The sequence below is a fragment of the Rosenbergiella epipactidis genome, from assembly GCF_018494055.1.
Classification (GTDB): domain Bacteria; phylum Pseudomonadota; class Gammaproteobacteria; order Enterobacterales; family Enterobacteriaceae; genus Rosenbergiella; species Rosenbergiella epipactidis.
The window spans coordinates 1-49,976 of sequence record NZ_JABBFQ010000012.1; the positions used below are offsets into that span (position 1 = coordinate 1).

Annotated in this window: 44 protein-coding genes, 3 pseudogenes and 1 other annotated feature; of the genes and pseudogenes, 24 read left to right on the forward strand and 23 right to left on the reverse strand. The window is 48.0% G+C overall.

From position 1 onward, the window contains the following. Window positions 1–202: 202 nt before the first annotated feature. The 3 genes from clpB to rluD form a co-directional block, all read right to left on the reverse strand. Complete coding sequence (gene clpB, locus HGT71_RS14935) at window positions 203–2,776, reverse strand: ATP-dependent chaperone ClpB (protein ID WP_214218488.1); 2,574 nt, start codon at window positions 2,774–2,776, stop codon at window positions 203–205. Between the two features lie 119 nt (window positions 2,777–2,895). Further along, the gene (gene pgeF / locus HGT71_RS14940; protein WP_214218489.1) at window positions 2,896–3,636 is read right to left on the reverse strand and encodes a peptidoglycan editing factor PgeF; all 741 of its coding nucleotides are present in this window, start codon (window positions 3,634–3,636) and stop codon (window positions 2,896–2,898) included. Next, the gene (rluD, locus tag HGT71_RS14945; protein WP_099825459.1) at window positions 3,633–4,613 is read right to left on the reverse strand and encodes a 23S rRNA pseudouridine(1911/1915/1917) synthase RluD; all 981 of its coding nucleotides are present in this window, start codon (window positions 4,611–4,613) and stop codon (window positions 3,633–3,635) included. The genes pgeF and rluD overlap by 4 nt, the downstream gene beginning before the upstream one ends. A gap of 128 nt (window positions 4,614–4,741) precedes the next feature. On the opposite strand from rluD, the gene bamD reads away from it, so the two are divergent. Both bamD and HGT71_RS14955 read left to right on the forward strand, forming a co-directional pair. After that, window positions 4,742–5,476, forward strand: coding sequence for an outer membrane protein assembly factor BamD (gene bamD, locus HGT71_RS14950; RefSeq protein WP_214218491.1), 735 nt, complete (start codon window positions 4,742–4,744; stop codon window positions 5,474–5,476). 152 nt (window positions 5,477–5,628) lie between these two features. Continuing rightward, window positions 5,629–6,393, forward strand: coding sequence for an AraC family transcriptional regulator (locus HGT71_RS14955; protein ID WP_214218493.1), 765 nt, complete (start codon window positions 5,629–5,631; stop codon window positions 6,391–6,393). Here HGT71_RS14955 and leuA read toward each other — a convergent pair. Further along, window positions 6,368–8,051, reverse strand: a pseudogene (leuA, locus tag HGT71_RS14960) (2-isopropylmalate synthase). The gene HGT71_RS14955 and the pseudogene leuA sit on opposite strands and share 26 nt — an antisense overlap. Before the next feature lie 288 nt (window positions 8,052–8,339). Here leuA and raiA point away from each other — a divergent pair. Both raiA and pheA read left to right on the forward strand, forming a co-directional pair. Beyond that, a complete protein-coding gene (gene raiA, locus HGT71_RS14965) occupies window positions 8,340–8,669 on the forward strand; it encodes a ribosome-associated translation inhibitor RaiA (RefSeq protein ID WP_099825452.1) in 330 nt (109 codons plus the stop codon). A gap of 92 nt (window positions 8,670–8,761) precedes the next feature. After that, window positions 8,762–8,882: a sequence feature (Phe leader region), on the forward strand. A 28-nt stretch (window positions 8,883–8,910) separates the two neighbouring features. After that, entirely contained in the window at window positions 8,911–10,068 is a 1,158-nt protein-coding gene (gene pheA / locus HGT71_RS14970) for a bifunctional chorismate mutase/prephenate dehydratase (RefSeq protein WP_214218494.1), read from the forward strand. A gap of 48 nt (window positions 10,069–10,116) precedes the next feature. Here the strand turns inward: pheA and tyrA are convergent, their stop codons facing one another. The 7 genes from tyrA to gpt all read right to left on the reverse strand — a co-directional run bounded on the left by tyrA (window position 10,117) and on the right by gpt (window position 16,522). Next, window positions 10,117–11,238 (reverse strand): bifunctional chorismate mutase/prephenate dehydrogenase, encoded by a 1,122-nt coding sequence (tyrA, locus tag HGT71_RS14975; RefSeq protein WP_214218496.1) that lies wholly within the window; start codon window positions 11,236–11,238, stop codon window positions 10,117–10,119. An 8-nt stretch (window positions 11,239–11,246) separates the two neighbouring features. Continuing rightward, window positions 11,247–12,323, reverse strand: coding sequence for a 3-deoxy-7-phosphoheptulonate synthase (locus tag HGT71_RS14980; RefSeq protein ID WP_214218498.1), 1,077 nt, complete (start codon window positions 12,321–12,323; stop codon window positions 11,247–11,249). A gap of 211 nt (window positions 12,324–12,534) precedes the next feature. Further along, window positions 12,535–12,999 (reverse strand): RcnB family protein, encoded by a 465-nt coding sequence (locus HGT71_RS16030; protein ID WP_425328673.1) that lies wholly within the window; start codon window positions 12,997–12,999, stop codon window positions 12,535–12,537. An 81-nt stretch (window positions 13,000–13,080) separates the two neighbouring features. Then, complete coding sequence (gene proA / locus HGT71_RS14990; RefSeq protein WP_214218500.1) at window positions 13,081–14,334, reverse strand: glutamate-5-semialdehyde dehydrogenase; 1,254 nt, start codon at window positions 14,332–14,334, stop codon at window positions 13,081–13,083. Window positions 14,335–14,340: 6 nt separating this feature from the next. Continuing rightward, complete coding sequence (proB, locus tag HGT71_RS14995) at window positions 14,341–15,444, reverse strand: glutamate 5-kinase (protein ID WP_214218501.1); 1,104 nt, start codon at window positions 15,442–15,444, stop codon at window positions 14,341–14,343. Between the two features lie 117 nt (window positions 15,445–15,561). After that, window positions 15,562–15,954 (reverse strand): sigma factor-binding protein Crl, encoded by a 393-nt coding sequence (gene crl, locus HGT71_RS15000; protein WP_214218502.1) that lies wholly within the window; start codon window positions 15,952–15,954, stop codon window positions 15,562–15,564. Window positions 15,955–16,063: 109 nt separating this feature from the next. Further along, complete coding sequence (gene gpt / locus HGT71_RS15005; RefSeq protein WP_048911623.1) at window positions 16,064–16,522, reverse strand: xanthine phosphoribosyltransferase; 459 nt, start codon at window positions 16,520–16,522, stop codon at window positions 16,064–16,066. 233 nt (window positions 16,523–16,755) lie between these two features. On the opposite strand from gpt, the gene pepD reads away from it, so the two are divergent. Both pepD and HGT71_RS15015 read left to right on the forward strand, forming a co-directional pair. Next, on the forward strand, window positions 16,756–18,213 hold the full coding sequence (gene pepD / locus HGT71_RS15010) for a beta-Ala-His dipeptidase (protein WP_214218503.1): 1,458 nt from the start codon (window positions 16,756–16,758) through the stop codon (window positions 18,211–18,213). A 53-nt stretch (window positions 18,214–18,266) separates the two neighbouring features. Beyond that, entirely contained in the window at window positions 18,267–19,142 is an 876-nt protein-coding gene (locus HGT71_RS15015) for an alpha/beta hydrolase (protein ID WP_214218504.1), read from the forward strand. On the opposite strand, the gene dinB is transcribed toward HGT71_RS15015, so the two are convergent. Continuing rightward, window positions 19,133–20,188, reverse strand: coding sequence for a DNA polymerase IV (gene dinB, locus HGT71_RS15020; RefSeq protein WP_214218508.1), 1,056 nt, complete (start codon window positions 20,186–20,188; stop codon window positions 19,133–19,135). The two genes, HGT71_RS15015 and dinB, sit on opposite strands and share 10 nt — an antisense overlap. A 298-nt stretch (window positions 20,189–20,486) precedes the next feature. On the opposite strand from dinB, the gene dpaA reads away from it, so the two are divergent. Beyond that, on the forward strand, window positions 20,487–21,260 hold the full coding sequence (gene dpaA / locus HGT71_RS15025) for a peptidoglycan meso-diaminopimelic acid protein amidase (RefSeq protein WP_214218509.1): 774 nt from the start codon (window positions 20,487–20,489) through the stop codon (window positions 21,258–21,260). On the opposite strand, the gene HGT71_RS15030 is transcribed toward dpaA, so the two are convergent. Both HGT71_RS15030 and lpcA read right to left on the reverse strand, forming a co-directional pair. After that, window positions 21,225–21,998 carry a class II glutamine amidotransferase gene (locus tag HGT71_RS15030; protein ID WP_214218510.1) on the reverse strand — a complete coding sequence of 258 codons (774 nt, stop codon included), beginning with the start codon at window positions 21,996–21,998 and terminating at the stop codon, window positions 21,225–21,227. The genes dpaA and HGT71_RS15030 overlap by 36 nt on opposite strands. Before the next feature lie 121 nt (window positions 21,999–22,119). Next, window positions 22,120–22,707: a D-sedoheptulose 7-phosphate isomerase gene (gene lpcA, locus HGT71_RS15035; protein ID WP_214218512.1), complete on the reverse strand. Its 588-nt coding sequence runs from the start codon at window positions 22,705–22,707 to the stop codon at window positions 22,120–22,122. Window positions 22,708–22,939: 232 nt separating this feature from the next. Between lpcA and HGT71_RS15040 the strand changes: the two genes are divergently transcribed. Together HGT71_RS15040 and HGT71_RS15045 are read left to right on the forward strand one after the other, a co-directional pair. Then, a complete protein-coding gene (locus tag HGT71_RS15040; RefSeq protein WP_214218513.1) occupies window positions 22,940–24,100 on the forward strand; it encodes a pyridoxal phosphate-dependent aminotransferase in 1,161 nt (386 codons plus the stop codon). Beyond that, on the forward strand, window positions 24,088–24,873 hold the full coding sequence (locus HGT71_RS15045) for an amidohydrolase (protein WP_214218514.1): 786 nt from the start codon (window positions 24,088–24,090) through the stop codon (window positions 24,871–24,873). Before HGT71_RS15040 ends, HGT71_RS15045 begins: the two co-directional genes overlap by 13 nt. Here the strand turns inward: HGT71_RS15045 and uraH are convergent. The 5 genes from uraH to HGT71_RS15070 form a co-directional block, all read right to left on the reverse strand. Then, on the reverse strand, window positions 24,853–25,188 hold the full coding sequence (gene uraH / locus HGT71_RS15050) for a hydroxyisourate hydrolase (protein WP_099825424.1): 336 nt from the start codon (window positions 25,186–25,188) through the stop codon (window positions 24,853–24,855). The genes HGT71_RS15045 and uraH overlap by 21 nt on opposite strands. After that, window positions 25,185–25,682 (reverse strand): 2-oxo-4-hydroxy-4-carboxy-5-ureidoimidazoline decarboxylase, encoded by a 498-nt coding sequence (uraD, locus tag HGT71_RS15055; RefSeq protein WP_214218515.1) that lies wholly within the window; start codon window positions 25,680–25,682, stop codon window positions 25,185–25,187. Before uraD ends, uraH begins: the two co-directional genes overlap by 4 nt. Beyond that, window positions 25,660–26,955: an allantoate amidohydrolase gene (gene hpxK, locus HGT71_RS15060; protein ID WP_214218516.1), complete on the reverse strand. Its 1,296-nt coding sequence runs from the start codon at window positions 26,953–26,955 to the stop codon at window positions 25,660–25,662. Before hpxK ends, uraD begins: the two co-directional genes overlap by 23 nt. Beyond that, window positions 26,948–28,192: a pyridoxal-phosphate-dependent aminotransferase family protein gene (locus tag HGT71_RS15065; protein ID WP_214218517.1), complete on the reverse strand. Its 1,245-nt coding sequence runs from the start codon at window positions 28,190–28,192 to the stop codon at window positions 26,948–26,950. Before HGT71_RS15065 ends, hpxK begins: the two co-directional genes overlap by 8 nt. Window positions 28,193–28,356: 164 nt before the next feature. Then, window positions 28,357–29,196 carry a MurR/RpiR family transcriptional regulator gene (locus HGT71_RS15070; RefSeq protein WP_214218518.1) on the reverse strand — a complete coding sequence of 280 codons (840 nt, stop codon included), beginning with the start codon at window positions 29,194–29,196 and terminating at the stop codon, window positions 28,357–28,359. A gap of 122 nt (window positions 29,197–29,318) precedes the next feature. Here HGT71_RS15070 and HGT71_RS15075 point away from each other — a divergent pair, with 122 nt between their 5' ends. Genes HGT71_RS15075 through hpxZ form a run of 4 tightly spaced genes read left to right on the forward strand, consistent with a single transcriptional unit; the run spans window position 29,319 to window position 32,875 of the window. Further along, a complete protein-coding gene (locus tag HGT71_RS15075; RefSeq protein ID WP_214218519.1) occupies window positions 29,319–30,905 on the forward strand; it encodes a gamma-glutamyltransferase family protein in 1,587 nt (528 codons plus the stop codon). Between the two features lie 9 nt (window positions 30,906–30,914). Continuing rightward, the gene (gene hpxX / locus HGT71_RS15080) at window positions 30,915–31,100 is read left to right on the forward strand and encodes an oxalurate catabolism protein HpxX (protein WP_214218520.1); all 186 of its coding nucleotides are present in this window, start codon (window positions 30,915–30,917) and stop codon (window positions 31,098–31,100) included. Further along, on the forward strand, window positions 31,097–32,482 hold the full coding sequence (locus HGT71_RS15085) for an AtzE family amidohydrolase (RefSeq protein WP_214218522.1): 1,386 nt from the start codon (window positions 31,097–31,099) through the stop codon (window positions 32,480–32,482). The genes hpxX and HGT71_RS15085 overlap by 4 nt, the downstream gene beginning before the upstream one ends. 9 nt (window positions 32,483–32,491) lie before the next feature. After that, complete coding sequence (gene hpxZ, locus HGT71_RS15090; RefSeq protein WP_214218523.1) at window positions 32,492–32,875, forward strand: oxalurate catabolism protein HpxZ; 384 nt, start codon at window positions 32,492–32,494, stop codon at window positions 32,873–32,875. A gap of 32 nt (window positions 32,876–32,907) precedes the next feature. Here hpxZ and puuE read toward each other — a convergent pair whose 3' ends face one another. Next, complete coding sequence (gene puuE / locus HGT71_RS15095; protein WP_214218524.1) at window positions 32,908–33,858, reverse strand: allantoinase PuuE; 951 nt, start codon at window positions 33,856–33,858, stop codon at window positions 32,908–32,910. 126 nt (window positions 33,859–33,984) lie between these two features. Between puuE and speG the strand changes: the two genes are divergently transcribed. Beyond that, the gene (gene speG / locus HGT71_RS15100; protein ID WP_214218525.1) at window positions 33,985–34,539 is read left to right on the forward strand and encodes a spermidine N1-acetyltransferase; all 555 of its coding nucleotides are present in this window, start codon (window positions 33,985–33,987) and stop codon (window positions 34,537–34,539) included. A gap of 37 nt (window positions 34,540–34,576) precedes the next feature. Here speG and HGT71_RS15105 read toward each other — a convergent pair whose 3' ends face one another. Further along, a complete protein-coding gene (locus HGT71_RS15105; RefSeq protein WP_214218530.1) occupies window positions 34,577–34,912 on the reverse strand; it encodes a DUF2002 family protein in 336 nt (111 codons plus the stop codon). A gap of 146 nt (window positions 34,913–35,058) precedes the next feature. On the opposite strand from HGT71_RS15105, the gene HGT71_RS15110 reads away from it, so the two are divergent. The 7 genes and pseudogenes from HGT71_RS15110 to emrB all read left to right on the forward strand — a co-directional run bounded on the left by HGT71_RS15110 (window position 35,059) and on the right by emrB (window position 42,550). Beyond that, window positions 35,059–35,373 carry an ElaB/YgaM/YqjD family protein gene (locus HGT71_RS15110; RefSeq protein WP_062812331.1) on the forward strand — a complete coding sequence of 105 codons (315 nt, stop codon included), beginning with the start codon at window positions 35,059–35,061 and terminating at the stop codon, window positions 35,371–35,373. A 337-nt stretch (window positions 35,374–35,710) separates the two neighbouring features. Beyond that, window positions 35,711–36,907: pseudogene (proV, locus tag HGT71_RS15115) on the forward strand (glycine betaine/L-proline ABC transporter ATP-binding protein ProV). Then, window positions 36,904–37,980 (forward strand): glycine betaine/L-proline ABC transporter permease ProW, encoded by a 1,077-nt coding sequence (proW, locus tag HGT71_RS15120; protein ID WP_214218531.1) that lies wholly within the window; start codon window positions 36,904–36,906, stop codon window positions 37,978–37,980. Before proV ends, proW begins: the two are co-directional and overlap by 4 nt. 9 nt (window positions 37,981–37,989) lie before the next feature. Continuing rightward, window positions 37,990–38,966: pseudogene (gene proX / locus HGT71_RS15125) on the forward strand (glycine betaine/L-proline ABC transporter substrate-binding protein ProX). A gap of 254 nt (window positions 38,967–39,220) precedes the next feature. Next, on the forward strand, window positions 39,221–39,745 hold the full coding sequence (mprA, locus tag HGT71_RS15130; RefSeq protein WP_214218532.1) for a transcriptional repressor MprA: 525 nt from the start codon (window positions 39,221–39,223) through the stop codon (window positions 39,743–39,745). Window positions 39,746–39,833: 88 nt separating this feature from the next. Further along, window positions 39,834–41,003 (forward strand): multidrug efflux MFS transporter periplasmic adaptor subunit EmrA, encoded by a 1,170-nt coding sequence (gene emrA, locus HGT71_RS15135; RefSeq protein WP_214218533.1) that lies wholly within the window; start codon window positions 39,834–39,836, stop codon window positions 41,001–41,003. A gap of 5 nt (window positions 41,004–41,008) precedes the next feature. Then, window positions 41,009–42,550 carry a multidrug efflux MFS transporter permease subunit EmrB gene (gene emrB, locus HGT71_RS15140; protein WP_214218534.1) on the forward strand — a complete coding sequence of 514 codons (1,542 nt, stop codon included), beginning with the start codon at window positions 41,009–41,011 and terminating at the stop codon, window positions 42,548–42,550. 25 nt (window positions 42,551–42,575) lie between these two features. Here emrB and HGT71_RS15145 read toward each other — a convergent pair whose 3' ends face one another. Then, window positions 42,576–43,640: a tRNA/rRNA methyltransferase gene (locus HGT71_RS15145; RefSeq protein ID WP_214218536.1), complete on the reverse strand. Its 1,065-nt coding sequence runs from the start codon at window positions 43,638–43,640 to the stop codon at window positions 42,576–42,578. A 162-nt stretch (window positions 43,641–43,802) separates the two neighbouring features. On the opposite strand from HGT71_RS15145, the gene HGT71_RS15150 reads away from it, so the two are divergent. The 3 genes from HGT71_RS15150 (at window position 43,803) to pssA (ending at window position 48,415) form a co-directional block, all read left to right on the forward strand. Continuing rightward, a complete protein-coding gene (locus HGT71_RS15150) occupies window positions 43,803–44,492 on the forward strand; it encodes a tRNA-uridine aminocarboxypropyltransferase (protein ID WP_214218537.1) in 690 nt (229 codons plus the stop codon). Window positions 44,493–44,524: 32 nt separating this feature from the next. After that, complete coding sequence (locus HGT71_RS15155; RefSeq protein WP_214218539.1) at window positions 44,525–46,978, forward strand: bifunctional acetate--CoA ligase family protein/GNAT family N-acetyltransferase; 2,454 nt, start codon at window positions 44,525–44,527, stop codon at window positions 46,976–46,978. 81 nt (window positions 46,979–47,059) lie between these two features. Beyond that, entirely contained in the window at window positions 47,060–48,415 is a 1,356-nt protein-coding gene (pssA, locus tag HGT71_RS15160) for a CDP-diacylglycerol--serine O-phosphatidyltransferase (protein ID WP_214218541.1), read from the forward strand. A gap of 38 nt (window positions 48,416–48,453) precedes the next feature. On the opposite strand, the gene HGT71_RS15165 is transcribed toward pssA, so the two are convergent. Further along, a complete protein-coding gene (locus HGT71_RS15165) occupies window positions 48,454–49,749 on the reverse strand; it encodes an MFS family transporter (protein WP_214218543.1) in 1,296 nt (431 codons plus the stop codon). Window positions 49,750–49,976: the final 227 nt, after the last annotated feature.

Sequence of the window (49,976 nt, forward strand, 5' to 3'; positions counted from 1 at the left end):
CCGAATCGCTTCAGTCCCTGTCACCGCGCTGCGCATCTCGCTTTGCCGTGTCAGTGGATGCGCATTATAGGGAGTTCCGCTCAGAGCGCAAGGGATTATTTAAACTTTTTTACTGAGTGGTGATTAATGAATCACTCCGTATAAAAACAGAACAAAAAAGCCTAGAAACTCGCGTTTCTAGGCTGTTAGTCGACAACATTAACTATTGCTGGGCGGTAATCACTCCGTCTACTACCCCTAATTTAATGGTCGCACCCGGTAAAAGTTTGCCAGAAAGAATCTGTTGGGCTAACGGGTTTTCAATCTCTTGCTGTATTGCACGCTTCAATGGACGCGCACCATAGATAGGATCGAAACCAACCTCACCTAACAGCTGTAGTGCTTCGTCAGAAATCTCAACCGAATAACCTCGCTCTTCTAATCGCTTATAAAGACGTTGTAACTGAATTTCAGCAATTTGTGCAATATGCTCGTGGCTCAGTGGATGGAACACAACGACTTCATCTATACGGTTGATAAACTCTGGACGGAAGTGATGCCCGACTACGTCCATTACCACGCCTTTCATTTGACTGTAATCAAGCTCGCCAAACTTGTCTTGGATTAAATCCGAACCCAAGTTAGAGGTCATAATGATAACCGTATTACGGAAATCGACTGTCCGGCCCTGCCCATCCGTTAAACGCCCGTCATCTAATACTTGCAGCAAGATATTAAAGACATCAGGATGTGCCTTCTCAACTTCATCTAATAAGATGACCGAATAAGGGCGTCTGCGCACCGCTTCGGTTAGATAGCCACCTTCTTCGTAACCAACATATCCTGGAGGAGCACCCACTAATCTGGACACCGAATGTTTCTCCATAAATTCGGACATGTCGATACGCACCATTGCCTCGTCACTGTCGAAGAGAAAATCAGCAAGTGATTTACAGAGTTCTGTTTTACCGACCCCTGTTGGCCCTAAGAATAAGAAAGACCCTACTGGGCGGTTTGGATCAGCAAGCCCTGCTCGGCTACGACGTATAGCATTCGCTACTGCATCGACCGCTTCATCTTGTCCAATCACACGGTCATGCAGCGTTTCTTCCATGCGCAGCAGTTTCTCCCTCTCGCCTTCCATCATGCGCGCTACAGGGATCCCGGTCCAGCGTGCTAATACATCTGCAATCTCAACATCGGTTACTCTGTTACGTAACATCTTCATTTGCTGCGTTTCAGACTGCGTGGCTAGCGCCAGTTGTTTCTCTAACTCAGGGATTTTTCCGTATTGCAGCTCAGACATTTGGCCTAGATCGCCATTGCGTCGCGCTTGCTCCATGCTTATACGTGCCTGCTCTAACTCAGATTTAATATGTTGCGTGCCAGTGAGGGAGGCTTTTTCAGCTTTCCACTCTTCTTCAAGCTCCGAGTAGCTTTGCTCTTTCTGCTCCAGCTCCGTTTCAAGCATCGCCAGTCGTTTGACGCTGGCATCGTCCGTCTCTTTCTTAAGGGCTTGTTGCTCTAACTTAAGTTGAATAATCCTACGTTCAAGACGGTCCAACGGTTCCGGCTTGGAGTCGATCTGCATACGAATACTCGACGCCGCTTCATCAATCAGGTCGATGGCTTTATCCGGTAACTGCCGATCCGCGATATAACGGTGCGACAGTTGTGCGGCAGCCACAATTGCTGGGTCAGTAATTTGCACATGGTGATGCAACTCGTAACGTTCTTTCAGCCCACGCAAAATCGCTATGGTATCTTCTACGCTAGGTTCAGCCACCAACACTTTTTGGAAACGACGCTCAAGCGCTGCATCCTTTTCTATATATTGACGGTATTCATCTAAGGTTGTTGCGCCCACGCAGTGCAACTCACCACGTGCTAAGGCAGGCTTAAGCATATTTCCGGCATCCATCGCGCCATCGGCTTTACCTGCTCCAACCATGGTGTGAATTTCATCGATAAAGAGAATGACATTACCATCCTGTTTCGACAGATCATTCAGAACCGCTTTTAAACGCTCTTCAAATTCGCCTCGAAACTTGGCACCGGCCACCAGCGCTCCCATATCTAAAGCTAAGACGCGGCGACCCTTAAGGCCCTCTGGGACTTCACCATTAATAATACGTTGCGCTAAACCTTCAACGATGGCGGTTTTACCCACTCCCGGCTCACCGATTAATACTGGATTATTTTTGGTACGGCGTTGAAGCACTTGGATAGTGCGTCTAATCTCTTCATCACGACCGATAACGGGGTCGAGTTTGCCTGACTCAGCACGTTCAGTCAGATCAATGGTATATTTTTTAAGTGCTTGACGTTGGTCTTCTGCCCCTTGGTCGTTCACACCCTCCCCTCCCCGCAGTTGGTCGATAGCGTTAGTAAGCTTTTCACTGGTTAAACCTGCTGATTTTAATAAATCACTGACGCCCCCTCGGGAGTCGAATGCAGCCAGAAGAAAAAGCTCCGATGAGATATAACTGTCGCCGCGTTTTTGTGCCAACTTATCGCAAAGGTTCAATACGCGAATAAGTTCTGCCGAAGGTTGAACATCACCATCGCTCCCTTCTACTTTCGCAAGACGCGACAAAGCCTGAGATAACTGGGCTTGAAGCTGAGAAACTTCTACCCCACAAGAGACGAGTAACGGGCGAATTGATCCACCTTCCTGCGTTAATAATGCAGAAAAGAGATGGATAGGTTCGATGAATTGATTATCACTGCCTAGAGCTAATGATTGGGCATCAGCTAGGGCTTGTTGAAATTTATTAGTAAGACGATCCAGACGCATAATTCCTCCACAAAGGTCAACATGCTATTGACTATAAGATGGAGGTGATTATGAAAAATTCAAGAGACAGAAACCTAAAATTGCTGAAATTTTACGCTCAGCAATTGAAGGTTTACAGATTATTCCGCGATCCAAATAAGGGAAGCCATACGGCCTGTTTGCCCCTCTCGACGGTAGGAGAAGAAATGTTCAGGCTCTGAAAAAGTGCAACGCTGAGATTGATAAATCGCTTCGCTCACGACTCCCGCACTCTGCAAACGCAATTCTGCGAGTTTAGGCAAATTGGCTAAATATTTTTCGCCATGAGGCATGAAACACAGTTCAGCATCCTGATGAATACGGATAAAGGCTTCTCTCACTTCTGCACCCACTTCAAAAGCCTGAGGGCCGATGGCAGGGCCTATCCATGCGATAATCTCTTCCGGTGGGCAATCGAAGGTATCAAGCGTATTTTCCAGTACACCGTTACACAGTCCACGCCACCCGGCATGTGCGGCGGCAACTTGGCTGCCATCGCGATGACTGAATAGCACTGGTAGGCAATCAGCCGTCATGATGACACAGACAATCCCCGCTTCACGTGTGAAGCTGGCGTCAGCCTCTGGGATACCGTCAGCCATAGCTGCCTCAATAACATGAGGGCTATGAACTTGATTTAACCAAAAGGGTGAACTGGGTAACTGAGCAATCTCAGTTAATAACTCACGATTACGAATAACGTCGTTGTGATTATCCCCAACATGGCTCCCAAGGTTAAGCGCGTGCCAAGGCGCTTGGCTAACGCCCCCCAAACGGGTCGTGGATACAGCACGCACCTTTGACGGCGCGTGCCAGTGAGGAATAATCAGTGATTGACTCATAGCCAATCCATTTGATCACGATACTCTGCAGTATCCGCTTTCAGTGCTTCAATTAAGTCCACCATATCTTGAGGGAGCGGTGCGTGCCACTCCATCTGAATACCGGTTATCGGGTGGTAGAGACGAAGCATGGTGGCATGTAAAGCTTGGCGGTCAAAGCCGCGCAACGCATTAATAAATGCCTCACTTGCTCCCTTAGGGGGGCGCGGACGACCACCGTAAAGGGGATCACCCACTAGCGAGTGACCGATATGCGCCATGTGCACACGGATTTGGTGGGTTCTGCCTGTTTCCAAGCGCAAACGAAGGCGAGTATGGGCGCGGAAATGCTCCATAATACGGTAGTGTGTCACTGCCGGTTTGCCCATTGGATGAACGGCCATGTGCGTACGCTTAGTGGAATGGCGAGAAATCGCCTCATCCACGGTCCCGCCCGCAGTCATGGTACCAATCGCAACCGCTTCATATTCACGGGTAATTTCACGTCGTTGCAAGCAATCAACCAAGTGGGTTTGTGCAGGCACGGTCTTGGCAACCACCATTAATCCTGTGGTATCCTTATCGAGGCGATGTACAATACCCGCTCGCGGGACATCAGCGATAGCAGGATAATGATAAAGCAGCGCATTCAGAATGGTTTTATCCGGATTACCGGCGCCTGGATGCACCACTAAGTCGCGCGGTTTATTGATGACGAGAATATCATCATCTTCGTAAACGATATTAAGGGGAATATTTTGGGGTTCCCAACGCGCTTCTTCTTCGATTTCTGCGCTGATTACAATTTTCTCGCCACCCAATACTTTTTCTTTGGGTTTATCGGCAACCGTTCCATTGATGGTGACTCTGCCCTGTAAAATCCATTCTTTTATACGAGAACGTGAATAATCAGGGAACAATTCAGCCAAAGACTGATCTAAGCGTTGTCCCAATTGTTCTAGGGAGATGGTTGCAGCGAGTTCTACTTGTTGTGCCATATAAGGTTCTTCGTTAACGTTGGGTTTTTCCGGCAAAGCCGTTTAAGATAATGTGCTATCTTAGCTGATAAACAATGGAAGCCACATATAAATGCTTCCACTAAACTTTTGAGGATAATCAATTCGTCATGATGCGTATGAAATATCTTGTGGCGCTCGCCACGCTTAGCTTAGCTCTGGTCGGATGTTCCGGATCTAAAGATGTCGTTCCTGACAATCCTCCTTCGCAGATTTATGCTACAGCTCAGCAAAAACTGCAAGATGGGAACTTCAGAGGCGCTATCAGCCAGTTAGAAGCGCTGGACAATCGTTACCCTTTCGGTCCGTATTCGCAACAGGTACAGCTCGATCTGATCTATGCCTATTACAAGAATGACGATATGCCAATGGCACAAGCGACCATTTCACGCTTCATGCGTTTAAATCCTACCCACCCTAACATTGACTATGTAATGTATATGCAAGGGCTAACGGATATGGCGCTTGACCAATCAGCTTTACAGCACTTCTTCGGTATTGACCGTTCGGATCGCGATCCATCAAATGCACGACAAGCCTTCAAAGACTTTTCACAACTGGTACAAAGCTATCCAAACAGCCAATATGCCCCTGACGCGCAAAAGCGTCTGGTCGCGCTAAAGGATCGTTTATCGACGTATCAATTATCTGTTGTGAAATTCTACACTAAACGTGAGGCCTATGTCGCGGTCGTTAATCGCGCTAAAGAGATGCTGAGTGATTATCCCGATACTGTCTCGACACGCCAAGCACTTCCTTACATGGAAAATGCTTACCGTAAACTTCAGCTAAACGCTGAAGCAGACAAAGTCGCAAAACTGATCGCAGCAAATAACGCAAAATAGCCGCCCCTATTCTGCTAACAGGCCAGCCACGCTTAGTGGCTGGTTTTTTTGTCACTTTATCCTTCCAGTCACTGACTGATTAAAACCATTGAAACGGCAATTTCCACGTAATACTCTCACTGCTATGCTACCTTCATAAAAAATAGAATCGCATGTCGACGACACTGCCTATCAATTTTGAAACACGTCCGGTGATCCCTCTCGCTCATGATTATTCTCATGGTGAGCGTGAACCTTGGCATCAACATCGCTGTGCGCAATTGCTTTACAGCTTAAGCGGGGTAGTCAGCGTCCATACCGCGCAAGGATGTTGGATTATTCCGCCTAGTCGCGGAGTCTGGTTGCCTGCTGGGGTTGTTCACCAGCTAACCATTACTGGAAAGGTTGCTGCCAGAACATTATTTGTGGATCCTTTCGCTCGAGCCGATTTACCCACGGAATGTCAAGTGGTGCAAGTTTCGCCACTGCTTAAGGAGCTGATCATCGCAGCACTCGACCTCCCCGATCACTATGCCACCAATAGCCGAGCAGAGAGAGTCTATGAACTTATCCTAGATGAAATACGTGGCATGTCAGTGCTACCCTTCAATCTTCCTGAACCCGTCTCCTCTGCGCTCAAGAAACTCTGCATGCTTGTACGTAACGATTTAGCCAAACCTTGGACAACGTCCGAGGCAGCGACCTTGCTTAACCTGAGTGAGCGCACGCTGCTCAGGCATTTTCGACAGGAAATAGGCTTTTCTTTTAGTGAATGGGTTAGGCGGGCGAAATTAATGGAAGCGATGAAACGTCTTGCACTGGGCCAATCAGTATTAAGAGTGGCCCTCGATTTAGGCTACGAAAGTCAAAGTGCCTTTAGCACAATGTTTCGCCGACGGTTAGGGATGCCCTCTAGTCATTATTTCCATTTATCGTAACACTGGGGAGTGTATTAAGGAGTGCCTGTATCGACGCTCTGGCGATATCGCTGTCGACACTTACCCCCCAACGGCTCTCCTTCCCCTGGCTTGCACACAGAATGTAGGCTGCAGAACGGCTCTCATTTTTCCTGCCCAAGGTATGCTCATGATAGTCTTCAATCGTCAACGATTCCCCCACATAGGACGTTAGTGCATTAGCCGCTGCAGACAGTAGTCCATTGCCCTCCCCCCTTACGGTTAGGGTTCGCTCCGGTGTCTTAACCTGAGCATGGAACATAATGCGATTATCCTTTAAGCTTTCTGTTCGATAATCGAGTAACTGATATGTGGCTTGCTCGTGGGGCCCATAAAGCTGACGAAAGAGTTGCCACACTTGCGCTAAGGTCATTTCACGGCCGCTGTGGTCGGTAATCATTTGTACCTGCCGACTGAAGGCTTGCTGTAACGCTCGGGGCAGCCTTAACCCATGATTCTGTTCTAGCATCCCAGGCCGTACCACTTTTACCCGACTGGCTATTCACACGGATGACCGCCTCATAGTTACACCCTATATCATTCGGATCGATCAGTAGATAAGGGATCTCCCATACAGAGTTTGTCGCCTGTTCACGGGCAGTGAAGCCCTTTTTGATCGCATCTTGATGCGAACCAGAAAAAGCCGTAAACGCCAATTTACCTGCATAGGGATGCCGTGGATGGACAGGGATCTGATTATATTCCTCAACTTGTTCAACGATATCGGTCATCTCACTGAAATTAAGCTGTGGCGAGATACCTTGGCTATAAAGATTCATCGCTATAGTCACTAAACAGAGATTTCCTGTCCGCTCCCCGTTACCAAAAAGACAGCCTTCAACCCTTTCAGCCCCTGCGAGTAAAGCCAATTCTGCGCTCGCCACCCCGCACCCTTGGTCGTTATGAGGATGGACGCTTATGCATACCGACTCACGGTAGATAAAATGACGGCAAAAATGTTCAATTTGATCGGCATAGACATTGGGGGTATTGACCTCAACGGTGCTGGGCAAATTAATAATCATTGGACGTTCTGGCGATGGCTGCCAAACTTTCGCCACAGCTTCACAAATCTCCAGCGCAAAATCTGGCTCAGTAAAGCAGAATGTTTCAGGTGAGTATTGATAGGTCCAATGCGTATCAGGATTCGCCTCACAATGACGACGAATTTGCTCACTTCCCGCAACGGCCAACGCAATAATTTGTTGTTTACTTTGCTGGAAAACTAAACGTCGAAATAGAGGTGCCGTGGCATTGTAGAGATGAATCGTGGCCCGTTTAACCCCTGTTAACGCTAAAAAGGTCCGCTCGATAAGGTCGGCCCGTGCCTGAGTAATCACTTGAATGGTCACATCTTCTGGGATCCGTTGCTCTTTTATCAATTGCCGCACGAACTGGAAGTCGGTATCGGATGCGGCAGGAAAGGCGACTTCGATCTCTTTGAAGCCGCAAGATAAGAGCAATTCCCAAAACTTGAGTTTACGCTCGACACTCATAGGTTCAGCTAACGCTTGGTTACCGTCGCGTAAATCGGTAGAAAGCCAGCGCGGAGAGTGCGTCAATTGTTTATTAGGCCAAGTTCTGTCCGCTAAGGCGATAATGGGGAAAGGCTTATATTTGCTTGCGGGGTCTAGCAGCATAGTCGTTCCTTACTGAGGATAAAAAACTATCCTAGCGATACCCTTTCCCCTGTGGCTCCTGCATAACTGACACCCTTATGCTTAAAACGGACAATGCGGTATCAAACCGACTAATTTTTGGCCCATACTCACTGACAATCATTACCCCTCTTCCCCCTCAGGTAGCTGAAAATTACCCTTAGGACTAAAAATTTTTCATATACCAATAATGTGACACAGATCACATTATTGGTGTGCATAGTCGGTATTCTGGGAGCACGTACCATGGCAATGACGAAGAGAGGTAAAATGATGATCAACATCACCAGTAAGCAAATGGATATTACCCCCGCAATCCGTAGTCATATCGAAGAGCGGTTTGCGAAGCTTGAAAAATGGCAGACCCAGCTGATAAACCCTCACGTGGTCCTCTCTAAAGAGCCTAAAGAGTTTGTTGCCGATGCAACACTCAACACCCCCAACGGTACCCTTGTTGCTACGGCGAAACACGACGATATGTATGTCGCAGTCAACGAACTCATTTCAAAACTTGAGCGCCAACTCAATAAGGTCCAGCATAAAGCTGAAGCACGGCGTGCAAACGGTAGCGTTAAAGATATTATTCCTGCCGAATCTTAATCATACTGCGCACCCACAGGGTGCGCGGTTTTAGGTTGACGCGCGGGATCGCAAACGCTACTCTCTGAGTTCAACTCTATCGAGATAAATAACATGCAACACAACCTGTTCTTCTTTTCATTTTTTTTTAGCTCCCCCTCCCAGGGAAGCCGCTTCGACTAGAATGAATGAAAAGACGAACAAAAGGCCTCCCCTCCGGGAGGCTTTTTTTTTGAAAAAATAAAAAACTAAAGGACAGACTATGACCCCTTACGCTTCGCTTGACGAATTGCGACATGACATTAGTGATCTGGATAGCCGTTTACTCACTCTTCTCGCCAAGCGTCGTGAGCTTGCCGTGGCGGTGGGCAATTATAAGCTGCAAACCCAGCGTCCAGTACGCGATGTGACGCGCGAAAAACAGCTACTTGAAAAACTGATCGACCAAGGAAAAACGCTTTCTCTCGATAGTCATTATATTACGCGTCTGTTTCAGCTGGTGATCGAAGACTCGGTATTGATTCAACAAGCTTTGCTACAAAAAGCGCTCAACGACTCTCAACAACAAGCGGTTCGTGTCGCCTTCTTAGGCCCCAAAGGCTCATATTCTCACCTCGCTGCACGCAGCTACGCGTCACATCATTTTGACCAAATGATCGAAGTAGGCTGCAGTAAATTCCAAGATATTGTTAACCAAGTGGAGAAAGGATTAGCTGACTATGCCGTACTCCCCTTAGAGAATACGAGTTCAGGATCGATTAACGACGTCTACGATTTGCTTCAAAATACTGGATTGCATATCGTGGGAGAAATGACGTTACCGATTAATCACTGCCTGTTGGTTTCAGGTGAAACGTCTCTTACTGCGATCACAACGGTTTATAGCCACCCACAGCCTTTCCAACAATGCAGCCAATATTTAACCCGTTATCCGCATTGGAAAATTAACTATACCGAAAGTACTGCTGCAGCGATGGAAACCGTTGCGAGTTTAAACGATCCCTCTGTCGCGGCACTCGGCAGTGAAGCCGGTGGACAGCTCTATCAACTTCAAGCGATAGATCGTCAACTCGCTAATCAGTCGCAAAATATCACCCGTTTTATCGTCCTCGCGCGTAAACCAGTGAAGGTATCAGAACAAGTTCCCGCGAAAACCACCTTATTGATGGCAACGGGACAACAAGCCGGTGCATTAGTCGACGCCTTACTCGTACTGAGACAACATGATATCGTGATGACTAAACTTGAATCTCGCCCAATTAACGGTAACCCGTGGGAAGAGATGTTTTACATCGACGTTCAAGCTAATAGCAGTGATCCCGCTATGCAATCTGCCCTGCAACAGCTTACTGAACTCACCCGCTACTTGAAGGTGCTGGGCTGCTATCCGAGCGAAACAGTCACCGCTGTAACACCATAAAAAAAGCACCACGGTTAACGTGGTGCTTAATATGATGAGGTTGGCAAACTACTTACGATTATCGTTCGCCGCTCGCAGTAGAGAACGGCTTTCTGTCATAAACGTCTTGGCATAATCACCAAACCAAGTTTGAACGCCAGCAAAACTTTTAATGAAGGCAGCTTTATCGCCACGTTCAAGCTGCGCCAACGCCTCGCCAAAGCGTGTGTAATAACGCTTAATCAAGGCAATGTTATTCGGCGACGACATAATGATATCCGCATACAATTGTGCATCTTGAGCAAATAAGCGGCCAACCATTGCTAATTCTAATCGGTAGATAGGTGAAGAAAGCGCCAGTAACTGTTTGAGATCGACATTCTCTTCTGACAGATGCAACCCATAAGCGAAGGTCGCGAAGTGTCTGAGTGCCTGGATAAAAGCCATATTTTGGTCATGCTCATCCGCCGTGGCGGAGTGGAGCCGTGCCCCCCATACCTCGATTTGCTGGAGAAACCACTGGTACGCTTCCGGTGAACGGCCATCGCACCACACCACGACTTGCTTGGCTAAACTACCACTATCTGGCCCAAACATAGGGTGCAAACCTAATACAGGTCCGTTGTGTGCGGCCATCATCGCTTGTAACGGCGCTTTTTTGACTGAGCAAAGATCGACTAAAATACAATCGTCCGGTAAAGGCGGTAGCTGCTGAATAACCTGTTCGGTTAAATGAATGGGCACGCTAACGATAACCATTCCCGCATCGCTGACCAAAGACGCCGCTTGCTCCCATTCGTCCTTATCCAGTAAACGGACCTGATAACCTGAAAGCGTTAACATCCGCTCGAACAAGCGGCCCATTTTCCCTTTACCCCCAACGATAACGATAGGTCGCATGGCGGGATTGAGTGTCTTAAACCCTTTGTCATTCTCACTGGCGTAAGACTCTCGCATCACTCTACGTAAAACATCTTCTATTAAATCGGCAGGGATGCCGGCAGCTTCCGCTTCCGCACGCCGTGACGCTAGCATGGATGCTTCACGTTCTGGCACATAGATTGGCAGTCCGTGTTGGCTTTTGACTTCTCCAACCTCCGCCACTAACTGCATACGTTGCGCAAGCAAGGCCAGTAACGCTTTATCTGTTTCGTCAATTTTATCGCGTAACGCATTCAGTTCTGCAACCATTACTCTATCTACCCTTCCACTGTACTTGAGGTGATCATAGCACTCATTGCATCGGCGAGTTTCGTTAATAATTGCTGAGTGACCTGCCAATTTATACAGGCATCGGTGACGGAAACACCGTATTGCATCTCAGCACGCGGCAATTCGGAAGATTGACTTCCCTCGAACAGATGGCTCTCTAACATGATTCCGGTAATCGAACGGTTTCCCGCTTGCAGCTGCTGCAATACGCTTTCGGCCACCACGGTTTGACGGCGATAGTCCTTATTTGAGTTACCGTGACTGCAATCGATCATTAACGAAGGACGTAGTCCCGCTTTGGTCATTTCAGCTTCACACTGGGCAATATCTTCAGGATGATAATTCGGCATCTTACCACCTCGCAGAATAACATGCCCATCCCCGTTACCTTGTGTTTGTAATAGGCAGACTTGGCCTTGTTGATTAATCCCAACAAAACGATGCGGCATCGCGGCGGCACGCATAGCATTAATCGCCGTACCCAAGCTCCCATCTGTGCCATTTTTAAAACCAACCGGCATTGATAAGCCTGATGCCATTTCACGGTGAGTTTGCGATTCAGTGGTTCGCGCACCAATCGCTGACCAACTAAATAAGTCACCGAGGAACTGTGGTGAGTTGGGATCTAAGGCTTCGGTTGCCAGCGGGAGCCCCATCGATACCAATTCAACTAATAATTGACGGGCCTGTTTTAAGCCCTGCTCGATATCAAATGAGCCATCCATATGCGGATCGTTGATTAATCCTTTCCACCCTACAGTGGTACGTGGCTTCTCAAAGTAAACGCGCATCACTAAGTAGAGAGAATCACTCACCTCTTCGGCTAATTTTTTGTATAGCGCTGCGTACTCCAATGCCGCTTGCGGGTCATGAATAGAACATGGGCCACATACGACTAACAGACGAGGATCTCGACCAGCAATGATATCGGCAATTGTTTGGCGAGAATCATGGATTTGTTGTTGCTGTTCAACGGTTAATGGGAACAATTCTTTCAGTTCTGCCGGGGTCATCATTACCGACTCATCCGTGATATGAACATTATTTAAGGCATCTTTCTGCATGACGTTACCTGACTAAAAAGAGGGGGTCTTGGCGACCAATACCTCCACCATATCACAATAAGTAAAGATTTCAATCCAATTATAAATTCGGTGTAAATAATTATTTACATCAAGAGCCCAAATTAATCAGTAAACTGCAGGTTGTAATGTATTCTATACAACAGCGAATTTTTGGAAAAAAAAGGCCCGAATCATTTCGGGCCTATTTGAATCAATGATTGAGGATAAGGGATGTGATAACACCTGTCGCAACGGCAATCAGGACATAATTACCATTAATATTTGCCCACCGATGCCCAGGAGGGGGTGAGCCTAATCCGTGCCGGTGCCAATCGTTGACCCAATATCGATTTTGATAATATTGATGAGGGTATCTTCCACCTGGTCTAAAGTGATGACCGCCATAGAAAAAATCTCTTCTGTCATAATGCGGTCGATGGTGAGAGTACCTGTCATGATCTCGGTGGTGGTCACGCCAGTCACGGCGGTCGTGCCACCGAGGACCTGAATGACCATGGCGGTCCCAGTCATCATGATGATGGTCATGAGCATAAGCCATAACCATCGGGTTTAAGGTTAACCATACCATCGCTAACACTAGAGGTCTTTTACGCATAACTTCTCGCTCGAGCCAAAATATGAGTAGAATTATGCGTAATACTCTAGCGCTAACCATCAAGATTACTCTTGATTCGTATCAGGAGAGTATGTCCAAACTTATCAAAACGCGTATTTTCTTAACGAAACCTTAGCAGTATCAACGTAAACTATTTTGGCCCCAGCAGATCCACTTGTAGGTCGTTAACGCCTCTAATCCCATCGGCCCCCGCGCATGCAGCTTTTGGGTACTCACCGCCACTTCAGCCCCCAAGCCAAATTGTCCGCCATCCGTAAAGCGTGTGCTGGCATTGACATACACGGCAGCAGAGTCGACTTGATTCACAAATTCTTGGGCATTCAGGTAACGTTCAGTCAAGATACCATCTGAATGTTGCGTACCGTACTCGCGGATATGCTCAACCGCTTCATGTAGGTCTGCTACCGCTTTGATATTCAGATCAAGCGATAACCACTCATCTCGATAAGAGGCCTCAGTGGCTTGCGCATACTCCTGATTCCCCAGGGCTGGGTGGGAGGATAGTTGCGGGTCTAAGTGCAGAGTAATGCCTTCCTGCGTCATGCGCGACAGGAATTTGGGTAAGAACTGGTCGAGTTGCGAACGATGAATTAACAGCGTTTCTAAGGAATTGCATGCACTTGGGCGCTGTTTTTTTGCATTGACGATCACGTTAAGGGCTTGTTCACTATCCATCGTTTCATCAACATAGAGATGACAGACACCAATTCCACCGGTAATAACAGGAATGGTTGAGTGCTCACGGCACAGTTTGTGTAAGCTTGCCCCACCCCGCGGGATCAACATATCGACGTACTTATCCAGCTTCAATAATTGGTTAACCCATTGGCGATCGGGGTCATCAATTGCTTGCACGGCATCAATGGGTAGGCCATGTTGTGTCAATGCCTTACGAATAACCTCAACAGTTTGCGCATTGGTACGATAGGTCTCTTTTCCTCCCCGTAGAATCGCTGCATTACCTGTTTTCAAGCAGAGCGTTGCCACGTCGATAGTCACATTCGGGCGAGCTTCATAGATAATAGCAACCACCCCCAACGGCACTCGGCGTCGCTCAATCTTTAGGCCGCTGTCTAACTGGCCGCCATCGATCACTTGGCCTATAGGGTCACTGAGTTGGCAGACTTTACGGACATCGTTGGCGATATCCGCTAACCTTTCAACCGTGAGTGTTAATCGATCAATTAAAGCAGGCGAGAGACCTTGCTTAACGGCATCTGCCACATCTAATTGATTCGCCGCTAAGATATCAGCCGCATTCGCGTTTAAGTGATCAGCAACAGTCATCAATAACTGATTTTTTTCTTGCGCAGTCAGCGTGGCAAGTTGATAAGCAGCAGCTTTCGCACGCTGCCCCATTAATTCTATATTCATCTCGACTTATCCTACGATCATATCATCACGATGCACGGCCACCGCACCATATTCATAGCCTAAGATTTCACTAATAGATTGGCTATGTTTCCCGGCAATCATACGTAAAGCATCACTGTTATAGCGCGAAACGCCATGCGCGATATCGTTACCTTGAGGGTCACAAATCGCGATAACTTCGCCGCGAGAAAAATTACCGGTAATTTCAGTAATGCCTTTCGGCAACAGTGAACTGCCCCGCTCGAGCAGTGCGGTTAATGCGCCGGCATCAATCAGCGCAGACCCTGCGGGTGGCGCACCAAAGATCCAATGCTTACGGCTTTCCAGACGATGTTCTTGCGCGTGGAACAAGGTTCCGGCTTTTTCACCTTGTAACAATCGCTGAATAACAATGGGTTGGTCACCGGGCGCGATAATGACATCAATGCCTGCTCGACATGCCACTTCAGCCGCCTGCAGCTTCGTTGCCATACCTCCAGTTCCCAATCCAGAAACACTCCCTCCCGCCATCATTTTTAGCGAGTCATCAATCTGATAAACATCTTCGATCAGTGTTGCATTGGGATCATAACGCGGATCGGCGGTAAACAGACCTTGTTGATCGGTTAAGAGCAAAAGCTTATCAGCATCGGAGAGTATTGCCGCCAGAGCGGAAAGATTATCGTTATCGCCGACTTTAATTTCTGCCGTGGCGACAGCGTCATTTTCGTTGATCACCGGAACGATACGCTGGTCTAAGAGTGCATGCAGCATATCGCGGGCATTAAGAAAGCGCTCTCTGTCTTCCATGTCCGCACGGGTGATAAGCATTTGACCAATATGAATACCATAGATGGCAAACAGCTGTTCCCATAACTGGATCAGGCGACACTGACCCACTGCGGCCAGCAGTTGTTTAGACGCAATGGTGGGGGGCAGTTCGGGATAATTCAGATGCTCTCTGCCTGCCGCGATAGCACCAGAGGTCACGACGACGATTCGGTGACCGTCATTCATTGCTTGTGCACACTGCCGCACAATCTCAACCATTCTCGCACGGTTGAGTTGACGAGATCCGCCAGTGAGAACACTGGTCCCTAATTTGACCACTAAGGTCTGACTGCCACGCATATTTCCTGCCACCTAGAGAGTTAAATGAGTCCACAGTTGTATCAGGACAGCTAGAGCTTGCCAATAGCTATCCTTATGCTTCGCGTAACTTAATCTAAAAAGGGGCAGCGTAGATGATTAAAACGACAACGAGGGTTCGAAGTTACTCGCAGGAATAAGCGGTGCATTAAGTTCGTTCATCAATGCTTCGAGGCGTGGGAAGAATTTTTGTAGACTCGCCTCGGCTTCTTGACGATCCACATCGCGTTTGATTTCAGCCGGTACCCATTGGCCTGCTTTATCGTATAAACCAAAGTCGAAACGATAGTCAAAGTGAGTTTCCTGAGCTTCTAACACTAACCACCATCCCCAAAACTCTCTCTTCTCTGGTGCCGGTTTAATATTGGTACAGACAGCTAAACAGTCGAAGAAGAAACGGTGATCTTGGCATTGCTCCTCGCGCAGATAGGGACCTAACTCATTAAATTTTACGATGTAACGGCCTCTGAAGTGGCCTCCGGGTAATACCATCTGACTACACTCCTATTAGCGTTCATTGTTATCAGTGTTACTTTTAGCAGACTTACTATTAAATGAAAATGATAAAAAAAAACAGCACCCTCAGGTGCTGTTTTTTCCATCAACTTTTGACTAGCGGTGGAATAAAGGTGATCCCCATATCCCAAGGTTGCTCAATCCAAGTATCTTGTGGAATATCAACAACGTAATCATCAACTAATGGGCGACCTGCTGGCTTAGCGAAAATTGTTACAAAGCGCGCTTTATGATACATCTCGCGGACGACTTTTGCCGTGCCGCCCGTGTCCACTAGGTCATCAATGACGATAAACCCTTCACCATCGCCTTCCGCACGTTTCAAAATTTTCATTTCACGTTGATGGTCATGGTCGTAGCTTGAGATGCAGACTGTATCGACATGGCGAATACCGAGTTCACGTGCCAATAGGGCCGCAGGAACCAGTCCACCCCGGCTCACAGCGATGATGCCTTTCCACTGTTCAACTGGCAGTAATTTCTCAGCCAACTGACGGGCGTGAATTTGCAACATATCCCAAGTAACTACGTATTTTTGACTCATAATAATCAGGCTCCGACCAACAGGGATGGTCTGGTGAATGGACAAACAAAAAAAAGTTTGCGCGTGATTATAGGGATAACGTCAGATAAAAACCAGTGCTGCTGCCGAGTTTGACTTTTTTTCGGTATAAATCGCTGCATGCTCGCGAACAATGATATGCTTTCTCTACTAATAATAACCGCTCTATGCCCTGATGACCGGGCTTAATCCTAATCCGTTATAGGAGACGCATTGTGTCTGAACTGTCTCAACTGTCACCTCAGCCCTTATGGGACTTCTTCGCCAAAATCTGTTCAATACCACACCCTTCTTATCATGAAGAAGCGTTAGCAACTTATATTGTAGACTGGGCTAAGACCCAACAATTTTGGTGTGAGCGGGATGCTGTCGGTAATATTCTGATCCGTAAACCGGCAACTGCAGGGATGGAAAATCGTAAACCTGTTGCCTTACAAGCCCACCTCGATATGGTTCCGCAAAAAAATAATGCTACCGAGCACGATTTTGCGCGCGATCCCATTCAACCTTGGGTTGATGGTGAGTGGCTGAAAGCTCGCGGTACGACACTCGGTGCTGACAACGGTATCGGTATGGCTTCTGCGCTTGCCGTTTTAGCCGATAAAACCGTTGAACACGGCCCGCTAGAAGTCCTACTCACCATGACTGAAGAAGCTGGGATGGAAGGCGCTTTCGGCTTACAACCTAATTGGCTGCAAGCAGAGATTCTGATCAACACCGACTCTGAAGAGGAGGGTGAAGTCTATATGGGGTGTGCAGGGGGAATTGATTTCTTATCTGAACTCCCGATTAGCCGAGGCGATATTCCTGCGCAACATCTGACTTTAGAGATTAGTCTCAAAGGGCTACGCGGCGGACACTCTGGTGCCGATATCCATCTCGGATTAGGTAACGCGACAAAACTGTTGGCGCGTTTCTTTGCAGAATCTCGCGATAAGCTCGATCTGCAGTTGATCGATTTTAAAGGCGGTAACCTTCGTAACGCTATTCCTCGTGAGGCCAGCGCGGTCGTCGCCGTTGCTCCGGAACAGGAAGCGGCCCTTCAGCAGGCACTTCAGGATTACCTTTCAATCCTACAAAATGAAGTCGCGCCAAAAGATAAAAATGTTACCTTAAGCGCGCAGGCAATCTCGCACAGTGGGCAAGCGTTAGTCGCAGAAAGCCAAGATCGCTTTATCAATTTACTAAATGTGACCCCTAATGGCGTGATCCGTAACTCTGATGTTGCGCCGGGTGTCGTCGAGACATCATTAAACATTGGTATCGTGACTCTTGAAGAGAATCAGGCAAAAATCTACTGCCTAATCCGCTCGCTTATTGATAGTGGCAAAGAGTATGTCGTGTCAATGTTACAGTCATTGGGCGCATTAGCCGGTGCGAAAACAGAAGCATCGGGTAGTTATCCTGGCTGGCAGCCTGATGCTAACTCCGCCATCATGGCCTTAACTCGCGAAATTTATTTGGATCTTTTTGGTAAGAAACCCAACATTCAAGTCATTCATGCTGGATTAGAATGTGGTCTATTCCGCGAGCCATACCCCCATTTAGATATGGTCTCTATCGGACCAACTATTACTGGACCTCATTCACCGGATGAACAGGTACATATAGGAAGTGTTGGCCTTTACTGGCAGCTGCTAACGGCCTTACTCAAAGCCGTTCCAACAAAATAAGTGCCCTGCTAGGCGAGCAATCGCCTAGCATATCGTTGTTTGAGAGGTCACTCATGATTACTGACTGGATACGAGGATTAGCCACACTCATTTTTCTGCCCTTTCTCGCTCAAGCCTCTGCCGAAAAAATTATGCTTTGGCCTACTGGTGGTGACCAAACCCGTCCAGGCCCTAGTGTGGTGATAACGCCTCAAGGCAAAGTCACCGAAGTTAATGCGCCTTTTTTAACCCTCTACTCTCCCAAAACCTTTAACGGCAAAACTGTGCTAATCGCTGCGGGTGGGGGTTACCGAAGAATTGAGCAAGCCAAGGAAGCGATACCTGCCGCACACTTTCTCACTCAGCAGGGCTTTCGCGCCTACGTGCTGACTTACCGATTACCCAGCGCCCACTGGCCGCAAGGTAAAGATGTCGCCATGAAAGATGTCCGACAAGCGCTGAGGATCATTCATCATCAAAACCCGCACCTAAGCGTACTCGGCTTTTCAGCGGGCGCGCATTTACTCGCCTTAGCCATAAATCGTGCTGAGATGACACAAAAGGATGATAATGCAGCGTTTAGCGTTGAAGGCATGGCGTTGATCTACCCAATGATTTCTGTGGAGTCTCCCCTCGACCATAGTGCCACCCATCGGGTCCTCGCGGGACCTCACGCGTCGCGGCAAGAGGAAGCGAAATGGTCAGTACAATCGGTTATTCATGACCATTCTCCTCCACTCTTCGTTATCGAAAGCGTAGATGACCCCATTGCCCCACCGCAAAATGGTTTTTTTCTTCAACATGCCGCGACACAACACCATGTCCCTATGACATGGATACGCTACGCAACGGGCGGTCATGGTTTTGGATTGGGGCAAAAAGGGATGGCGAACTCTGCTTGGCCAGAACATTACCTCGCCTGGCTCAATCAACTGCCAACTCATAACTGAAGGGGTAATTGACGCTCCACTTGTGGATCAAGCAGACTGACATGAAGACCAATTAACCTTACCGATCGCCCCTGTCGCCGTTGCTCCCAGAGTTTTAAGGCGAGATCGATAAAGTCCTGCTTGGTCAGTTCAGTCCAGATATGCTCAAGGGTCGTCTGTTGGAAGTCGGAAAACTTAAATTTAACCCCCTGACGTGCAACCCGTAGGTCAGGCCTGACTTGACGTAATCGACGTTCGAGTTCTGTATACAACTTATCGATCACCTCCAGACACTGCTCCCATTGTTCAATATCGACGGAGAGCGTCGTCTCGACACCGACAGACTTGCGTAATCGATGGCCGTCGACATCTCGCGTATCAATGCCTTGGCTTTTTTCCCACAGGCTACGACCAAACTTACCGAATGTTTTTAACAGAAAACTTAGCTCAACTTTTTGAATATCGGCACAAGTATAAAGACCTAAATCGGCCAGCTTTCTTGATGAAACCTCACCCACCCCAGGGATCTTCGCTAGAGGGAGCGTCTGTAAAAAATGGTCGACCTGCTGTGGGGGGATAACATACAGCCCATCGGGTTTATTCACTTCGGAAGCGATTTTGGCCAAAAATTTGATGGGTGCCACGCCCGCTGATGCCGTAAGCCCCGTCTCAAGGAAAATAGAGCGGCGTATTTCTTCCGCAATCAGTGTTGCGGAACCTTGGCAGGCAAGGCACTCCGTCACGTCGAGATACGCTTCGTCTAAGGAGAGCGGTTCAACTTTCGAGGTATACCGTTTGAATATTTGCTGTATTTGGGCCGAGGCCTGTTTGTAAGCGTCGAACCGACCCGGGAGCAAGGTTAACTGTGGACATAATTTTAATGCCGTCGCTGTTGGCATGGCACTTTTTACGCCATAACGACGGGCGGGATAATTTGCGGTGCTGATGACTCCCCGCCGCTCTCGGCTTCCGCCGATCGCAATGGGAATATCCCGTAAGGCAGGATTATCTCGCATTTCAACCGCTGCATAAAAACAATCCATATCGACATGAATAATTTTACGCATTTCACCCCTCCGACCGACTATCGGCATACTGTATAAATAACCAGAGGGTAATGCAAGTCGTACCTCATTAAGCCAGCGCAAGGCGAGAATTATCAGGGGGGATATAAGGCAGTAATAAGATAAATGAGAGCCATATCGCGTCTGGAACCCAGACTCATTTTTTTTAACAAAAAAAGCTAGATGAAAGCTTGATTAAAGCCATAACAGTGATAATGTTGCGCAGATAAATTGTTCTACTGCAATAGTCTGTTGTCCGATTGCAGACCGTCCCCATGATTGTCATCAAGGTACACCTAGCATGCGTATTTTCGCACTCATATTTGCGATATTGTTTTCCTGTAACGCGTTCTCAACAGAAATCGTTCCACTCTCTAATGCATTACAAGCCCCAGTTAGCGATCAGCTGAAAACTGAACTGATCGGCTCGCCGGTATTTATTCAGATTTTTAAGTCTGAGCGTACGCTCGAACTTTATGCCAAAGTCGGTAATCAGTTTCGCCTACTTAATCGCTTTAATATTTGTAAGTTCTCGGGCGGCTTAGGCCCTAAACGAGTTCAAGGTGATTTTAAGAGTCCGGAAGGATTTTATACCATTGGCGCCTCACAGCTTCACCCAGATAGCCATTACTACCGCGCGATTAATTTAGGCTTTCCTAATCAGTACGATAGAGCTAACGGCTATAACGGTAACTACTTAATGATTCACGGTGATTGCGTCTCTATTGGCTGTTATGCCATGACCAATAGTGGTATCGATCAGATCTTTAAGTACGTAACGGCTGCATTTAATAACGGCCAAACGCAGATTGAAGTGAATATCTATCCGTTCCGGATGACCGACGACAATATGCGTCGCTATGCCGGTTCGCAGTACATTAACTTCTGGAAGCAATTGAAGCCTGGTTATGATTATTTCGAGAAATATAAGCAACCGCCAATGATTGCTGTAATGAATAATCAATATATCGTTAATGGCCAAAGTAATGGAACGAGCGCACCACGAGGCAACCCATTCCAAACGACTACCCCGAGTGCTTCAAAGACCTTTCTGGCCTTCACCCAAGCAAAATAACTTCCATTCGCCTGGCATAATCTTGTGCCAGGTTTCATTCCCGGTGAGAGGCTGTGTCGCAACAACGGTCACCACATCGTGAGCCGTTGTCTGCTGCATAAAATCAACTTCAATATCCTGGTCAATCAGCACCGCCTTCCCAAAAGGTGAACGCCGCGTAATCCAATGAAGATGTGTAGAGCAATACGCCATCAAGTAACGTCCGTCTGAGAGCAACATATTGAATACCCCCAGTGCTCGCAATTCGTTGGCGAGTTCGGCTATATAGCGAAATACTGAAGTCCAGTTTTTAGGCGTCTGAGGAAAGCGTTGCGAAAGTTTATGCAGCAGCCAGCAGAAAGCCCGCTCGCTATCCGTTTCACCTACGGGGCGAAACTGCCCAGTTTCGAGACGGCGGTAGCCTTTGAGCTGTCCATTGTGTGCATAGGTCCAATGACGCCCCCAAAGCTCACGGGTGAAGGGATGAGTATTCTCTAAGGCAACTTTACCGCGGTTCGCTTGACGAATATGAGCGATCACGGAATGAGATTTAATTGGATACTCTTGCACTAATCGTGCAATGGGCGATTCAAAACTCGGGAGGGGGTCTTTAAAGGTTCGGCATCCCTTTCCTTCATAAAACGTAATGCCCCACCCATCTTTATGCGGACCCGTTCCTCCCCCCCGCTGTACCAGACCGGAAAAACTAAAACAGATATCAGTAGGGACATTTGCGCTCATCCCAAGCAGCTCACACATGCAGTTGACCTCAATAGCAGCGTATCAGTCACTTAACGCCGATACCTAATAATCAATAACATGCTCTGCGTTATGCTGCAACGGGATAAAGCGCGCTTAATTCATAACAAAAAAGAAATACTTATGCCGAAATACGTTCCATCTCTTTTTCGATCAGCATGATTAAAATGTGGATAATTTTAATGTGAATCTCTTGAATTCGGTCAGCGTAACCAAAATGCGGGACTCGGATTTCAATATCCGCAGTACCTGCCATCTTGCCGCCATCCTTACCTGTAAACGTAATCACTTTCATACCCTTACTCCGTGCAGCATTGATCGCGCGGATAATATTGCCGGAATTGCCTGAGGTAGAAATACCGAGCAGAACATCACCCGATTGTCCCACCGCCTCGATAAAGCGGGAGAAGACAAATTCATAGCCAAAATCGTTACTGACACAGGATAAATGGCTAACATCAGAAATCGCAATGGCGGGGTAGCCCGGACGATCTTCACGATATCGCCCCGTAAGTTCTTCAGCAAAATGCATTGCATCGCAGTGTGAACCACCATTTCCACAAGACAATACCTTCCCACCCTGTTTGAAGCTTGCCGCTAGCAGCTCTGCAGCCTGCTGAATGGCATTAAGGTTAGCGTCTTGACTGAGGAACTGCTCAAGCGTTTTAGCTGCCTCATTTAACTCATCACGGATAAGATCATGGTACATATAAATTCCTTGTGGAATACGGAAAAATTCAGGTGCCAAGTGTAGCCCATTAGTATTTCAGTGCAATATGACCGAGGCGATTAACACAGGTTTCTTTGCGCTGTTGATCTCAAACCGATAAAAAAAGCCTATTAAACGTCTGAATTTAGACATCCAAACGTCCATATTGCCAAAATTTTTTGCCCTGTTATAGTGGTATTCATTCGCTCTTACCATGACGCAGAGGCCCCTCATGACTCGTTCAGTACCGGTTCCAGAGAGTAAACTTCCCGCCCTAGGCACCACTATTTTCACCACCATGAGCGCACTGGCTCAGCAGGTGGGCGCGATTAACCTCTCACAAGGCTTCCCTGACTTCAGTGGCCCAGATTACTTGCAGCAACGCCTAGCCCATCATATTGAACAGGGGGCAAACCAGTATGCACCGATGTCCGGAACCCCCGCCTTACGTGAAGCAATCAGTGCAAAAATCTCCCGTTGCTATGAATGCCAGGTCGATAAAGAGACAGACATTACCGTGACAGCGGGGGCTACGGAGGCATTATTTGCTAGCATCACGGCGTTAGTTCGCCCCGGTGATGAAGTGATCTGTTTCGATCCCAGTTACGATAGTTATGCCCCTGCGGTGCAACTCGCGGGCGGAATCATGAAACACATACCTTTATCACCTCCCGATTTCACGCCTAATTGGTCCAGCTTCTCTGCAGCAATTAGCGATAAAACCCGTCTAGTGATTATTAATACCCCACACAACCCAACTGCGAGTGTTTGGCAAAAAGAGGAATTCGACGCGTTGTGGTCCGCAATTGCCGAACGCCCAATATTTGTCTTGAGCGATGAAGTGTATGAGCATATCTGTTTTGCTCAGCATGGGCATTACAGCTTGTTGCAGCACGCTTCTCTGCGCGAGAGGGGGATTGTCGTCTCGTCGTTTGGCAAAACCTATCATATGACGGGCTGGAAGGTTGGATACTGTGTCGCCCCGCCTCATTTGAGCCTCGAAATCAGAAAAATACATCAGTACCTTACGTTTTCAGTTCATACCCCCACTCAGCTCGCGTTAGCGGATATGCTGAATCATGCTCCTGAGCATGACCAAAATCTTCCAAGCTTTTATCAGCAACGCCGCGATTTCTTAATTAATGCGTTACAAGAAAGTCGTTTTACCCTGTTACCGTGCCAAGGAACCTACTTTTTACTGCTTGATTACTCGGCAATTTCCCAGATGAACGATGTCGACTTTTGCCTTTACCTCACCAAAGAGGTCGGCGTTGCCGCTATTCCGCTTTCCGTATTCTGTAAAGAGGCCTTTCCTCATCACTTAATCAGGCTATGCTTTGCAAAAGAAGAGGCGACCTTGCAGGCAGCAGCGGAGAAACTATGTCAACTTTAATGGTCGGAGTATTACAGCAACCGATTATCTGGATGGATGGCGACGCTAATCTCCAGCATTTTTCCCGCCTTATCGCACAATCTGCTCACCACGATTTGTGGGTATTGCCCGAAATGTTCACCACTGGGTTTTCGATGCAAGCGGCAACCCAATCGCTGGGTGAAACACAGGTACTCGGTTGGTTACAAGCACTCGCCCAGAAGCACGATACCGCACTCTGCGGCAGTGCGGCGATCCAGCTGGCTGACGGTGCAGTGAATCGTTTTTATTTCGTTACCCCGCAGGGTGACTTCTCATACTACGATAAACGCCATCTTTTTCGGATGGCCAACGAGCATCATCATTATAAGCCAGGAGCCAGCCGCCAAATAATTGAATACCGTGGATGGCGTATATTGCCGCAAATTTGCTATGACCTACGCTTCCCCGCGTTTTCGCGCACGATCAACAACGATTACGACTTAATGATCTATGTGGCAAGTTGGCCTGATGCCCGTGCAAACCACTGGCAAGCCTTATTATTAGCGAGAGCTATCGAAAACCAAAGTTGGGTCATAGGCTGTAATCGCGTCGGAGAGGATGAGAATGGGTTATCGTACCGAGGAGATAGTCAAATCATCGCGCCTGAAGGAGAGATTATCGCCTCCGCCATACCCGCAGAGGCGACAGTGATCACCGCAACGATTGACCGTCAACGGGTAACCGCTTACCGCCAAGCGTTTCCCGCCTGGCAGGATGCGGACAGTTTTACCTTAACTTCCTCGGTAGGTTGACCACGAATTAGGAGTAATAAGATAAGGAAGATGGAAGTGTTCCCCCGTCTGCGTAATCACAAAATCAATCTGGGCGGTAAGGTATAACGAAGGGCGATTAGTTTGCGCAAAATAATCGCCAATTTCAGCGGTTAATCGATAATGGCCTGGCACGATGGGTTCGGGGGTTAAGGTTTTTAGGCGGCCATCGCTATCCGTTTTCCCCCTCGCAATCTGTTGCCACCCTTCGTTAGTCAGTTGGTCCAAGGTAATGGTGACGTTACTCGCGGGTTTTCCTAAGGCGGTGTCTAAAATATGCGTCGTAATCGTACTCATTGAATAGCCTCCTGCAAACGTAATGCCGTGATTTCACGCAGCTGTTGTAGGCTGGCCTCAATATCTTCTGCTGCACTGAGCTGCAAACGCTGCTCAAGTGCTGCAAGAATATCTTGCGGTGAGCGGCCTTTAGCGCGAATTAAAAATACTCGCTGGAAACGCTGCTCATAGCGTAAGTTACCCAAACGAATCGCTTCTTTACTCTGTTGATCGGTCTGTTGTACGGCCGCTTGTTCTTGACGCGAAGCCTGTGCTTCAGAGCTTTCTCCCGTGGGCCGTTCGCCGATACGAGGATGCGCTTTTAGCGCCGAAGTCAGGGCCTCTCCCCCCCACCCCGCGGTTAGCTCAGCAGCGACTTTGTGCAGCGTTGCGATATCGCGATAAGGTCGATGCGCAACAAGCTCAGTTTGCCAGGCTTCTATCGCTACACAATGGGCGATAGCCTGCTGTGCACTCTGTGCGTCGCTTTCATTAAACTGCTTGAGAGAGATCATCAGTTTCATATTCCCGAGAAGGTGTGGCCGTTAATTGTACCGCTTGAGTAAAGGCTTGGATCCCGGCGGCCACATCTTGTACCGTGACGGCTTCAGCAGGATGGTGACTGATCCCTTTCTCGCAACGCACGAAGATCATGGCAACCGGCCACTGTGCGGCAATTGCTATCGCATCATGCCCTGCACCACTTGACAGTTGCGGTGCACTCCCTTGAACTGCGGTAACCGCTTGGGTACAGGCTTCGCGTAATCGCTTATCACAGGTCGTTGCCGCAATATGATAAAACTCCTCAGCGCGGAAGCTAATGCCACGTGCGGAGGCAATACTCTGTGCACGTGACAACAGGTGTTCTAAGAGCTGGCTTAACGGGGCATCTTCTGGCCCTCGAATATCTAAGCTCAATGCGACCTCACCCGGGATCACATTTACCGCTCCCGGTGAGCAACTGATTTGCCCGACAGTGGCCACTAATCCGCCCCCTGCCGCAGTGGTCTCTTTTTCGATCGCCATTATCCATTCAGCGGCCGCCACCAGTGCATCTTGACGCTGCGTCATAGGCACTGTCCCAGCATGACCCGCAAGCCCCGTAAAATGACAGTGTAAACGATGAGCACCATTAATCGCCGTGACTACGCCTAGTGGTAAATCGGCCGTTTCAAGACAGGGCCCTTGCTCAATATGAAGCTCTAAATAGGCGGTAATAGATTCGGGACGACGAGCAGCCTGTAACACCTTGCGTGGGTCGAGATGTTGCGCGATCATCGCTTCTCGTACGCTAACCGACTGATCATCTGTCTTATCTAGCCAGTCATTCGGCCACTGCCCCGTTAACCCCTTACTCCCTAGGAGCGTAATGCCAAAACGGGTACCTTCTTCGTCGGCAAAGCCAACGATTTCGATGGCGTTGGCTAGGCGGATATTTTGGCTTCGTAACGCGCTCACCACTTCAATTGCCGTTAAAACACCCAGCGGACCGTCATAACGCCCGGCATTACGCACAGAATCGAGATGAGAGCCTAATAAGATAGCCGGTGCCCCATCCGTCAAGGCTTCATATCGACCACAGATATTACCCACCTCATCTTGCCAGACTGACATTCCAGCCTCTTCCATCCATTGCTGAACTTGGCGATTCGCTTGGAAATGTTCGTCAGACAGATAAACGCGCGTCAGCGCGCCTTGCGTTTCACTGATACTTGCCAACAGGTCACAACGCTGCATCACGCGCTGGGCAGCGCTATCTGCCATCGCTTTTGGAATAAGATTAAGCATGGGCACCCACCGCTTGATAATGGTCCCAAGCGGCTTGCAGCGCCGCCCCTTGCACGGTCTTAAAGCCAACATGATTCAGCACGGCTTCTAACGCGGTCAAAGTCTGCATCACACAGCTTTTGCGTGCGTTATACCCCATCGTACCAATGCGCCATACTTTACCGTGTAGCGGGCCAAAAGAGGTGCCGATTTCAATCCCAAAATCATGAAGCATCAAATGACGAACCTCGTCACCCACCACGCCAGAGGGGATATAGACCCCTAAGACATTATTCATCTTGTGTTGAATATCACCGAATACTTGTAATCCCATTGCTTGTACACCCTTTAGCATGGCATCACCGTGGAGTTTATGTCGCGTGATTCCCGCTTCTAGCCCTTCCTCCAAGATAAGGCGTGCGGCCTCATAAGCCCCAAATAACGCACTGGTCGCTTCGGTATGGTGGTTGAGTCGTTCTGGCCCCCAATAATCGAGCACCATGCCGAGATCGAAATAATTCGAATAAATCATCTCGTCATCGCCTTGCTGGTGCTGAGCCGTACGAATCCCTTCCTCGACACACTTACGCTTACGGATCTCTTCGACGATACGATCGCTTAATGTAATGGGCGACGTCCCCGAAGGACCGCATAGGCATTTTTGCATCCCCGCCGACACCGCATCAATTCCCCAAGCATCGGTTTCTAAAGGATTGCCGGCCAGTGAGGCGGTCGCATCGGTATACAGTAATACCCCATGACGACGGCAGATTTCCCCAAGCTGATCCAAAGGCTGTAACATGGTGGTCGAGGTATCGCCCTGCACGGTCAGCAATAAACGCGGTTTTACTTTTTTAATCGCTTCTTCGATTTGTTCGGGGCGGAACACCTCTCCCCAAGGCACCTCAATGGTATGGACCTCAGCACGGCAGCGGCGTGCAATTTCACATAACAAATGGCCAAAGCGACCAAAGACTGGCACCAAGACTTTATCGCCGGGACGAATCGTTGAAACAAGGATTGCCTCAATCCCCGCACGGGATGTCCCATCCACCAGCAGCGTCCACTGATTCTGGGTAGCAAATACCCCTCGATAAAGCGCCATGACTTGATTCATATAATCCGTCATCGCCGGGTCATACTGGCCAATAAGTTGACTCGACATTGCACGCAGTACACGAGGATCCGCATTGATCGGGCCAGGCCCCATCAGTAAACGTGGGGGTGGATTGATTTGAGAAAAAGAAGAAATATCCATGTGCGAGTCCTTGGTGATTGAAACAAAAAATTCTTATTAAGAAATACTGCAACAATTGTGCCAGAGAATTTAGACATAAAATGTCAGCGCTGGCTGAGCTTTACGATCACTTCGGGATAAACATCATGCACCAAGATAATGCACCGCACTCTTATGGTGCCCCATTATCGTTGTTCAAGCTCTTCGAGATGCTGATAGGTTTCCGCTATTTTATGAATACGTTGCCGTCCAGTCTCTAACGTCGAATGCAGCAGTGAATTTGCCATCAATGTTACAAAGCTCATCGCCGCACTGTAACAATCGAAGGCAGAAACGCTTTCCAGTGGCGTCGCAAATTGCCAAGTCGCTAATCCTTGAATACTCAACGCCTGCGGCTCGGAAAGAGTGATGACTGGCACCTGTTGACGTTGCAACTGCTGGAGTAATTTTTTTATCACCGCTGGCCGGCGTCTGAAGGCAATCACTACCACCACATCGTGCGGGCCATAGTCCACCAACTCTTCAGAAAGTGTCTGCCCAGGTGTCGGAAAGAGGCTGACTTGTGATCTGGCTTGAATCAATTGCGCACGCAGATGTAACGCAACCGGATAGGCATTACGGTACCCAATGATCCCCACTTGCCGAGCCTGATTAAGGGCTTGTATGGCCGACGAAAATTCTTGTGTGTTGAGAAGCGTTGTCCAATGGAGCAGGTTTGCCATCTCTTGTTTATAGTGCCTGGCGAGCAAGGTATCGCCGTGTACGATATCTCTCGGTTCCGTTAATGGCATACCGCTTTGTCGTAAAAGACGCAGCTCCTCGTACATATCCTTATATTTCTCGTAACCAAGCCGTTTAAATAACCGGCTCACCGTCGCTTTAGACACGCCGCTGACCCGTGCAAGCTCCGCACTGTTATAGCTGATCAAATCATCAAAATGATCGACAACAAAATCCGCCACACGCTTTTCTTGTGGCGTCAGGCTCTCATAATGGCTTGCCAATCGCTGATTTAAAGGCGTCATCTTCACTCCTGTAACAAACATTTCACTGTATTAAGCAGGATTTAGACCACTCTGAAATTTTTTTTTCATCTCGGTACAAAATTTGCTTGGTCAATCTCTTTGCCCTACGTGGATAGACAATAATGATTCAAAGCAATTTAGCGCCAAATGGTATGGCGGTCACCCCCCATCACTTGGCGAGCAGCAGTGCTTTAGCGATTTTACGCCAAGGAGGCAATGCCATTGAAGCCATGGTTGCTGCTGCCGCAACAATTGCGGTCGTTTACCCTCATATGAATGGATTAGGGGGCGATGGATTTTGGTTAATCGTCCCCCCCGAGGGCGAGCCTATTGCGATTGACGCAAGTGGTGCAGCAGGATCCTTAGCCACTCTCCAGCGCTATCATCCTCAAACTACCATTCCTTTCCGGGGTCCACAGGCAGCGTTAACCGTCGCCGGAACAGTCAGTGGTTGGCAACTTGCGTTAGACTACGCCGCACAGCACTTTGCACAGCCTCTGCCATTGAGCACATTACTTGCTGATGCGATTCATTATGCTGAATCCGGTATCCCTGTTACCGCCTCACAGGCAGAAGCGACAAAGAGTAAAGCGGGTGAGCTGGCTCACTTACCTGGATTTAGCGATATTTATCTGCCGCAAAAACGTGCACCGTTGGCGGGTGAGTGTTTACGTCAGCCTGATTTGGCGCATAGCTTAACATTGCTCGCCAATGAGGGATTAGACAGCTTTTATCGCGGAACACTCGGCAAAAAAATTGCCGCGGGGATGGCCGAGATAGGGATGCCGATCACCGAACAAGATCTTATTGACCATCAGGCACAGTTCAAAACTCCGCTCAGTGTAAAACACTCGCGCGGGACACTTTATAACCTCGCACCGCCCACGCAAGGCCTCGTTTCACTGGCCATTCTTGGAATTCTTGATCGCTTTAATCTCGAACAGTGTGATGAGATTCAGACTATCCATCGCATCGTGGAAGCGACGAAGTTGGCGTTTACCCTTCGTGATGAGCACCTCACGGATCCCAAAGAGATCACCCTTGATCTACAACAACTGCTTAACAACACACATTTGGATGCGTTAAGCCAGCAATTGAATACCGAACAGGCTGCACCGTGGGGCGAACCTCTGCTTCCGGGTGATACCGTATGGATGGGGGTCACCGATAAAATGGGGTATTCGGTCTCCTTTATTCAAAGTATCTACCATGAATTCGGCAGCGGTGTGGTCATTCCCGATACCGGTATCCTGTGGCAAAACCGGGGTGCAGCCTTTAGCTTAGAGACCGGTCACCCACGCTGTCTCGCCCCAAGAAAGTACCCTTTCCACACGCTAAACCCAGCAGCCGCTAAATTGGATGATGGCCGAACCTTAGTGTATGGCTCAATGGGGGGGGATGGACAACCGCAAACGCAAGCGACTCTCTTTACGCGTTACGTGCAACAGCAGCGTCCACTGCAAGAAGCCATTAGTGCCCCTCGCTGGTTACTGGGTAGAACATGGGGTAATGCCTCTGATTCGTTAAAACTCGAGTCACGCTTCAGCGAGGAGACCTATCAAGGACTTAAAACATTAGGTCACCGCACCGAAAGACTCGATGCTTGGAGCGAAGCCACTGGTCATGCTGGCGCAATTGTCCGCCATCCTAATGGACTGGTAGAAGGTGCTAGCGATCCTCGCAGTAACGGTAGTGCTGCCGGTTATTAAGGAATAATAATGAATAAAACAATTGATTGGCCGAGTTATATTACCCAAATGAGCCTGCTGCTCGATTTACAACTCGATGCGTCGCGCCAAGATGAACTGGCTCTACAACTCGCCCGTATTGCCGATATTGCCGCTCCATTAATGGCTTATCCACTCGATGATCGCCAAGAAGTAGGAGGCGTCTGGAAACTATGAATCTCGCCTCCTTGACGATCAAAGCGCTGCATCAACGTTGGCTATCCAAGCAGCTCAGCGCGGTAGATATCACCGAGCATTATCTCTCGGCGATCGCTGCCGCGAATCCCGAATTGAATGCTTGGACGACCCTTACCGCCTCAAGAGCACGACAACAGGCTATAAGCTTGGATAAACAGCGTGATGCGGGCAACCCGTGTGGGCCGCTCGCCGCGATTCCTTATGCTGTTAAAAACCTGTTCGATGTTAAGGATGAAGTAACTCTCGCAGGGGCTGAACTTTTCAGCCAACGTCAGCCAGCTCTAGAAGATGCTTGGGCGATTCAACAGCTTAATCGGTCGGGAGCGATCCTTACCGGTATGCTTAATATGGATGCTTACGCCTATGGTTTTACCACCGAGAATAGTCATTATGGTGCATGCCGTAATCCTCTTGATATGACGCGTATCGCGGGGGGATCTTCAGGCGGTTCTGCTGCCGCGGTTGCGGCAGGCTTAGCACATTTCTCGCTGGGAACAGATACCAACGGGTCGATTCGCGTCCCCGCCTCACTATGTGGCGTCTTCGGCCTTAAGCCGACCTTTGGTCGCCTCTCGCGACGCGGCAGCCATCCATTCGTCGCCAGTCTCGATCATATTGGCCCGTTGGCCCGCCATGTTGAAGATCTGGCGCTGGTCTATGATCAATTACAAGGGCATGATCCCAGCGATCGCTTTCAATCCGATCATCCAGTAAACCCAGTTTCGACACAGCTCGGACAACAAAAAAAGACGTTAAAAGCCGCAGTGCTAGGCGGGTATTTTACACAGTGGGCGGACGATCAAGCCCGAGCCGTTACGACAAAAGTTGCTCAGGCGTTAGGGGCTGATCATGAAGTCGAACTGGTCGATGCCGAGTTAGCACGTTCTGCGGCCTTCTTACTCACTGCGAGTGAGGGAGGTAGCCATTATTTAAACGCACTACGTGAAACACCAGAGCGCTTCGAAGCCAATTCCCGAGAACGCTTATTGGCAGGATGCATGCTTCCCGCCAGCTGGCCTATGCAAGGACAGCGCTTTCGTGAACATTTTACTCGACAGGTGTTGGCACTGTTCGAGAAGTTCGATCTATTAATCGCGCCAGCGACGCCTTGTGCGGCGACAGTGATTGGGCAACAATCGATTGAGATCCAAGGAAAAACCTTACCGACGAAAGCCAGTATGGGGATGCTCGCGCAACCTATCTCTTTTGTTGGACTACCGGTATGTACCGCGCCAGTGCGTACGGATAACGGTTTATCGATTGGTGTTCAGCTTATCGCTGCCCCCTATCAAGAAGCGACGACTTTGGAAGCGGCGTGGCGCTTAGAGCAAAACAACGTGACGTTACAACAACTCTTTTAGGAATTATCGATGGCCGATATAACAATTAACCTCCCCCATGTCCTTGCAGAAGTGGAACACCACTTCAAGCGCTACGAAATCGCCCTGACCACTAACGATACCGAGGTATTGGACGAGCTTTTTTGGCATAGCCCCTATACGGTTAGGCTCGGCGCAGGCGAAAATCTTTATGGGATTGAAGAAATTCAGGCTTTTCGCGCAAGTCGCCCTGCCGCTAATTTGGACCGCAGCCTAAGAAATACCGTTATCACGACCTACGGCGAAGAGATGGCGGTGTGTAGCACGGAATTCACCCGTGATAACACCAGCAAAATAGGCCGCCAGCAACAAACCTGGATAAAGTTTCCCCAAGGTTGGCGAATCGTCGCGGCCCACGTCAGTGTGATGAGTTAAGGAATAAGGCCGCCCCTTATTCCTCTGAATTATCAGGGTGCTGGGTAATGAGTAACCCAGTGCTCTGCTATCTGCTGACGCGTACAGATCCACACATCGGGAAATTGTTGAAGATGATCAAGAAATCGTTGTAACGCGCGGAACTTACCCGGTCGTCCTAATAATCGACAATGCATCCCTATCGATAACATTTTCGGTGATGTCTCGCCTTCTTGGTAAAGGACGTCAAAACTATCTCGCAAATAGGTATAGAACTGCTCAGCGGTATTAAATCCCTGTGGCGTTGCAAAACGCATATCGTTACATTCCAGCGTGTAGGGGATCACTAAATGAGAGTGCTGTTGTCCATCTTGGGTGGTCACCGGCATCCAGAAAGGCAGATCATCGCCATAATAGTCGCTGTCATACAGATAGTCGCCTCGCTCGACTAATAACTGGCGTGTAGCGGGGCTATCTCTACCGGTGTACCAGCCCACTGGCGGTTTGCCAAACAATTCGGTGAGGACAGCTGTTGCTTTTTCCATGTGCTCAGCTTCTTGCTCTGGGGACATACCTTGATAATGAATCCAGCGCCAGCCATGACTGACCACATCATAGTCCGCCTCACGAATGGCTTGAACAATCTCCGGATGACGGGCGAGAGCCATGGCAACACCAAATACGGTTAAGGGTAGCCCACGGCGTTGAAACTCTTGGTGTATCCGCCAAAATCCAGCGCGAGAACCGTATTCATACAGGGAGTCCATCGACATATGACGGTCAGGATAGCTCGCAGCGCCGATAATATCGGATAAGAACTGTTCGGAGCCGGCATCACCATGGTCAACGTGATTCTCTGCCCCCTCTTCATAATTGAGGACGAATTGCACAGCAACCCGCGCATTACCGGGCCACTCAACTTTCGGCGGTTTACCTGCGTAGCCAATCAAATCTCGCGGATACTCTGCTGCAAGAAGTTCTTTGATAATCTCACTACCCTTCATCTAGAATACTCCATGAATCAAAAAACGATATCGTGAAACAATTGTTGCAAAGCCTGTGCCAACTTCGGCTCGGTGAAACAAAGGTTACGATATTCTTTCCGATTGTCTTATAAAAAAGGCCTCATCATGACTATTAAACTTCGTCCTTTAGAACGTGAAGATCTTCGCTTTGTTCATCAACTGGATAATAACGCTACCGTGATGCGCTATTGGTTTGAGGAACCTTATGAAGCCTTCGTTGAGCTTTCCGATCTCTACGATAAACATATTCATGATCAAAGCGAACGTCGTTTTGTGGTCGAGCACGAAGGGGAAAAAGCCGGTCTGGTGGAGCTAGTCGAAATTAACCATATTCATCGGCGGGCAGAATTCCAAATTATCATCGCCCCTGAGCATCAGGGTAAAGGGTTAGCCAATAAAGCAACGCGTGCCGCGATGGAATACGGATTTTCGGTATTGAATCTCTATAAACTGTACTTAATTGTTGATAAAGAAAACGAAAAAGCAATCCATATTTATTCGAAATTAGGCTTTGAAACAGAAGGAATTCTCAAGCAGGAGTTCTTTATTAATGGCACATACCGTGACACCTTAAGAATGTGTATTTTCCAGCCTCAATATTTGGCGAAATTTCACAGCGGTAATGACAATCAGTCGTTATTACCGCCCACAGCTCAGTAGCGATATAATGCGATACCGCTAGGTCCACAAGGCTTGTCTAGCCGAACATGCTGCATAAGTAACGTTCTAAGACGATACGCGAACTGAAACCATGAGGAATTCCATAATGCTCTTGATTATCACTGGCAAGATAGAGCGGAAATTCCTTATAGTGATCGCAGGTTTTTAAATCGGACGTCGGCTCTGCAAAATTCTGACTGCGCTCTTTGAGAGTAGGATGGATGACTAAAGCCGTTCTTCCTAGGCGAGCTTCACGATTCACGTAAACATAGTGGTCGGCGCGGCGATAACCATAGGTTTTCGGGGTTACCACGTCGACTTCAAATCCCGCTTTTTCTAATACCTTAGCCACTTCATCCGGTCGTAAATACATATAAAAACTCCTTAATTTTTTATCAGCGAACTTTATCCTAGCCCAACAAGCTTGTAGTTCAGATCATTCGGAATTTTCTCTAAGATTATACAAATATCAAAAGCTGTCTATAATTATTAACACGAATTCAAATCTTGGAGAATATGATGGCTAAGAAATTACAACAATATGATTTACCAGAAGATAATGCCGACGTTCAAGAACTGGCTGATTCTCTAGAGGCCCTTTTAAATTCTTACGGTGATGATGCCAAAGAAGGGATCGATGAAGCACGCAGTAACGCAGAGCGCCTGCTCAAGAAAACACGTGCCACCTTTAATGAAGGTAAGAAATCACTTCGAGAAAACTTATGTGACTCTGGCTGTCAAGCAACGCAATGGGTTCAAGATAACCCTGCTTCAGCATTAGGCGTCACTGCGGCAGTAGGCTTCGTATTCGGTCTATTACTGTCACGTAAATAGCGCGTTAATGACTTAAATTTACCGCACTAAACCAGCGCTCAGTCGCTGGTTTTTTTTTGTATTTTTTTCGCCTAAAATCCCCCTCGCCCCCCGTTCATTTACTTAGCATGATAATTATTAGTCATACATTTTTTAATTAAATTTATTTATTGAAAAAATTTCCCCTAACCGCTTGTCATGCCTAAGAAAATTCCTATCTCAATGCATATATATGCAAATTAAATTGCATAAAAAGGTTGTTGATGCATTTCAGTATGATAGGTTTAGTTATCTAACTATAAGGGAATAATTCATAACTTAATGATTAAATAAACAATATCAGGAAATTACTGTAAACATGACAATAAAACTCCAAGTCAAAAATTTGCATGAAATTTTTGGGGGTAACCCTGAGCGCGCCTATAAGTTGCTCGAACAAGGTTACGACAAAGAAAGCATACTCGATAAAACTGGCTTATCAGTCGGTGTCAATAACGTCGACCTTACGATTCACGAAGGCGAGATATTTGTGATCATGGGATTATCAGGTTCCGGTAAATCGACACTGGTCAGGCTACTTAACCGTTTGATTACTCCTAGCCGCGGTCAAGTGCTGATCGACGGCCAAGATATCGCCCAAGTCTCTGACAAAACGCTGCGCGAAATACGGCGAACAAAAATCAGTATGGTCTTCCAATCCTTTGCTCTGATGCCTCATATGACAGTACTCGACAATACCGCTTTTGGTATGACCTTGGCTGGCGTTGAGAAATCACAGCGACTGAGTAAAGCATTAGAAGCCCTTCGCCAAGTTGGTTTAGAAAAATATGCCTCCTCTTGGCCTGATCAGCTCTCTGGAGGAATGAGGCAGCGTGTCGGTTTAGCCAGAGCGCTGGCTAACGATCCCGACATTCTTCTGATGGACGAAGCCTTTTCAGCCCTTGACCCGCTTATTCGTACAGAAATGCAGGATGAGCTGGTCAAACTGCAATCGAAACAGCAACGTACGATAGTCTTTATCTCTCACGACTTGGATGAGGCGATGCGTATCGGGGATCGTATTGCCATTATGCAAAACGGTCAGGTCGTTCAGGTGGGCACCCCTGATGAGATCCTCAATCAACCGGCTAATGACTACGTAGAAACCTTCTTCCGAGGGGTCGATATCAGTCAGGTCTTCAGTGCGAAAGATATTGCCAAACCCGCCACTGGCTCAATTATTCTCCGAGTCAGCGGCTTAGGACCAAAATCAGCATTGAAGTTGCTGACCGATCAAGACCGCGATTATGGCTATGTCCTGAATAAGCAGCACTATGCTGGCATAGTGACCGCCGAAAGCCTCCAGCGTGCGGCTAAAGAAAATTTGCCGTTAGAACAGGCCTTTCTCTCTCATCTCTGACCTGTCGAAGCGTCAACCTCCTTAAGCGATCTCTTTACGCCGGTGGCAGATGCGCCCTGTGCCCTGCCAGTGGTCGATGAGACGCAGCAATTCTTGGGGATAATTTCAAAAAGTACGCTTTTAAAAGCTTTAAATCGCGAGGCCGGTAACCTATGACCACTACGACTAACGACCCTTGGAGTACAAGTTCCGATACAACAACCAGCTCTGATCCTTGGGGCGGGACAACCAACAACGCGACACCTTCGTCTACACCTGATCAAAGCGATTGGTTAAATAGCGCGCCAGTCGAGCATCACAGCTTCTCGATAAGTGATCCGTTTCATTCAACACTTATCCCACTCGATCACTGGGTGACGGTGGGGATCAATGGCCTTGTCGAGCATTGCCGTCCGCTATTTCAAGGAATACGGATACCTATCGACTATATTTTAAGTAGCTTTCAGCAGTTACTCACTCATATTCCCGCCCCCGCGGCGATTATCCTCTTTGCTTGCCTCGCATGGCAGCTAACCACCGCGCGTATGGGAATCGGCACGTTCGTCGCGCTGATTTTTATTGGCTGCATTGGTGTCTGGAACGATGCAATGATTACCCTAGCATTAGTCCTCACCTCGCTATTCTTCTGTGTGTTGATAGGACTTCCGCTGGGTATTGCTTTAGCACGCAGTGATCGTGCCGCAAAAGTGGTACGCCCTTTATTAGATGCAATGCAGACAACGCCTGCTTTTGTCTATTTGGTCCCGATTGTGATGCTATTTGGTATCGGTAACGTACCGGGTGTGGTGGTCACCATTATTTTTGCTGTGCCGCCAATTATCCGCCTGACGATCCTCGGAATTAAGCAAGTGCCTGAGGATCTGATCGAGGCGAGCCAATCTTTTGGCGCGAGTCCGCGGCAAATGCTATGTAAGGTTCAGCTTCCTATCGCGATGCCTTCTATCATGGCAGGTATCAACCAAACGCTTATGCTGGCACTGTCCATGGTCGTCATCGCCTCAATGATCGCGGTCGGCGGGTTAGGCCAAATGGTTTTACGGGGTATTGGTCGTCTGGATATGGGACAGGCCTCTATCGGCGGGGTCGGTATCGTTATTCTCGCTATTATCCTCGATCGGTTAACACAGTCCTTCGGCGTTGATAAACGCCATCAGCGCCACCAGCGTTGGTATCAAACTGGACCTATCGGTCTGCTCACTACTCCTTTTCGTCGCACCACTCACCGTTGAGAACTGACTATGCGTAAATTACTTATGACTTCTGCAGCCCTGACTCTACTCACCAGTGTGGGCGCTCAAGCTAGCGATCTTCCTGGACAAGGTCAGACAGTTAAACCTATTCAAAGCACGATTACCGAGGAAACGTTCCAAACCTTATTGGTTAGCCGGGCATTGGGGAAATTAGGCTACCAAGTCTCTGCGCCCGAAGAAGTCGATTACAATGTCGGCTATACCTCGATTGCTAAGGGGATGCGACCTTCATGGCCGTGAATTGGCAGCCCTTACAGGAGAATATGTTCGATGCTGCAGGCGGTAATTCAGCGTTTTATCGGCAAGGGCATTATGTCACGGGTGCAGCACAAGGCTATTTGATCGATAAAAAGACTGCTGAGCACTATCACATCACGAATATCGAGCAGTTAAAAGATCCTAAACTCGCAAAACTCTTTGATAGTAATGGTGATGGTCGTGCCGACCTAACAGGCTGCACACCCGGCTGGGGATGCGACACTGTAATTGCCTATCAAATGAAAGCCTATCAGCTTGAGCAAACCGTCTCTAATAACCAAGGGAACTACGCGGCGATGATGGCTGATACCATCACGCGATTTAAACAAGGGAAGCCTATCCTCTATTATACTTGGACACCTTTCTGGGTCAGCGATGTACTCAAGCCAGGTAAAGATGTTGTTTGGGTAGAGGTTCCTTTCTCTGCTGATCCACAGAAGACCAATACCGCATTACCTAATGGTAAAAATTATGGTTTCCAGGTCAACAACATTAATATCATCGCGAATAAACAGTGGGCCGAGAAAAACCCCGCTGCTGCTAAACTTTTCGCAGAAATGAAGTTACCGTTAGCCGATATCAATGCAGAGAATGCTGCCATGCGCGCCGGCCAAAGTTCTGAAGCCGATATTAATCGTCATGTCGATGGATGGATAAAGAGTCACCAAGCCTTGTTTGATCACTGGGTCACCAACGCTTTACACTAATCTCTCATCTTATCAAGGGCCCGTCGTGGCCCTTACTATTATGCATCTTTTGCCCAAAGCTTTCGCACTAACTCGTTCATACTATCGCGCTCTATAACACGACTAGATAATTAGCATTGAAGTAGTCATCTTAGTTATTTTATCGCTGGTAATCAGTTTCAATCTATGACAACGTTAACGGTTAGGTAATTACTCTTCGTCTGCACATTGCGGTAACGAGTCGTTAGTACATAGCTGTAAAAATGAGGTGTGACTTGGACAGTTCTTTCGAACCAATTGAGAAAATGTTATCTAATTTGTCGCTTCGCCACGACAATTATCCTGTACGTGTGGTGTTGTTAACACGTCTACATATGCATATTCAAACCAAGCTTCTTGAAAATCGTAATAAAATGCTCAAAGATCGTGGGCTTAATGACACCATCTTTAATGCATTATTGACCTTGGATGCTTGCCAAAACCAAAGTATCCAACCTTCGGAATTAAGCTCTGCATTAGGCTCTTCTCGTACCAATGCAACACGCGTTGCCGATGAACTCCAAAAACGAGGTTGGGTTGAACGTCGTGAAAGCGATAACGACCGCCGATGCCTAAATCTCCACCTTACTGATGCCGGCTATGAGTTTCTTTGCGAGATACTTCCCCCTCAATACGACAGTTTCCAAGAAATATGGGGAATTCTTTCTTCAGAAGAGCAAAACCAACTGGAATCTATCTACCGAAAACTACTCAATCATTTAGATACTTTTTCGCATAATTCTCCACCGAGTTCCGAGTAAGAATAAAAACTGATTAATACTTTCGATTGATACACTTCACTGAGCTGGAGTGTTTTTTTATTTGTAGTCTTTATGGCAGGATTAAGTTATGACTTCCGTTGAAAAACCACCTTCAGCAACTGACACCCCTTCAAGAAAAAAACGTAAACCTCTTTTAATGCTACTTCTGGCCGCCTGCATTGTTATCGCAATTGCCTACGCTCTATATTGGTTTTTAGTGTTGAGCCACCAGCAGGATACTGATGATGCTTACGTTGCCGGAAATCAGGTGCAAATATCCCCTCAGGTTTCAGGTAGCGTGAGTAAAGTATGGTTTGATAATACCGACTTGGTACATAAGGGCGATATACTTGTCTCGTTAGATAAAACCGATGCAAATCAAGCACTGAATAAAGCTGAAACCGCATTGGCCAGCAGTGTGCGACAAGTGCGTCAATTAATGATTAATACTCGTCAATATCAAGCAAATATCGCGTTAAAGCGTACTGCACTTGATCAGGCTGAAGCTGATTTAGCGCGTCGTGAACCCCTCGCCCAACGCCAATTGATTGGTCGAGAAGAGTTACAACATGCTCGCGATACCGCCGCCAGCGCTAAAGCCTCTCTCGACGTCGCGATTCAGCAACTCAATGCGAATCAGGCCATGATATTGAATACGCCTTTAGATCAGCAGCCCGTCATCCAGCAAAGTGCTGCCGCACTCAGAGATGCTTGGCTGGCGCTCCAACGTACCGATATTCGTAGTCCTATCGACGGCTACGTATCCCGCCGTAGTGTACAAGTCGGCGCACAAATCACACCAAGTAGCGCGCTGATGGTAGTCGTCCCCAGCCAAGAATTATGGGTAGATGCTAACTTTAAAGAGACACAACTTGCAGAGGTACGCATTGGTCAGCCAGTCACCGTGACAGCCGATATCTATGGTGATGCAGTCACCTATCATGGCAAAGTCGTCGGTTTGGATATGGGAACAGGCAGTGCCTTCTCTCTGCTCCCCGCGCAGAATGCCAGCGGAAACTGGATTAAAGTGGTACAACGCTTACCTGTACGCGTCTCCTTAGATCTGCAAGATCTCCAGCGACATCCGCTACGCATCGGACTCTCGACTCAGGTAACCATCGATGTCAGTAATACCTCTGGTCAGGCACTGGCCACGGTGATGCGTAAATCTCCTGCTTATGAGAGTGATGCATTAACCTTACAGTTACAGCAGGCCGATCACATTATTCAGCGAATCATTGCCGCTAATGCAGGGTAACCACCATGGCGCCTAATGAGAGAAAGCCTTTAGAACACGCACAACTGGTATTGATGACGATTGCGTTATCGCTGGCGACCTTTATGCAAGTTCTTGATTCAACCATCGCGAATGTCGCGATACCGACGATTGCAGGCGACTTAGGGGCATCGAACACTCAAGGGACTTGGGTTATCACCTCTTTCGGTGTCGCGAATGCGATCTCAATTCCGCTGACTGGGTGGCTGGCACGCCGTTTTGGCGAGGTAAAGCTATTCGTTGCGTCGACGGCGGCATTTGCTATCGCTTCTTGGGCTTGTGGTATGTCAAATACCCTAACCATGCTGATCGTTTTCCGGGTCATTCAAGGTGTAGTAGCAGGTCCATTAATTCCTTTGTCCCAGAGCTTATTACTCAATAACTTCCCGCCAGCAAAGCGAAGTATGGCCATGTCGTTATGGGCAATGACCGTGATTGTGGCACCGATTTGTGGCCCGATTTTAGGCGGCTGGATCAGCGATAATTACCATTGGGGCTGGATATTTTTCATCAACGTTCCGATAGGTATCGTCGTGGTAGTACTCGCCCTGAAAACGCTTGGTAACCGCGAGACACCAACCCGTAAGCAGCCGATTGATATTGTCGGATTAGTTATGCTGACCCTAGGGATTGGCTGTTTACAAGTGATGCTGGATCGCGGTAAAGAGCTGGACTGGTTTAGTTCTACGGAGATCATCACCCTTACGGTAGTGGCGGTCATCGCTTTGCTGATTTTGATTATCTGGGAGCTTACCGATGAACATCCCATCATCGATCTGTCGTTATTTAAATCGCGGAATTTCTCTATTGGCTGTGGTTCGATTAGCTTAGCCTACATGCTCTATTTCGGGACCATCGTGCTACTGCCCCAACTCCTCCAAGAGGTCTTCGGTTATACCGCGACTTGGGCGGGCTTGGCTTCTGCACCGGTCGGAATACTTCCGGTTATACTCTCGCCGATCATTGGCCGTTTTGCGCCACGCATCGATATGCGCTATCTCGTGACGTTTAGCTTTATTATGTACGCGATTTGTTTCTATTGGCGCGCCTATACCTTTGAACCTGGGATGACTTTTGCTGATGCCGCCTGGCCACAATTTATCCAAGGTTTTGCGGTAGCCTGTTTCTTTATGCCTTTAACAACCATTACCTTGTCAGGCCTTTCGTCAGATCGGATTGCGGCAGCCTCTGGACTGTCAAATTTTATTCGAACACTCGGGGGATCGATAGGCACCTCTATTACTACCACACTATGGACCAATAGAGAGGCGATGCATCACAGCCAGCTAACCGAATCGGTCACGGCTTATAATCCTAATGCTCAACAAAGCTATCAACAGTTGGAATCTTTAGGGATGAGCCACCAGCAAGCCTCAAGCTATATTGCTCAGCAAATTACTGACCAAGGATTGATTATTTCCGCCAATGAGATTTTCTGGGCGGCTGGCGGGATATTCATCATGCTATTAGTCGTCATTTGGTTCGCTAAACCGCCTTTCCATTCTGGCGGCGGCGGCGGCGCTCACTAAAAAAAAGCGCCTTTCGGCGCTTTTTTTATGCTTTCTGTTGACGCCACCATTCGCCTAACAAAATGCCGGCGGCAACTGACACATTTAAACTTTCAATATTTCCGGTCCCCCCGATAGAGAGACTAATATCCCCTTGGCGCAAGGTATCCTGATGTAACCCTTCCCCTTCTTGCCCTAAAACAAAAACAGTTTTTGCCGGGAACGTCGTGGAGGCCAAAGGTTGCCCTTCATGACTGGAGGTCGTGACAATGCTATAGCCAGCACGGCGGAAGGCATCAAGGCCTTGTAGGAAGGATGGTGCCGTGACGGCACGTACGTGCTCAGCGCCACCTTCTGCTGTTCTCACGGCTGCGCCAGATTCGAGTAAGTTAGCATCATTAACTAAAATCGCCTTTGCCCCAAAGTGGGCACAGCTGCGCATGATCGCACCGAGATTATGTGGGTTACCTACGTTCTCTAACGCCACAACACAGTCTTGTTCTGCTGCTTGCGATAACCATGCCGCAACATCTAATCCCGTTTGTTTCTTAATGATGAAGCATACGCCACCATGATGGTCTGTGCCTGCGGCTTTAGCTAACTCGCTATCGTCGACCACATGATAGGCCTTACGGTTTGCCGCTAACCAACGCAAGGTTTCACGAAAACGAGGTGTGACACTCTGCACGAACCAAGCTCTCACAATGGCTTCAGGCCGGCTTTGGAAGAGAGCCTGGCAGGCGTTTTCGCCGTATACCCGCGTCTCTTCTTGGCGCTGACGACGGAGCTGTTCCGGGTCAATATAACTTTTAGCCGTCAATCCCTCTTCTTCGCCTGATGCTTGGGTAGACTCTGCCTGTTCTGTAGGACGTTTAGAGACGGTACGCCATGGCGAATCATTACGATGAGAGGAAGAGTCATTACGGCGTGAAGAGGCCTCATCACGGCGAGGAGATGACGATGAACGACGATCTGTCGGAGCCTTGCGGTCTGCTGAGCGACCACCTTTACCCGTCCGCGGGTTGCCGCTGCTGCGCGAAGAAGACGCCTCTTCACCGCGCACATACATTACTTTCACTTTACTGCTTTTACTTTTATTTTCGTCGTTCATCACATTCTCCTGTTACTGAGCGCGCAGATTACCTGATGTCTACGCGCTTAGCTATCTTCTTTATCGGTGAATTAACGATCACTCTACCAGAAATAACGCTCACGCGTAGCATCCCCCGCCCAACTCCATTAAACTGTATTTTTTATCCAGTATCGATCTGTTATGACTCATTGTAATGCCGTATTACAGCTCCGCGCTCAACGTTTAGCCGCCGCAACACGTCCATTTCTTGCACGCGGTAATCGTGTAAGCCGTTGTCAACGTTGCCTCTTACCGCAACGTAATTGTCTGTGTTCTACAATACAACCTCAGGTTGCACGCAGCCGCTTTTGTTTAATGATGTACGATACAGAACCGATGAAGCCCAGTAATACGGGAAGGCTGATCGCCGATATTCTGCCAGAAACCTTGGCTTATCAGTGGTCGAGAACCGCTTTTGACGATAAAGATTTTCTTGAAAATATCGCGCCTAATTATCAGCCAATGGTGGTATTTCCTGCTAGCTATGCGCGAGCCGATAGAACCGTGTTAGACCGTCCTCCTCTTGAGGGTAAGCCACCTCTTTTTATTCTGTTGGATGGTACCTGGAGTGAGGCTCGAAAAATGTTTCGTAAAAGCCCATGGTTGGCGAACTTTCCGGTGATCTCGGTCGATGTGTTAACGCCCAGCCAATATACTTTGCGCGAGGCACATAGTGATGCGCACCACTGCACCGCTGAAATTGCCGCTGCGCTACTGGACCAGGCCGGTGATGCAGCCGCCGCTCAACAGTTATCTCAACATTTTACCTTATTTCGTGAACGCTATTTGGCCGGTAAACCCCATCACCCTATCCATACACGACAAGCTTAGCGATTATATAGGCCACCGCTAACGGAGGAGCCATGAGTCAACTCGGATTAGAAGCATTACTGAAGCCCAAATCCATTGCAGTAATTGGCGCATCACGAAAAGTAGGCCGGGCAGGCCACCTTATGATGAAAAACCTCTTAGCCGGTGGCTTCTCTGGGGCTATCTTACCGGTTAATCCCAACTACTCCGCCGTCTGTGGCGTTATGGCCTATCCAAGCATTACCGCGCTTCCAGTCGTGCCCGACTTGGCCATTCTCTGCACCCATGCTCGGCATCTCGCACAACTCCTCGACGAATTAGGGGAAAAGGGCTGCCGGAGCTGTATTATCCTATCGGCCTCGCCAGAACATTTCTCTGAGCTAGTCGCTCAGGCTTCTCGCTGGAAGATGCGATTATTAGGGCCGAATAGCTTAGGCTTAATTGCGCCCCATCAGGGACTGAATGCAAGCTTTTCCCCTGTACCGGTTGCCCGAGGAAACGTTGCCTTTATCGCGCAATCGACTGCCGTCGCTAATACCATTCTTGATTGGGCACAACAGCGGAAAATCGGCTTCTCATGGTTTATTGCCTTGGGGAATGGCATAGATATCGACAGTGACGACTTACTCGATTTCTTAGCCCGAGATACTAAAACGCACGCTATTTTAATCGCCCTAGAACATTTGAACGATGCACGTCGTTTCGTCTCTGCGGCGCGCAGTGCATCGCGGAATAAACCTATCGTCATGTTCAAAAGTGGCCGCAGCCGTGCAGCTCGTCTATTAGTGGGCAGCGAACAGACCTTCGATGGAACTTGGGATGCCGTAATTCAACGTGCAGGCATGCTGCGGGTTTACGACTCTCACGAGTTATTCTCGGCGGTTGAATCCTTAAGCCATATGCGGCACTTCAACGGTGAGTCGCTATTTATTGTCAGTAATGGCGTTGCCCCGGCAGCTTTGGCCTTAGATGTGCTGGAAGAACGCCAAGGGACTTTGCTTCAGCTCAGCCCCGCAACAGCACAACGTTTACGCGAACGGTTACCCGATAATATCCCTGTCACCAATCCTCTTGATCTAAAAGATGACGCGACAACCCAACTCTATCTTGACGTTACCGCGATATTACTCGATAGCCCAGAGGCCGAGGCAATTATGGTGATCCATGCGCCGAGTGCGGTCTCCCCTGCAACGGAGTGTGCTGAACAATTAGCCAAGCTTTACACTCAACATCCGCGCGCTAGATATAAAACGTTGTTAACCAATTGGTGCGGGGAGTACTCGTCGCAAGGCGCTCGAACGCTCTTTTCGCAAGCAAGGATCCCTACTTGGCGGACCCCCGAGGGAACAGTCACCGCGTTTATGCACCGAGTTGCCTATCATCGTAACCAAAAACAACTGAGAGAAACTCCCGCAAAGCTGGCGGTACAACCCTTAGGACGCACTGATGTCCGCGAATATTTACAACAGCAGGTCGCGAGTGGCTTATCTTGGATACAGGGCGCAGACTTTGCTCGTGTGTTAGCCGGCTACGGTTTCTTGCAAGCAGAACAGAGTATAGCGGGTGTTCAGGAACCAGACCGACAACGGATACGGATCGTGGTACAACATGACCCTCTCTTCGGTCCTATCATTTTAGTGGGTGAGCCCAGCGAGATGTGGCATGAGGATAGGCAGGCTGTAACATCATTGTTACCCTTGAATATGGCGTTAGCGAATCACCTTATCGCCCAAGGCATTCATCAACAAAAAATGTTTCGCCGTTGGACAGTTCAATCAGAAGCGATCTATCAACTGAGCCAGATCCTCGTTCAGCTTTCTGATCTCATCATCGATTGTCCGGAAATTACTACCTGTCAGCTCGACCTCTTCGTGGCTAAACGGACGCCATTACTATTAATCGATGGCAAGCTCTCCTTACAGACCTTTCAAGGAGATAGTGAAGATCGACTTGCTATCAGACCTTACCCTCAAAAATATGAGCAATGGGTAAGATTAAAAGATGGTCGGAAGGCCTTGTTTCGCCCGATTCTTCCTGAAGATGAACCCCAATTGTTAGCGTTTATTGGACAAGTGACGAAAGAAGATCTTTATTACCGCTATTTCAGTGAGATCAATGAATTCACCCATGACGATTTGGCGAATATGACGCAGATTGATTACGATCGAGAAATGGCATTTGTCGCGGTGATTCAAGAGAACGATATCGAGACGATTATCGGTGTAACGCGAGCCATTTCCGACAGTGATAATATTGATGCCGAATTTTCTATCTTAGTACGTTCCGACCTAAAGCGCTTAGGGCTTGGCAGAATGTTATTGGAAAAGATGGTCAGTTACACGCGAGATCATGGTTTACAACAGTTAAATGGTATTACCATGCCGAATAACACGGGAATGATCGCTCTGGCTAAACAACTTGGCTTTAGCTGCAAAAATAGCGTGGAGGACGGTATTGTTACCTTACGTCTAGCGTTAGAATCGCCTAGAGAAAATAGCCATAGTTAGCCCTTTTGATGCTATAGTGTCGAGTTAAGGTTCCCGAGTCTTATCCTGTTTTTCGATTCCTAATAGAAGAAGCGTAATGCGATGTTGCCAAAAAATAAAATGAATTCTCACCAGCGATACCTTGCAGAACTACCAAAATTGCCGCAATCAATCTCTGATTTTTCATTTTTGTACTCTGCAGCAGAGTTTCATCACACGCTTTTGAAAAAAATAGCTCAGGCTCAATTCAGAATCTGTTTGGTCGCGCTCTATTTAGAGAACGATGAAGCAGGTCAGTCGATCATGGCTGCGCTCTACCAAGCGAAACAAAATAACCCTCAGCTAGATATCAGTATTTGTGTCGATTGGCATAGAGCACAACGCGGCCGTATCGGCGCGGCGCGGGGTGAAACGAATGCTGATTGGTATTGTAAATTGGCTGAACAAGCAGGTGAACTGGCAATCCCTGTCTATGGTATTCCGGTTAATACACGTGAAGCGTTAGGCGTACTGCATCTTAAGGGATTTATCTTCGATGATACGGTGATTTACAGCGGCGCCAGCATCAATAACGTCTATCTTCAACAGCAAGAACGTTATCGATACGATCGCTACCAAATCATGAACAACCCCGCCCTAGCGAACATCATGTTCGATTGGATCAGCATTAATCTTAAGCAATCCGATGCCGTACACCGATTAGATCTCAAAGATCGCCCGACCAGTCTTGAGATCAAGAATGAGACCAAGATTTTCCGTCAAGAATTGAGAACCTTTAATTACGAGCTAGAAGATTTAGCTGATGAACAACAACTGGCGGTCACTCCGCTAGCGGGTTTAGGTAAACGTAGCCTTCTCAATCAGACTATTTTTCATTTAATGCCTGCGACCGAAAAGAAATTGGTCATTTGTACGCCTTACTTCAACCTACCTGCTATTTTGGTTAGACATATCATTCGTCTGCTCCGTCAAGGCAAAGAGGTTGAGATTATTGTCGGAGATAAAACGGCAAACGATTTTTACATCCCGCCGGAAGAGCCCTTTAAAGTCATTGGTGCACTGCCTTATCTTTACGAGATCAACTTACGACGCTTTGCGAGTCGGCTGCAATATTATCTCGATAATGAAAAGCTCACGGTCCGGTTATGGAAAGATGGTACGAACAGCTATCATCTAAAAGGTATTTGGGTGGATGAGGAGTGGATGCTACTTACCGGCAATAATTTAAACCCTAGGGCTTGGCGCTTAGATCTTGAGAATGCAATATTAGTGCACGACCCTCATCATCAGCTGGCTGAACAGAAGCGTAAAGAACTCTCCTTAATCAGAGAGCACACCACAATCTTACGCCAATTTCATAATTTAGAGAGTATTGCGGATTACCCAAATCGAATCCGCAAACTAATTCGACGTTTACGTCGGATTAGAATCGATAAACTGATCAGCCGCATACTGTAGCCGCGATCTGCCAGCCATGCTGGCAGATCGCTTGTCGTTTACAGTTTTTCGACCGCTTTTTTATTCGGTAAACTCATACTGATAACTAATACGACAATCGCCATTACTGTCACATACCAAAAGAAGCTAGATTCCATCCCTTTTTGCTTCAAACCTAATGCAACAAACTCAGCTGACCCACCAAATATTGCGTTACCTATAGCATAAGGTAGCCCCACACCGAGTGCGCGAAGTTGCGGTGGAAAGAGCTCTGCTTTTAATAATCCACTGACTGCCGTATAGAAACTACAGATGACTAGTGCAACAAATATCAGTAAGAAAATAACGACTAGACTGGAGACTGAGGTTAGATAAACCATGATCGGTACTGTGAATAACATTAGGCCGACAGCAAAGATGATAACTGAAGCTTTACGGCCTATTTTATCTGATAGCGCTCCTGCTATGGGTTGAAGCACCATAAATATTAATAAAGCCCCCGTCATAAGCAAGCTACTGACTTTGGCATCTAACCCCACACTGTTAATCAGATATTTTTGCATATAAGTCGTAAAGGTATAGAAACTTAAGGATCCCCCTGCGGTGATGCCAATAACTTTAATGAACGGCCGCCAATGATGACGGAGGAGGTAAACTAAGCTGCCAGCATTTTTATCAGTACGCTGCGTTTCATCACTGGTTTCATGTAACGACTTTCTCAGCCATAGGGCAACAATAGACAACGCGGCACCTATTAGGAACGGGATACGCCAGCCCCAAGCACGTAAGCTCTCATTATCGATAAGCTGCTGTAAAATAACGACAGTTAGTACCGCCATCAATTGCCCACCAATCAATGTGACATATTGAAAAGAGGCATAGAATCCTTTTCTTCCCTCCGTCGCGACCTCACTCATATAGGTAGCACTAGCACCGTACTCCCCGCCCACCGAGAGACCTTGCAACATTCTCACAACCAATAGAAGGATCGGTGCGAATAAGCCGATTTGGTTATATCCGGGTAAAAAGGCAATCACTAACGATCCAAAACACATGATATACACCGATATTAGCATCGATTTTTTACGGCCAAACCGATCACCAATAAATCCAAACAGCCATCCACCAATGGGCCTCATCAGAAACCCTGCGGCAAAGACCCCTGCTGTTTGCAGTAACTGAGTTGTTGCATCACCTTGAGGAAAGAAAATATGTGCAAAATAGATTGAGAAAAAGGAATAAACATAAAAGTCGAACCATTCGACTAAATTTCCTGATGAGGCGCCCACAATAGCTTTAATTCTCTGGATATCACTCAATGTAGTAGTTGGTGATATCACCCTTTCTCTTGTCATAGCGAGAACCTCTGATTAGTAAACTTTTTATAAGCGTGACTAATCAGAATAAGAGGTTGATAACCAAAGTAAAGTGATGTTTTTGATAGATGAGGAATTAATCAATATTAATAGGTGTAAATTGCTCCCAATGCAAAAAGGCCATCCGCGAGGATGGCCTTTTTGACTTATTGGATGCCTGGCAGTTCCCTACTCTCGCATGGGGAGACCCCACACTACCATCGGCG

Bases quoted from the DNA above. Each gene is read 5' to 3' on its own strand.
- emrA (WP_214218533.1), top strand. From the start codon at position 39,834: ATGACTTCCGTTGAAAAACCACCTTCAGCAACTGACACCCCTTCAAGA.
- hpxX (WP_214218520.1), top strand. From the start codon at position 30,915: ATGAATAAAACAATTGATTGGCCGAGTTATATTACCCAAATGAGCCTG.
- proW (WP_214218531.1), top strand. From the start codon at position 36,904: ATGACCACTACGACTAACGACCCTTGGAGTACAAGTTCCGATACAACA.
- hpxZ (WP_214218523.1), top strand. From the start codon at position 32,492: ATGGCCGATATAACAATTAACCTCCCCCATGTCCTTGCAGAAGTGGAA.
- uraH (WP_099825424.1), bottom strand. From the start codon at position 25,188: ATGAGTACGATTACGACGCATATTTTAGACACCGCCTTAGGAAAACCC.
- crl (WP_214218502.1), bottom strand. From the start codon at position 15,954: ATGGTATTACCCGGAGGCCACTTCAGAGGCCGTTACATCGTAAAATTT.
- lpcA (WP_214218512.1), bottom strand. From the start codon at position 22,707: ATGTACCATGATCTTATCCGTGATGAGTTAAATGAGGCAGCTAAAACG.
- hpxK (WP_214218516.1), bottom strand. From the start codon at position 26,955: ATGCTTAATCTTATTCCAAAAGCGATGGCAGATAGCGCTGCCCAGCGC.
- pheA (WP_214218494.1), top strand. From the start codon at position 8,911: ATGACCCCTTACGCTTCGCTTGACGAATTGCGACATGACATTAGTGAT.
- rluD (WP_099825459.1), bottom strand. From the start codon at position 4,613: ATGGCACAACAAGTAGAACTCGCTGCAACCATCTCCCTAGAACAATTG.
- speG (WP_214218525.1), top strand. From the start codon at position 33,985: ATGACTATTAAACTTCGTCCTTTAGAACGTGAAGATCTTCGCTTTGTT.
- emrB (WP_214218534.1), top strand. From the start codon at position 41,009: ATGGCGCCTAATGAGAGAAAGCCTTTAGAACACGCACAACTGGTATTG.
- HGT71_RS15075 (WP_214218519.1), top strand. From the start codon at position 29,319: ATGATTCAAAGCAATTTAGCGCCAAATGGTATGGCGGTCACCCCCCAT.
- HGT71_RS15070 (WP_214218518.1), bottom strand. From the start codon at position 29,196: ATGACGCCTTTAAATCAGCGATTGGCAAGCCATTATGAGAGCCTGACG.
- tyrA (WP_214218496.1), bottom strand. From the start codon at position 11,238: ATGGTTGCAGAACTGAATGCGTTACGCGATAAAATTGACGAAACAGAT.
- HGT71_RS15030 (WP_214218510.1), bottom strand. From the start codon at position 21,998: ATGTGTGAGCTGCTTGGGATGAGCGCAAATGTCCCTACTGATATCTGT.
- gpt (WP_048911623.1), bottom strand. From the start codon at position 16,522: ATGAGTCAAAAATACGTAGTTACTTGGGATATGTTGCAAATTCACGCC.
- puuE (WP_214218524.1), bottom strand. From the start codon at position 33,858: ATGAAGGGTAGTGAGATTATCAAAGAACTTCTTGCAGCAGAGTATCCG.
- proA (WP_214218500.1), bottom strand. From the start codon at position 14,334: ATGAATATAGAATTAATGGGGCAGCGTGCGAAAGCTGCTGCTTATCAA.
- HGT71_RS15165 (WP_214218543.1), bottom strand. From the start codon at position 49,749: ATGACAAGAGAAAGGGTGATATCACCAACTACTACATTGAGTGATATC.
- pssA (WP_214218541.1), top strand. From the start codon at position 47,060: ATGTTGCCAAAAAATAAAATGAATTCTCACCAGCGATACCTTGCAGAA.
- dinB (WP_214218508.1), bottom strand. From the start codon at position 20,188: ATGCGTAAAATTATTCATGTCGATATGGATTGTTTTTATGCAGCGGTT.
- HGT71_RS15045 (WP_214218514.1), top strand. From the start codon at position 24,088: ATGTCAACTTTAATGGTCGGAGTATTACAGCAACCGATTATCTGGATG.
- HGT71_RS16030 (WP_425328673.1), bottom strand. From the start codon at position 12,999: ATGGTTAGCGCTAGAGTATTACGCATAATTCTACTCATATTTTGGCTC.
- HGT71_RS15110 (WP_062812331.1), top strand. From the start codon at position 35,059: ATGGCTAAGAAATTACAACAATATGATTTACCAGAAGATAATGCCGAC.
- clpB (WP_214218488.1), bottom strand. From the start codon at position 2,776: ATGCGTCTGGATCGTCTTACTAATAAATTTCAACAAGCCCTAGCTGAT.
- HGT71_RS14980 (WP_214218498.1), bottom strand. From the start codon at position 12,323: ATGCAGAAAGATGCCTTAAATAATGTTCATATCACGGATGAGTCGGTA.
- bamD (WP_214218491.1), top strand. From the start codon at position 4,742: ATGATGCGTATGAAATATCTTGTGGCGCTCGCCACGCTTAGCTTAGCT.
- HGT71_RS15145 (WP_214218536.1), bottom strand. From the start codon at position 43,640: ATGAACGACGAAAATAAAAGTAAAAGCAGTAAAGTGAAAGTAATGTAT.
- HGT71_RS15150 (WP_214218537.1), top strand. From the start codon at position 43,803: ATGACTCATTGTAATGCCGTATTACAGCTCCGCGCTCAACGTTTAGCC.
- HGT71_RS15040 (WP_214218513.1), top strand. From the start codon at position 22,940: ATGACTCGTTCAGTACCGGTTCCAGAGAGTAAACTTCCCGCCCTAGGC.
- HGT71_RS15015 (WP_214218504.1), top strand. From the start codon at position 18,267: ATGATTACTGACTGGATACGAGGATTAGCCACACTCATTTTTCTGCCC.
- dpaA (WP_214218509.1), top strand. From the start codon at position 20,487: ATGCGTATTTTCGCACTCATATTTGCGATATTGTTTTCCTGTAACGCG.
- HGT71_RS14955 (WP_214218493.1), top strand. From the start codon at position 5,629: ATGTCGACGACACTGCCTATCAATTTTGAAACACGTCCGGTGATCCCT.
- HGT71_RS15065 (WP_214218517.1), bottom strand. From the start codon at position 28,192: ATGGATATTTCTTCTTTTTCTCAAATCAATCCACCCCCACGTTTACTG.
- raiA (WP_099825452.1), top strand. From the start codon at position 8,340: ATGATGATCAACATCACCAGTAAGCAAATGGATATTACCCCCGCAATC.
- HGT71_RS15105 (WP_214218530.1), bottom strand. From the start codon at position 34,912: ATGTATTTACGACCGGATGAAGTGGCTAAGGTATTAGAAAAAGCGGGA.
- HGT71_RS15155 (WP_214218539.1), top strand. From the start codon at position 44,525: ATGAGTCAACTCGGATTAGAAGCATTACTGAAGCCCAAATCCATTGCA.
- pgeF (WP_214218489.1), bottom strand. From the start codon at position 3,636: ATGAGTCAATCACTGATTATTCCTCACTGGCACGCGCCGTCAAAGGTG.
- uraD (WP_214218515.1), bottom strand. From the start codon at position 25,682: ATGATCTCTCTCAAGCAGTTTAATGAAAGCGACGCACAGAGTGCACAG.
- proB (WP_214218501.1), bottom strand. From the start codon at position 15,444: ATGCGTGGCAGTCAGACCTTAGTGGTCAAATTAGGGACCAGTGTTCTC.
- HGT71_RS15085 (WP_214218522.1), top strand. From the start codon at position 31,097: ATGAATCTCGCCTCCTTGACGATCAAAGCGCTGCATCAACGTTGGCTA.